At 55.5% G+C, this 44,940-nt stretch carries 44 protein-coding genes (1 of these 44 running past the window's edge); 27 read left to right on the plus strand and 17 right to left on the minus strand.

Annotated features, from left to right (window positions below; genetic code table 11):
* The 10 genes from fabD to ptsG all read left to right on the plus strand — a co-directional run.
* Positions 1–194, plus strand: partial view of an ACP S-malonyltransferase gene (fabD, locus tag IM294_RS13355; protein WP_028012717.1) — the 3' end only. The gene continues 736 nt to the left of window position 1, outside the view; 194 of the gene's 930 nt are visible here — the last part of the coding sequence; its start codon lies off the left edge, out of view; the stop codon is at positions 192–194.
* Between the two features lie 12 nt (positions 195–206).
* Complete coding sequence (fabG, locus tag IM294_RS13360) at positions 207–941, plus strand: 3-oxoacyl-ACP reductase FabG (RefSeq protein ID WP_010429699.1); 735 nt, start codon at positions 207–209, stop codon at positions 939–941.
* A 154-nt stretch (positions 942–1,095) separates the two neighbouring features.
* Positions 1,096–1,332: an acyl carrier protein gene (acpP, locus tag IM294_RS13365; RefSeq protein WP_003857954.1), complete on the plus strand. Its 237-nt coding sequence runs from the start codon at positions 1,096–1,098 to the stop codon at positions 1,330–1,332.
* Between the two features lie 91 nt (positions 1,333–1,423).
* On the plus strand, positions 1,424–2,665 hold the full coding sequence (fabF, locus tag IM294_RS13370; protein ID WP_045630098.1) for a beta-ketoacyl-ACP synthase II: 1,242 nt from the start codon (positions 1,424–1,426) through the stop codon (positions 2,663–2,665).
* A gap of 121 nt (positions 2,666–2,786) precedes the next feature.
* Positions 2,787–3,602 (plus strand): aminodeoxychorismate lyase, encoded by an 816-nt coding sequence (pabC, locus tag IM294_RS13375; protein ID WP_048956769.1) that lies wholly within the window; start codon positions 2,787–2,789, stop codon positions 3,600–3,602.
* Entirely contained in the window at positions 3,599–4,621 is a 1,023-nt protein-coding gene (gene yceG / locus IM294_RS13380; RefSeq protein ID WP_126817571.1) for a cell division protein YceG, read from the plus strand. The genes pabC and yceG overlap by 4 nt, the downstream gene beginning before the upstream one ends.
* A complete protein-coding gene (gene tmk, locus IM294_RS13385; RefSeq protein ID WP_100170473.1) occupies positions 4,611–5,252 on the plus strand; it encodes a dTMP kinase in 642 nt (213 codons plus the stop codon). Before yceG ends, tmk begins: the two co-directional genes overlap by 11 nt.
* On the plus strand, positions 5,249–6,253 hold the full coding sequence (gene holB, locus IM294_RS13390; RefSeq protein ID WP_126817569.1) for a DNA polymerase III subunit delta': 1,005 nt from the start codon (positions 5,249–5,251) through the stop codon (positions 6,251–6,253). Before tmk ends, holB begins: the two co-directional genes overlap by 4 nt.
* 10 nt (positions 6,254–6,263) lie before the next feature.
* On the plus strand, positions 6,264–7,058 hold the full coding sequence (locus IM294_RS13395; protein WP_126817567.1) for a metal-dependent hydrolase: 795 nt from the start codon (positions 6,264–6,266) through the stop codon (positions 7,056–7,058).
* Between the two features lie 297 nt (positions 7,059–7,355).
* The gene (ptsG, locus tag IM294_RS13400; protein ID WP_028012724.1) at positions 7,356–8,789 is read left to right on the plus strand and encodes a PTS glucose transporter subunit IIBC; all 1,434 of its coding nucleotides are present in this window, start codon (positions 7,356–7,358) and stop codon (positions 8,787–8,789) included.
* 71 nt (positions 8,790–8,860) lie between these two features.
* Here the strand turns inward: ptsG and fhuE are convergent, their stop codons facing one another.
* The gene (gene fhuE / locus IM294_RS13405; protein WP_126817565.1) at positions 8,861–11,050 is read right to left on the minus strand and encodes a ferric-rhodotorulic acid/ferric-coprogen receptor FhuE; all 2,190 of its coding nucleotides are present in this window, start codon (positions 11,048–11,050) and stop codon (positions 8,861–8,863) included.
* 340 nt (positions 11,051–11,390) lie between these two features.
* Here fhuE and hinT point away from each other — a divergent pair, with 340 nt between their 5' ends.
* From hinT to IM294_RS13445, 8 genes are all read left to right on the plus strand, one after another.
* Positions 11,391–11,750 (plus strand): purine nucleoside phosphoramidase, encoded by a 360-nt coding sequence (gene hinT / locus IM294_RS13410; RefSeq protein WP_006809243.1) that lies wholly within the window; start codon positions 11,391–11,393, stop codon positions 11,748–11,750.
* A 1-nt stretch (position 11,751) separates the two neighbouring features.
* Positions 11,752–12,126 (plus strand): YcfL family protein, encoded by a 375-nt coding sequence (locus IM294_RS13415; protein ID WP_193360356.1) that lies wholly within the window; start codon positions 11,752–11,754, stop codon positions 12,124–12,126.
* Between the two features lie 13 nt (positions 12,127–12,139).
* Complete coding sequence (gene lpoB, locus IM294_RS13420) at positions 12,140–12,784, plus strand: penicillin-binding protein activator LpoB (protein ID WP_193360358.1); 645 nt, start codon at positions 12,140–12,142, stop codon at positions 12,782–12,784.
* A complete protein-coding gene (gene thiK / locus IM294_RS13425) occupies positions 12,765–13,589 on the plus strand; it encodes a thiamine kinase (protein WP_060572826.1) in 825 nt (274 codons plus the stop codon). The genes lpoB and thiK overlap by 20 nt, the downstream gene beginning before the upstream one ends.
* Positions 13,590–13,600: 11 nt before the next feature.
* Positions 13,601–14,626 (plus strand): beta-N-acetylhexosaminidase, encoded by a 1,026-nt coding sequence (gene nagZ, locus IM294_RS13430; RefSeq protein ID WP_126817790.1) that lies wholly within the window; start codon positions 13,601–13,603, stop codon positions 14,624–14,626.
* Between the two features lie 34 nt (positions 14,627–14,660).
* Complete coding sequence (gene ycfP, locus IM294_RS13435) at positions 14,661–15,203, plus strand: alpha/beta hydrolase YcfP (protein WP_008500781.1); 543 nt, start codon at positions 14,661–14,663, stop codon at positions 15,201–15,203.
* 237 nt (positions 15,204–15,440) lie between these two features.
* Positions 15,441–16,745, plus strand: a complete 1,305-nt coding sequence (locus tag IM294_RS13440) for an NAD(P)/FAD-dependent oxidoreductase (RefSeq protein WP_028012730.1) — start codon at positions 15,441–15,443, stop codon at positions 16,743–16,745.
* Between the two features lie 193 nt (positions 16,746–16,938).
* Positions 16,939–17,478, plus strand: a complete 540-nt coding sequence (locus IM294_RS13445) for a glycine zipper 2TM domain-containing protein (RefSeq protein ID WP_028012731.1) — start codon at positions 16,939–16,941, stop codon at positions 17,476–17,478.
* A gap of 59 nt (positions 17,479–17,537) precedes the next feature.
* Here IM294_RS13445 and comR read toward each other — a convergent pair whose 3' ends face one another.
* On the minus strand, positions 17,538–18,173 hold the full coding sequence (gene comR / locus IM294_RS13450) for a TetR family copper-responsive transcriptional repressor ComR (protein ID WP_028012732.1): 636 nt from the start codon (positions 18,171–18,173) through the stop codon (positions 17,538–17,540).
* Between the two features lie 244 nt (positions 18,174–18,417).
* Between comR and bhsA the strand changes: the two genes are divergently transcribed.
* Positions 18,418–18,675, plus strand: coding sequence for a multiple stress resistance protein BhsA (bhsA, locus tag IM294_RS13455; protein ID WP_023332711.1), 258 nt, complete (start codon positions 18,418–18,420; stop codon positions 18,673–18,675).
* Between the two features lie 73 nt (positions 18,676–18,748).
* Here the strand turns inward: bhsA and IM294_RS13460 are convergent, their stop codons facing one another.
* From IM294_RS13460 to IM294_RS13470, 3 genes are all read right to left on the minus strand, one after another.
* Positions 18,749–19,714, minus strand: a complete 966-nt coding sequence (locus IM294_RS13460; RefSeq protein WP_126817561.1) for a L,D-transpeptidase family protein — start codon at positions 19,712–19,714, stop codon at positions 18,749–18,751.
* A 150-nt stretch (positions 19,715–19,864) separates the two neighbouring features.
* Positions 19,865–23,311 (minus strand): transcription-repair coupling factor, encoded by a 3,447-nt coding sequence (gene mfd, locus IM294_RS13465; protein WP_126817560.1) that lies wholly within the window; start codon positions 23,309–23,311, stop codon positions 19,865–19,867.
* Positions 23,312–23,460: 149 nt separating this feature from the next.
* Positions 23,461–24,534: an acyltransferase family protein gene (locus IM294_RS13470; RefSeq protein WP_126817558.1), complete on the minus strand. Its 1,074-nt coding sequence runs from the start codon at positions 24,532–24,534 to the stop codon at positions 23,461–23,463.
* Positions 24,535–24,790: 256 nt separating this feature from the next.
* Here IM294_RS13470 and lolC point away from each other — a divergent pair, with 256 nt between their 5' ends.
* Genes lolC through cobB form a run of 5 tightly spaced genes read left to right on the plus strand, consistent with a single transcriptional unit; the run spans position 24,791 to position 29,730 of the window.
* Positions 24,791–25,990: a lipoprotein-releasing ABC transporter permease subunit LolC gene (gene lolC / locus IM294_RS13475; RefSeq protein ID WP_028012739.1), complete on the plus strand. Its 1,200-nt coding sequence runs from the start codon at positions 24,791–24,793 to the stop codon at positions 25,988–25,990.
* On the plus strand, positions 25,983–26,684 hold the full coding sequence (lolD, locus tag IM294_RS13480) for a lipoprotein-releasing ABC transporter ATP-binding protein LolD (RefSeq protein ID WP_008500772.1): 702 nt from the start codon (positions 25,983–25,985) through the stop codon (positions 26,682–26,684). The genes lolC and lolD overlap by 8 nt, the downstream gene beginning before the upstream one ends.
* The gene (gene lolE, locus IM294_RS13485; RefSeq protein ID WP_126817556.1) at positions 26,684–27,928 is read left to right on the plus strand and encodes a lipoprotein-releasing ABC transporter permease subunit LolE; all 1,245 of its coding nucleotides are present in this window, start codon (positions 26,684–26,686) and stop codon (positions 27,926–27,928) included. The genes lolD and lolE overlap by 1 nt, the downstream gene beginning before the upstream one ends.
* Positions 27,929–27,982: 54 nt before the next feature.
* Entirely contained in the window at positions 27,983–28,894 is a 912-nt protein-coding gene (gene nagK, locus IM294_RS13490) for an N-acetylglucosamine kinase (RefSeq protein WP_028012741.1), read from the plus strand.
* Between the two features lie 14 nt (positions 28,895–28,908).
* The gene (cobB, locus tag IM294_RS13495; protein WP_041910499.1) at positions 28,909–29,730 is read left to right on the plus strand and encodes a Sir2 family NAD+-dependent deacetylase; all 822 of its coding nucleotides are present in this window, start codon (positions 28,909–28,911) and stop codon (positions 29,728–29,730) included.
* A 39-nt stretch (positions 29,731–29,769) separates the two neighbouring features.
* On the opposite strand, the gene potD is transcribed toward cobB, so the two are convergent.
* The 4 genes from potD to potA are packed head-to-tail and all read right to left on the minus strand — an operon-like array spanning position 29,770 to position 33,578.
* Positions 29,770–30,804, minus strand: a complete 1,035-nt coding sequence (gene potD, locus IM294_RS13500; RefSeq protein WP_059356886.1) for a spermidine/putrescine ABC transporter substrate-binding protein PotD — start codon at positions 30,802–30,804, stop codon at positions 29,770–29,772.
* On the minus strand, positions 30,801–31,592 hold the full coding sequence (gene potC, locus IM294_RS13505; protein WP_048959704.1) for a spermidine/putrescine ABC transporter permease PotC: 792 nt from the start codon (positions 31,590–31,592) through the stop codon (positions 30,801–30,803). The genes potD and potC overlap by 4 nt, the downstream gene beginning before the upstream one ends.
* Complete coding sequence (gene potB / locus IM294_RS13510; protein ID WP_041910497.1) at positions 31,589–32,446, minus strand: spermidine/putrescine ABC transporter permease PotB; 858 nt, start codon at positions 32,444–32,446, stop codon at positions 31,589–31,591. Before potB ends, potC begins: the two co-directional genes overlap by 4 nt.
* On the minus strand, positions 32,430–33,578 hold the full coding sequence (gene potA / locus IM294_RS13515) for a spermidine/putrescine ABC transporter ATP-binding protein PotA (RefSeq protein WP_169804854.1): 1,149 nt from the start codon (positions 33,576–33,578) through the stop codon (positions 32,430–32,432). The genes potB and potA overlap by 17 nt, the downstream gene beginning before the upstream one ends.
* A gap of 237 nt (positions 33,579–33,815) precedes the next feature.
* Between potA and pepT the strand changes: the two genes are divergently transcribed.
* A complete protein-coding gene (gene pepT, locus IM294_RS13520) occupies positions 33,816–35,039 on the plus strand; it encodes a peptidase T (RefSeq protein ID WP_032644861.1) in 1,224 nt (407 codons plus the stop codon).
* A 42-nt stretch (positions 35,040–35,081) separates the two neighbouring features.
* On the opposite strand, the gene IM294_RS13525 is transcribed toward pepT, so the two are convergent.
* The 8 genes from IM294_RS13525 to rluE all read right to left on the minus strand — a co-directional run bounded on the left by IM294_RS13525 (position 35,082) and on the right by rluE (position 42,889).
* Complete coding sequence (locus tag IM294_RS13525; RefSeq protein ID WP_126817552.1) at positions 35,082–36,203, minus strand: cupin domain-containing protein; 1,122 nt, start codon at positions 36,201–36,203, stop codon at positions 35,082–35,084.
* 90 nt (positions 36,204–36,293) lie between these two features.
* The gene (phoQ, locus tag IM294_RS13530) at positions 36,294–37,757 is read right to left on the minus strand and encodes a two-component system sensor histidine kinase PhoQ (protein ID WP_126817550.1); all 1,464 of its coding nucleotides are present in this window, start codon (positions 37,755–37,757) and stop codon (positions 36,294–36,296) included.
* Positions 37,758–38,429, minus strand: a complete 672-nt coding sequence (gene phoP, locus IM294_RS13535) for a two-component system response regulator PhoP (RefSeq protein ID WP_025911763.1) — start codon at positions 38,427–38,429, stop codon at positions 37,758–37,760.
* A gap of 124 nt (positions 38,430–38,553) precedes the next feature.
* Positions 38,554–39,924 (minus strand): adenylosuccinate lyase, encoded by a 1,371-nt coding sequence (gene purB, locus IM294_RS13540; RefSeq protein ID WP_014883421.1) that lies wholly within the window; start codon positions 39,922–39,924, stop codon positions 38,554–38,556.
* 19 nt (positions 39,925–39,943) lie between these two features.
* Complete coding sequence (gene hflD, locus IM294_RS13545) at positions 39,944–40,573, minus strand: high frequency lysogenization protein HflD (RefSeq protein WP_013097081.1); 630 nt, start codon at positions 40,571–40,573, stop codon at positions 39,944–39,946.
* Positions 40,574–40,599: 26 nt separating this feature from the next.
* Positions 40,600–41,712 (minus strand): tRNA 2-thiouridine(34) synthase MnmA, encoded by a 1,113-nt coding sequence (mnmA, locus tag IM294_RS13550; RefSeq protein WP_028012751.1) that lies wholly within the window; start codon positions 41,710–41,712, stop codon positions 40,600–40,602.
* Between the two features lie 40 nt (positions 41,713–41,752).
* Positions 41,753–42,226, minus strand: coding sequence for an NUDIX hydrolase (locus IM294_RS13555; RefSeq protein ID WP_028012752.1), 474 nt, complete (start codon positions 42,224–42,226; stop codon positions 41,753–41,755).
* Between the two features lie 9 nt (positions 42,227–42,235).
* Entirely contained in the window at positions 42,236–42,889 is a 654-nt protein-coding gene (gene rluE, locus IM294_RS13560; protein ID WP_045630114.1) for a 23S rRNA pseudouridine(2457) synthase RluE, read from the minus strand.
* Positions 42,890–43,006: 117 nt separating this feature from the next.
* Between rluE and icd the strand changes: the two genes are divergently transcribed.
* Entirely contained in the window at positions 43,007–44,257 is a 1,251-nt protein-coding gene (gene icd, locus IM294_RS13565; RefSeq protein WP_003857898.1) for an NADP-dependent isocitrate dehydrogenase, read from the plus strand.
* 414 nt (positions 44,258–44,671) lie between these two features.
* Positions 44,672–44,940: hypothetical protein (locus IM294_RS22100; RefSeq protein ID WP_227015609.1), on the plus strand; the 269-nt coding region annotated here is incomplete at its 3' end.

Consider the following 44,940-nt stretch of genomic DNA (forward strand, 5'->3'; position numbering starts at 1 on the left):
CACTGGTTCGCCAGCTCTATAGCCCGGTACAGTGGACCAAAACCGTTGAGTTTATGGCCTCTCAGGGCGTTGAGCACCTTTATGAAGTCGGTCCTGGTAAAGTCCTCACCGGTCTGACGAAACGTATTGTTGACACCCTGACTGCCTCGGCGATTAACGAGCCGGAAGCGATGTCAGCGGCACTCTCGCAATAAAAGAGGAATACCATGAGTTTTGAAGGAAAAATTGCCCTGGTGACTGGTGCAAGCCGCGGTATCGGGCGTGCAATTGCTGAAACACTGGTCGCGCGCGGCGCGAAGGTGATTGGTACAGCAACCAGCGAGAATGGCGCTCAGGCCATCAGCGAGTATCTGGGTGCGAACGGTAAAGGTCTGGTACTGAATGTGACCGAACCTGCATCTATCGAATCTGTTCTGGAAAATATTCGCGCAGAGTTTGGTGAAGTGGATATTCTGGTCAATAATGCCGGGATCACTCGCGACAACCTGCTGATGCGAATGAAAGATGATGAGTGGAACGATATTATCGAAACCAACCTGTCATCTGTATTCCGTCTGTCAAAAGCGGTAATGCGCGCTATGATGAAAAAGCGTCATGGTCGTATTATCACTGTTGGTTCTGTGGTTGGTACCATGGGAAATGCTGGTCAGGCTAACTACGCTGCGGCGAAAGCAGGTCTGATCGGTTTCAGTAAGTCGCTGGCGCGTGAAGTCGCGTCCCGCGGGATTACTGTAAACGTTGTTGCTCCGGGCTTTATTGAAACGGACATGACGCGTGCGCTGACTGATGATCAGCGTGCGGGTACGCTGGCGGCAGTTCCGGCGGGTCGTCTTGGCGACCCTAAAGAAATCGCCAGTGCGGTTGCATTTTTAGCCTCTGACGAAGCGGGTTACATCACTGGTGAGACCCTCCACGTCAACGGCGGGATGTACATGGTTTAATCACGATCGAAAATATTTGCGTTATTAGGGCAAATGGCCTCAAAATAACGTAAAATCGTGGTAAGACCTGCCGGGATTTAGTTGCAAATTTTTCAACATTTTATACACTACGAAAACCATCGCGAAAGCGAGTTTTGATAGGAAATTTAAGAGTATGAGCACTATCGAAGAACGCGTTAAGAAAATTATCGGCGAACAGCTGGGCGTTAAGCAGGAAGAAGTTGTGAACTCCGCTTCCTTCGTTGAAGACCTGGGCGCAGATTCTCTTGACACCGTTGAGCTGGTAATGGCTCTGGAAGAAGAGTTTGATACTGAGATTCCGGACGAAGAAGCTGAGAAAATCACCACCGTTCAGGCTGCCATTGATTACATCAACGGCCACCAGGCGTAAGTGAACATCTCCAGGCGGTCATTCGACCGCCTGAGTTTTATCTTTTTTAGTCCCACGTATCTCTTTTTTTATCCCTCCCTGGAGGACAAACGTGTCTAAGCGTCGTGTAGTTGTGACCGGACTTGGCATGTTGTCTCCTGTCGGCAATACCGTAGAGTCCACCTGGAAAGCTCTCCTTGCCGGTCAGAGCGGCATCAGCCTAATCGACCATTTCGATACTAGCGCCTATGCAACGAAATTTGCTGGCTTAGTAAAGGATTTTAACTGTGAAGAGATCATCTCGCGCAAAGAACAGCGCAAGATGGATGCCTTCATTCAATATGGAATTGTCGCTGGCGTTCAGGCCATGCAGGATTCTGGCCTTGAGATTACGGAAGAGAACGCAACCCGTATCGGCGCCGCTATCGGCTCCGGGATTGGTGGTCTTGGCCTGATCGAGGAAAACCATACATCGCTGATGAATGGCGGACCGCGTAAGATCAGCCCGTTCTTCGTTCCGTCCACGATTGTTAACATGGTGGCAGGTCACCTGACCATTATGTTCGGCCTGCGTGGGCCAAGCATCTCTATCGCTACCGCGTGTACGTCTGGCGTACATAACATCGGCCAGGCCGCGCGTATCATTGCGTACGGCGATGCAGATGCTATGGTTGCGGGCGGTGCTGAAAAAGCCAGTACCCCACTGGGTGTTGGTGGTTTCGGCGCAGCGCGTGCGCTCTCTACCCGTAACGATAACCCTCAGGCGGCGAGCCGTCCGTGGGATAAAGACCGCGATGGTTTCGTGCTGGGTGACGGCGCAGGTATGCTCGTACTGGAAGAGTACGAACATGCGAAAAAACGTGGCGCGAAAATTTATGCTGAAGTCGTTGGCTTCGGGATGAGCAGCGATGCGTATCACATGACGTCTCCTCCGGAGAACGGCGCGGGTGCTGCGCTGGCGATGGAAAATGCGATCCGTGATGCGGGTATTACCCCTGCACAGATTGGCTACGTTAACGCCCACGGCACTTCTACGCCTGCAGGCGATAAAGCAGAAGCGCAGGCGGTTAAGTCTATCTTCGGCGAGGCTGCCAGCCGCGTAATGGTCAGCTCCACGAAATCCATGACCGGTCACCTGCTGGGTGCGGCGGGTGCAGTAGAGTCAATCTACTCTATCCTTGCGCTGCGCGATCAGGCTGTGCCGCCAACCATCAACCTGGATAACCCGGATGAAGGTTGCGATCTGGACTTCGTTCCGCACGAAGCGCGTCAGGTTAGCGGTATGGAGTACACCCTGTGTAACTCCTTCGGCTTTGGCGGCACGAATGGTTCTCTGATCTTCAAAAAGGTCTGAGCCTGACTGCCCGAAAGCTATAAAAAAAGGTCCGCTTAGCGGGCCTTTTTTATTAGGGAAAATCCCCTTGTCCGGCTTTTAACATCCTGCCAGACTGAGTCTCCACGCATAAGGAGCCACCATGTTTTTAATTAATGGCCTTGAGCAAGAAACGCTGCCGGCAAGCGACAGGGCAATCCAGTTTGGCGATGGCTGTTTCACCACTGCGCGTATTCTTGACGGTGAGGTGAGCCTGCTTGACGCCCATATCCGTCGTTTACAAAAAGCCTGCGAGAAATTGCTGATTCCCTTCATGCAGTGGGACATTCTCGAGCGCGAGATGCGCCGGCTGGCGTCAGGTAATACAAACGGCGTTTTAAAAGTTATTCTTAGCCGCGGCAGCGGCGGGCGAGGGTACAGCGGTTCCGCCTGTCAGCATCCCACGCGTATTCTTTCCGTGTCAGCGTATCCTGCTCACTATGCGCGCTGGCGTGAGGAGGGGGTAACGCTGACGCTGAGCCCGGTACGGCTGGGGCGAAACCCTATGCTCGCCGGAATAAAACATCTTAACCGCCTTGAACAGGTGCTTATTCGTACTCATCTTGAACAGACGGACGCCGATGAGGCGCTAGTCCTTGACAGCGAAGGGTTCATTACGGAATGCTGTGCGGCTAATTTACTCTGGCGGAAGGGCCGTGAGGTCTTCACCCCTTCGCTGGAGCAGGCTGGGGTTAACGGCATCATGCGCCAGTTTTGTTTGCAACAGCTGGCACATGCAGGCTTTCGCGTTGTCGAAGTAAACGCGAAGGAAGAGGCGCTGCTGTCCGCCGATGAAGTTGTGATCTGCAATGCGCTGATGCCTGTTATACCCGTTCGGGCGTATGGTCAACAGCGCTGGTCTTCGCGAGAGCTCTTTACGTTTTTAGCCCCGATATGTGAGCAAATCAAAAAGTCATGAAGAAAATGTTGCGCTTTGTCCTTCTCCTGATCGTTGCGCTGGGTATTGCCGGCGGAGCGGGAGTATGGAAGGTTCGCCAGCTGGCGGACAGTAAAATCCTGATTAAAGACGAGACGATTTTTACCCTGAAAGCCGGTACCGGGCGGATGGCGCTGGGCGAGCAGCTTTACGGGGATAAAATCATCAACCGTCCACGCGTGTTCCAGTGGTTATTGCGTATCGAGCCTGAACTGTCTCACTTCAAGGCTGGTACCTATCGCTTTACGCCCGGCATGACCGTCAGAGAGATGCTGCAGCTGCTGGAAAGCGGTAAAGAGGCACAGTTCCCGCTGCGCTTTGTTGAAGGGATGCGCTTAAGCGATTACCTTAAGCAGCTGCGTGATGCGCCTTACATCAAGCACACGCTCAAAGACGATCGCTATGAGACGGTCGCCGAAGTGCTGAAATTTGAACATCCTGAGTGGGTGGAAGGCTGGTTCTGGCCAGACACCTGGATGTATACGGCGGGCACGACCGATGTGGCGATTCTTAAACGGGCACACAAAAAGATGGTCGAGGCAGTTGATTCCGCCTGGGAAGGGCGCATGGACGGTCTGCCTTATCAAGATCAAAACCAGTTTGTGACAATGGCCTCGATCATTGAGAAAGAGACGGCCGTGGCGGCCGAGCGCGACCGGGTCGCGTCGGTATTTATCAACCGTCTGCGCATCGGCATGCGTCTGCAAACCGACCCGACCGTTATCTACGGCATGGGCGAGAGCTATGCCGGTAAGATCTCCAGAAAAGATCTGGAGACGCCAACGGCGTATAATACCTACGTGATTAACGGCTTGCCGCCGGGCCCGATAGCCACGCCGAGCGAGGCTTCGCTCAAAGCCGCCGCGCACCCGGCCAAAACACCGTACCTCTATTTTGTGGCTGATGGAAAAGGGGGGCATACCTTTAACACCAACCTTGCCAGCCATAATCACTCTGTTCAGGACTATCTGAAGGCACTTAAGGAAAAAAATGCGCAGTAAATACATTGTCATTGAGGGACTCGAAGGGGCGGGTAAAACCACCGCCCGTAACGTGGTAGTGGATACGCTGAAATCGCTTGGCGTCGCTGACATGGTCTTTACCCGCGAGCCGGGCGGTACTCAGCTGGCGGAGAAACTGCGCAGTCTGGTGCTGGATATTAAATCCGTTGGCGACGAGGTTATTACTGACAAAGCCGAAGTGCTGATGTTCTATGCGGCGCGCGTCCAGCTGGTTGAGACCGTGATTAAACCTGCGCTGGCCGACGGCAAGTGGGTGATCGGTGACCGTCACGATCTGTCGACTCAGGCCTATCAGGGCGGCGGACGCGGTATTGACCAGACGATGCTGGCAACCCTTCGCGATGCCGTACTGGGGGATTTTCGCCCGGACCTGACCCTCTACCTGGATGTGACCCCGGAAGTGGGCCTCAGGCGCGCCCGCGCGCGCGGCGAACTGGACCGCATTGAGCAAGAGTCTTTCGATTTCTTTAACCGCACGCGCGCGCGCTATCTTGAGCTGGCCGCGCGGGACAGCGCAATTCGTACCATTGACGCCACGCAATCTCTGGACGACGTCACGCGCGATATTCAACAGACCGTTACGCAGTGGCTACAGGAGCAGCAGGCATGAAATGGTATCCATGGTTGCGCCCGCACTTTGAACAGCTGATCGCCAGCTATCAGGCCGGTCGGGGGCATCATGCGTTACTGATTCAGGCGTTGCCGGGAATGGGGGATGATGCGTTGATCTACGCCATCACTCGTTTTCTGATGTGCCAGCAGCCGGAAGGGCATAAAAGCTGCGGTAAATGCCGCGGCTGCCAGCTGATGCAGGCTGGCACGCATCCTGACTATTACACGCTTGAGCCTGAGAAGGGCAAAAGCGCGCTTGGCATTGATGCCGTGCGTGAAGTCAGCGAGAAACTGTACGAACATGCGCGTCTGGGCGGGGCAAAAGTGGTCTGGCTCAACGACGCTGCGTTGCTTACCGAGGCGGCGGCGAACGCGCTGCTTAAAACCCTGGAAGAGCCGCCGGAAAAGACGTGGTTTTTCCTTTCCTGCCGGGACCCGGGACGTTTACTGGCGACGCTGCGCAGCCGTTGTCGTCTCCATCATCTGGTGGTGCCTCAGGAATCGTGGGCGTTAAGCTGGCTTGAGCGAGAGGTGACAACGTCACAGGAGAGTGCGTTGTCTGCGCTGCGCCTCAGCAGCGGCGCCCCCGCGGCGGCGCTGGCATTACTACAGCCTGATGTCTGGTCGCAGCGAGAAGCGCTTTGCCGGGCCGTTGAGGCTTCACTTAACAACCAGGACTGGCTGAGTTTACTGCCTGCGCTGAATAGCGATCGGGCCGTCGAGCGTCTGCACTGGCTGGCCTCCTTATTGCTCGATGCGCTAAAAATCCAGCAAGGGGCTACGCTGCTGACTAACCCGGACGCGTGGCCCCTGGTGAACATGCTGGCAAGCCGCCTTACAGGCGCGTCTCTGCACGCTATCCTTCATGATGTTTGCGAGAGCCGCGAACAGCTTTTAACCGTGACGGGTCTTAATCGCGAGCTTTTGCTGACCGACCAGTTACTGCTTATTGAACACTACCTGCAACCGGGCGTTACGCCGCCTGTTTCCCATCTCTGAGAGAGACATTATGTTTTTAGTCGACTCACACTGCCATCTTGATGGCCTGGATTATCAATCCCTGCACAACGACGTGGATGACGTGCTGGCAAAAGCCGCTGCCCGCGATGTGAAATTTTGTCTTGCGGTGGCGACGACGCTGCCAGGGTATCGCTCAATGCGTGAGCTGGTGGGCGTTCGCGATAACGTGGTGTTCTCCTGCGGCGTTCATCCGCTGAACCAGGATGAAGAGTATGACGTAGAAGAGCTGCGCCGACTGGCAGCAGAAGCGGACGTAGTGGCGATGGGTGAAACCGGGCTGGACTATTTTTATACGCCGGAAACGAAAGCGCGCCAGCAGGCGTCTTTCCGCAACCATATCCGCATCGGCCGCGAACTGAATAAACCTGTCATCGTACATACGCGCGATGCGCGCGCCGATACGCTGGCGATCCTCCGGGAAGAAAACGTGACGGATTGCGGTGGCGTACTACACTGTTTCACAGAAGACAGAGAAACGGCGGGTAAACTGCTTGATTTGGGGTTTTATATTTCGTTTTCCGGGATCGTGACGTTCCGTAACGCTGAGCAGCTCCGTGATGCTGCGCGCTACGTCCCGCTCGATCGCATTCTGGTGGAAACAGACTCTCCGTATCTGGCGCCGGTACCACATCGCGGTAAAGAGAACCAGCCGGCCATGACGCGAGACGTCGCAGAGTACATGGCCGTGCTTAAAGGCGTCAGTATCGAAGAGCTGGCCCGCGTCACGACGCAAAACTTCTCTACGCTGTTCCATATCGACCCCGCCCGCCTGCAATCCGTCTGATAAGCCTGTTTTTTTTAGGCTCGTAATTAATAAATAAAACGAGTAAAGTTCACCGCCTCATTTGGGGCGGTGACGGTGTTCTTAGAAACATCCAGACATGCTTTTTGTAAATTACTGAAAGTTTTTCGACCGTCTTAAGCTGAAACGTGATAGCCGTCAAACAAACTCAGAGGGAATTATTTTACTCTGTGTAATAAATAAAGGGCGCTTAGATGTCCTGTCCACGGCACGGTACTCCCCCCGGGCCAATGCGTGAAAGCGTAAAAAAAGCACAAATACTCAGGAGCACTCTCAATTATGTTTAAGAATGCATTTGCTAACCTGCAAAAGGTCGGTAAATCGCTGATGCTGCCAGTATCCGTACTGCCTATCGCAGGTATCCTGCTGGGTGTCGGTTCTGCTAACTTCAGCTGGCTGCCAGCCGTAGTTTCCCATGTGATGGCTGAAGCAGGCGGTTCCGTCTTTGCTAACATGCCTCTGATCTTCGCTATCGGTGTGGCGCTGGGCTTCACCAATAACGACGGCGTTTCTGCGCTGGCTGCAGTGGTTGCTTACGGCATCATGGTGAAAACCATGGCTGTGGTTGCGCCGCTGGTTCTGCATTTACCGGCAGAAGAGATTGCCGCGAAACACCTGGCAGATACCGGTGTTCTGGGCGGTATCATCTCCGGTGCGATTGCAGCGTATATGTTCAACCGCTTCTATCGCATCAAGCTGCCTGAGTATCTGGGCTTCTTCGCGGGCAAGCGTTTCGTTCCGATCATCTCTGGTCTGGCAGCGATTTTCACTGGCGTGATCCTGTCCTTCATCTGGCCACCGATCGGTTCCGCTATCCAGACCTTCTCTCAGTGGGCTGCTTACCAGAACCCGGTTGTGGCGTTTGGTATCTACGGCTTCATCGAGCGTTGCCTGGTGCCATTCGGTCTGCACCACATCTGGAACGTTCCATTCCAGATGCAGATTGGTGAATTCACCAACGCAGCAGGTCAGGTGTTCCACGGCGATATCCCACGTTACATGGCGGGTGACCCAACTGCAGGTAAACTGTCTGGTGGCTTCCTGTTCAAAATGTACGGCCTGCCGGCTGCTGCGATTGCAATCTGGCACTCTGCTAAGCCAGAAAACCGTGCAAAAGTGGGCGGTATCATGATCTCCGCAGCGCTGACCTCGTTCCTGACCGGTATCACCGAGCCGATCGAGTTCTCCTTCATGTTCGTTGCGCCAATCCTGTACATCATCCACGCTGTACTGGCTGGCCTGGCGTTCCCAATCTGTATCCTGCTGGGTATGCGTGACGGTACGTCCTTCTCTCACGGCCTGATCGACTTTATCGTTCTGTCCGGTAACAGCAGCAAGCTGTGGCTGTTCCCAATCGTGGGTGCGTGCTACGCCGTTGTTTACTACACCATCTTCCGCGTGTTGATCAAAGCACTGGACCTGAAAACTCCGGGTCGTGAAGATGCAACTGAAGACAGCAAAGCAGGCGCGACCAGCGAAATGGCTCCGGCACTGGTTGCTGCGTTCGGCGGTAAAGAGAACATCACTAACCTGGACGCGTGCATCACTCGTCTGCGTGTGAGCGTTGCCGACGTTGCGAAAGTGGACCAGCCGGGTCTGAAAAAACTGGGTGCAGCGGGCGTGGTTGTTGCAGGTTCGGGCGTTCAGGCTATCTTCGGTACTAAATCCGATAACCTGAAAACCGAAATGGATGAGTACATCCGCAACAGCTAAGCTGTGACCTGGGGAGACTAAGGCAGCCGAATGGCTGCCTTTTTTATTGCTGTGGTTTGTTGTGCCAACACTCAGAAGTCGTAGCTCGCGCTCACCGAGACGTTCAGCGGTGCGCCATAAACCACGTAAGAGCCGACGTAATCGTAATACTCTTTGTCGAACAGGTTGTTGACGTTCGCCTGAATAGCAAAATCTTTGGTGACCTGATAGCGGCTGAACAGATTAACCAGTCCGTAGCTGCCTTGCTCTGCGCGGGATTGTCCCGCCGGGCCACCGTCCACATCCGTCCACACTTTGTTCTGCCAGTTTACGCCACCGCCCACCGTCAGCGCCGGCAGCATTGGCAGTTGATAACGGGTAAACAGCTTCATTGTCGTGCGCGGCTGATCGGAACTGACAGCGCTGCCGTTCTTATCTTCCGCAATGTAGCGGGTCGCGCCGAACGTCAGCTGCCAGTTATCGGTCAGGGCGCCGTTTAGCTCGAACTCAATCCCTTTGCTGACCACGCCGTCCAGCGATTCATAAATCGACTCACCGCTCGGCATGTAGGTATAGGTGTTGCTCGCCACGTTATCCTGCTCGATGCGGAAAATCGCCAGCGAGGTGGTCAGACGGGTATTAAACCAGTCTGCTTTAACACCGGCTTCGTAGCTTTTGCCCGTGGTTGGATCGAGATAACGTCCGCTGGCGTCGCGCTTGTCCTGCGGCTGGAAGATGGAGGTATAGCTGACGTAGGTCGACCAGTCTTCGTTGATATCGTAGACCAGACCCGCGTAAGGCGTTACGTCATCTTCAGTGCTTTCCAGACGGGTGTCAGGAGAGCCCGCCGGGTTATAGCGAATGTTGTAGTTGGTGTAGCGCGCCCCGAGGATCAGGTGCAGCGGGTCGGCCAGCGAGAAGCGGGCGGAGGTGTACGCTGAGGACTGGCGAATGTCATCCTGGCTGTAGAGCTTCCACGGGGTCCACTGCGGATCGGCGATATTTCCGTTCCAGTTTTTGAAATTCCCCACGTCCACCATGCCGTACAGCGCATCCGGCATTCTGTTGTCATAGTGGTTGCGCTGTCGGCTGAAGCTGCCGCCAAACATCATCTCATGCTGGCGGCCGAAAAGATCGAAGCCGCCGCGCAGGAAGGCATCAACCGCATCCTGTTTGCGTTCACCTCTGTTCCAGCCGCCGTAGCCAACCATGCCCGCCCCGGTCTCTTTTTCCGGATAGCCGGACATATACATCAGCTTGCTGTCGAAGTTGGTCTCCGCGTGCATGCCGTTGACGTGCGCTTCCCAGCCGTTGTCGAAACGCTGGGTCAGGTTAGCAAAGATGCGGGTGCTATCCTTGTCCGAGTAGGCCCAGTCAGGCGCAACGGTCTGGCTGCGATTATAGTCGGTTTTACTCCCGTCGCTGTACCAGGTCGGCAATCCGCCCCAGGTTGGATCGGCGGTGTGGCTTTCCTGATATTCATACCCTACAGAGAGGGTGGTGCTGTCGGTGACGTCCGCATCCACCACGCCGTAGAGGAACTTGTTCCGGTAGTGGTAGTTATCCACGAAGCTGTCGTTGTCCTGATAGCCCGTAATCAGGCGTCCCCGTACCTTCCCGGACTCTACCAGCGGTGCCTGGAGATCCAGCACGTAGCGCTGTTTGTCCCAGCTGCCGTAGCTGGCCGAGACATTGCCTTTGAACTCATTGCTGTCCGCATGCTTACGCACCATATTGACGTACGCCGCCGGGTTACCGGTGCCGGACATCAGCCCGGTCGCGCCGCGAACCACTTCGATACGGTCGTAAATCGCGGTATCGGCGGCGGTGTCGCCGAAGTTCCACACTTCGCTGATGGAGGTGGGCAGGTCGTCAAAGGCGTAGTTACTGACGAAAAATCCGCGCGAGTAAAATACGGTACGATCGCTGTCCTGCACCTGCGCTGTTACGCCAGTCGTGTTGGTTAACACCTGGCCGATAGACTGCAGGTTCTGATCCGCCATGCGCTGTTGGCTAATGACGCTAACGGACTGTGGGATATCACGGGGAACCAGCAACAGCTTTGTGCCGGTGGTGGTGGTTTTTACGCTGTAATCCCGGTCCTGACTTGCGGAAGGATCCTGCGTATTGTCAAAACCTCCATCCACGACGACGGTGTCTTCGGTTGCTGATGCAGCGAAAGCGGCGGCTGGCGTCAATGCCATAGCAATACAGGCTGCCAGCAACGAAGGCGTTGCGACAGGCTGACGTTGCCCATCCCTGGTGTGATCAATGAAAGACATTATCAAACCCTTATGAACGGTGAAGAGTGTTTGCGTCAGTCCCACAAATACGGTCTGACGTCGTTTTCTATGTTAAAAATGCGCATGAAAATGCAAATGCGAAATATACGCATTGCCATTAATGCTGTAAACAGATGTGTCGTGCGAAACTGAAATAATGTTTCAGCCCGTTAAGGCACGCGAGCGGTCACTCTTCAGTCAGCTGATGAATATTCAGCAAAGAATTCGGGGGAGAAGGTTGAAAGGACAGGAGAAACTCGCTCATACTCTTGAATTGTGTCACACAGTCCTCCAGAGAGTGTGTTAACAGCGGACGCACCTAACAAAAAAGGAAAAGGTCATGGCTGAAGAAACGATTTTCAGTAAAATTATTCGCCGCGAAATCCCGTCGGATATCGTCTATCAGGATGAACTGGTAACGGCTTTCCGGGACATTTCCCCTCAGGCACCGACACACATCCTTATCATTCCTAATATTCTGATTCCGACCGTAAACGACGTAAAAACCGAGCACGAAGTGGCGTTAGGTCGTATGCTGACGGTGGCGGCGAAAATTGCCGAGCAGGAAGGCATAGCGGAAGACGGTTATCGTCTGATCATGAACTGTAATCGTCATGGCGGCCAGGAAGTTTATCATATTCACATGCATCTGCTGGGTGGACGTCCGCTGGGACCGATGCTGGCTCACAAAGGTCTGTAAAATGTTTAAAGGGCGTATTGCAGCGCTGGTAATGACGATGATGGTTGTGGGGTGCAGCACGCGTCCGGCGATCCCCGTCAGCGATGAACAGACGCTGGTGATGGAATCCTCCGTGCTGGCTGCGGGCATCACGGCGCAACAGCCCGCAATGACCATCAGTGAAATTAAATCTTCTGCCTCCTCTACGCTCTATAACGAAAGAAATGAACCGGTGACGGTCCACTACCGTTCTTTCTGGTATGACGTAAGAGGTCTTGAGATGCACCCGCTGGAGGCGCCGCGCAGCGTCACTCTTCCGGCAAGGTCGTCGGTAACGCTCTATGACAGCGCCAGCTATCTGGGTGCGCATAAGGTGAGACTTTATCTTTATCTCTAAGGGGTGAACCTTGATTAAAAATATGAGCCGTTATGCGCTCGTGACCGCATTCGCGCTGTTCCTCGCAGGGTGTGTGACCCGTACAGAACAGCCAGCACCTGTGGAAGAGGTAAAGCCGGGTACCGAGCAGCCGACACCGCCAACGCAGACCCAGCCAACCGTGCCGTCTGTACCGTCTATTCCGTCACAGCCTGGCCCGATTGAACATCAGGACCAGACGTCACAACCTGCGCCGCGCGTGCGCCATTACGACTGGAACGGTGCGATGCAGCCGATGGTCGGTAAAATGCTGCAGGCTCAGGGCGTGACGGCAGGCAGCGTGCTGCTGGTCGATAGCGTGAACAACCGTACCAACGGTTCGCTGAATGCGGGCGAAGCGACAGAAACGCTGCGCAATGCACTGGCAAACAACGGTAAGTTTACGCTGGTCTCTGCTCAGCAGCTCGCATTAGCCAAACAGCAGCTGGGCCTGTCTCCGCAGGATAGCCTCGGCACCCGCAGCAAGGCGATTGGCATTGCCCGCAACGTTGGTGCCCAGTATGTGCTGTACTCTAATGCGACCGGTAACGTGAATACCCCAGCCCTGCAGATGCAGCTGATGCTGGTTCAGACAGGCGAAATTATCTGGTCAGGTAAAGGTGCGGTTACGCAACAATGACACCACGCGTGAAGAGATTCTGACGCGTTATTTTCCACAGTACCGCCTTATCGCGCCGCAGGCCCACTCCGGGCTTAGCGGCGCGAGTTGCATTATAGCGCGGGGCGCGCACCGTCTGGTCTTGCGGCAGAACCACGATCCCTTCGCCCCGGCTTTCCAGTTTCGCCGTCAGTTTCGCGCCCTCAAACGCCTTCCGTCGGATCTCGTGCCTGAACCCCGATTTTTCAGCAAGGGCTGGATGGCCGTCGACTATCTGGAGGGGGAGGTGAAAAGCGCGCTGCCGGACACCCCAGCGCTTGCGGCGATGCTGTATCATCTGCACCAGCAACAGCGTCTGGGGTGGCGAATCGCCTTACTTCCACTGCTGGAAAACTACTGGCAACAAGCCTCTCCAGCAAGACGTACCCCAGTGTGGCTTGCGCATCTCAAACGGCTGCGTAAAGCGGGCGAGCCGCAACCGATTCGGCTCTCGCCGTTACATATGGATGTGCACGCCGGGAACATCGTGCATACGCCACAGGGCGCCAGGCTTATCGACTGGGAATATGCCGGAGACGGCGATGTGGCGCTGGAGCTGGCCGCGGTCTGGACGGAAAGTGAAGCCGCGCGGCAGAAACTCATCAGAGAGTATGCCAGCGTTGCGCACTTTAACGCCGATGCGCTGGCACGCCAGGTGAGACGCTGGCGGCCTTGGGTCATCATGCTGATGGCGGGCTGGTTTGAGATGCGTTTGCAGCAGTCCCGAGATAAACAATTTATTGCGCTGGCAGACGATGCCTGGCGCCAGTTACAAACGAAAGGATAAGAGAGGTGAGTGTGGGTCCAGTCATGTTGGATGTAGAAGGGTTTGAGCTGGATGCGGAGGAGCGTGAAATTCTGGCGCATCCGCTGGTGGGCGGCCTGATCCTGTTTACCCGCAACTATCACGATCCGGCGCAACTGCGTGAACTGGTGCGCCAGATCCGCGCCGCGTCGCGCAATCATCTGGTGGTGGCCGTCGATCAGGAAGGCGGCCGCGTGCAGCGTTTTCGCGACGGTTTTACCCGCCTGCCGGCAGCCCAGTCTTTCGCCGCGCTGCTCGGCACGGAAGAGGGTGGGAAACTGGCGCAGGAAGCCGGCTGGCTGATGGCCAGCGAAATGATTGCCATGGATATCGACATCAGCTTTGCCCCGGTGCTGGACGTGGGTCATATCAGCGCCGCGATCGGCGAGCGCTCCTACCATGAAGATCCGCGTATTGCGCTGGAAATGGCGACCCGGTTTATCGACGGGATGCACGAGGCGGGAATGAAAACCACCGGGAAACACTTCCCGGGCCACGGGGCGGTGACGGCGGATTCCCACAAAGAGACCCCGCGCGACCCGCGTCCGGAAGCGGAAATTCGCGCCAAAGATATGTCGGTGTTCCGCTCGCTTATCACCGATAACAAGCTGGACGCCATTATGCCAGCACACGTGATTTACAGCGATGTCGATCCGCGTCCTGCCAGCGGCTCCCCGCACTGGCTGAAAACCGTTCTGCGCCAGGAACTGGGTTTCAACGGCGTCATTTTCTCCGACGATCTGTCGATGGAAGGGGCGGCAATCATGGGCAGCTATGCTGAGCGCGGTCAGGCCTCGCTGGATGCAGGTTGCGATATGATCCTGGTCTGCAATAATCGTAAAGGTGCCGTTAGCGTGTTGGATAACCTGTCACCGATCAATGCTGAGCGTGTTACGCATTTGTATCATAAAGGTTCATTTAGCCGTCAGGAGCTGATGGATTCGGCGCGCTGGAAGTCGGTCAATGCCCGGCTTGAAGACCTGAATGAGCGCTGGCAGGCACATAAAGCCAGCCTGTAAACCCTCCCGGAAGGCGTAGCGTGGTGAGAAGACAATGATCATCTATTTACACGGTTTTGACTCAAACAGTCCTGGTAATCATGAGAAGGTGCTACAGCTGCAGTTTATCGATCCCGATGTACGGCTGATTAGCTACAGTACGCGCCATCCGAAGCATGATATGCAGCATCTGCTCAAAGAGGTGGACAAGATGCTGCAGCTTAACGTCGACGATCGCCCGTTGATTTGCGGCGTGGGGCTGGGCGGCTATTGGGCGGAGCGGATTGGCTTCCTGTGCGACATCCGCCAGGTGGTCTTCAATCCTAACCTTTTCCCGAATGAGAACATGGAAGGCAAAATTGACCGCCCGGAAGAGTATGTCGATATTGCGACCAAGTGCGTGAGCAACTTCCGTGAGAAAAACCGCGATCGCTGTCTGGTGATCCTCTCGCGTAATGATGAAGCACTGAATAGCCATCGGGCCGCAGAGCTGCTGCATCACTATTACGAGATCGTCTGGGACGAAGAGCAGACCCACAAGTTCAAGAACATCTCCCCGCACCTCCAGCGCATCAAAGCCTTTAAAACGCTGGGCTAAACCACAGCCTGCCACTTCAGAAACCCGGTCGCGAACGCGCACCGGGTTTCTTTTTGTCCAGAATTGTCTACTTTTAAGCCATCAAAACTTGATGCATATCAATTTTGGTATGACCAATGCGCCTGACGTGTTATTCTCAATGCACCTGAATGGTTTCAGTGCTGTAACCTGTTGTTAATTAAGGGTTATTTTCATAACTTTTAATTAACAATTGGTTAATAATTTGAGGGGGTCACGTTGACTACGCCATTGAAAAAGATAGTGATTGTAGGCGGTGGTGCTGGCGGGCTGGAGCTGGCCACACAGTTAGGCAAGAAGCTGGGGCGCGGTAAAAAAGCCAAAATCACGCTGGTGGATCGTAACCACAGCCATCTGTGGAAACCGCTGCTGCACGAAGTGGCGACCGGCTCACTGGATGAGGGCGTGGACGCGCTGAGCTATCTGGCGCACGCGCGCAACCATCATTTCCAGTTCCAGCTGGGCTCGGTGGTTGACATCAACCGTGAGAGCAAAACCATTACCCTGGCCGAGCTGCGTGATGAAAAAGGCGAGCTGCTGGTCCCCGAGCGCAAGCTGGCGTATGACACGCTGGTGATGGCGCTCGGCAGTACCTCCAACGACTTCAACACGCCGGGCGTTAAAGAGCACTGTATCTTCCTCGATAACCCGCACCAGGCGCGTCGTTTCCATCAGGAAATGCTGAACCTGTTCCTGAAGTACACCAGCAATCTGGGTGCGAATGGCAAGGTTAACATTGCCATTGTCGGCGGCGGCGCGACAGGCGTTGAGCTGTCCGCAGAGCTGCACAATGCGGTTAAACAGCTGCACAGCTACGGTTACAAAGGGTTAACTAACGAAGCGCTGAACGTGACGCTGGTTGAAGCGGGTGAGCGTATTCTGCCTGCGCTGCCTCCGCGCATTTCCGGCGCAGCGCACAATGAACTGACGAAACTGGGCGTGCGCGTCCTGACGCAGACCATGGTGACCAGCGCTGACGAAGGTGGACTGCACACCAAAGACGGCGAGTACATCAAAGCGGATCTGATGGTCTGGGCGGCAGGTATCAAAGCGCCTGACTTTATGAAAGATATCGGTGGTCTGGAGACGAACCGCATTAACCAGCTGGTCACCGAGCCGACGCTGCAAACCACGCGCGACCCTGAAATCTTCGCTATTGGTGACTGTGCCTCCTGCGCGCGTCCTGAAGGGGGCTTCGTGCCGCCGCGCGCTCAGGCCGCGCACCAGATGGCAAGCCTGGTGCTGCACAACATCCTGGCGCAGTACAAAGGCAAGCCAATGAAGGCGTATGTCTATAAAGACCACGGTTCTCTGGTATCGCTGTCAAACTTCTCTACCGTCGGTAGCCTGATGGGTAACCTGATGCGTGGCTCGATGATGGTGGAAGGGCGCATTGCACGCTTCGTGTATATCTCCCTGTACCGTATGCACCAGATCGCGCTGCACGGCTACTTTAAAACGGGCCTGATGATGCTGGTGGGCAGAATCAACCGCGTCATTCGTCCACGTCTGAAGCTGCACTAATCTTTCACTCCCTCCGGGCCCTCCGGAGGGATTTTTTAGCATATCATGCTGCTCGTCGTGGATTAGGTGCCTAAGAGTTCTCCTAAACGCGATATATCTCTCCCCGATCTCCACTTTTTGATCCTTTGTCTTATTGGCGAAGCCGCGCCTCCATAGCAGAATTGTTACCAATAGCAACAAAGGAGGAAGTCCCGTGAATAAATCAATGTTGGCGGGTATAGGGATCGGCGTCGCAGCTGCGTTAGGTGTGGCTGCTGTTGCCAGTCTCAACGTTTTAGATCGCGGCCCGCAGTATGCGCAGGTGGTTTCTGCAACGCCTATTAAAGAAACCGTAAAAACCCCACGTCAGGAGTGCCGTAACGTCTCCGTAACCCACCGTCGTCCGGTACAGGATGAAAACCGTATTGCCGGCTCTGTTCTGGGTGCGGTAGCGGGTGGGGTGATTGGTCACCAGTTTGGCGGTGGTCGGGGTAAAGATGTCGCGACCGTGGTCGGCGCGCTGGGTGGCGGCTATGCCGGTAACCAGGTGCAGGGCGCAATGCAGGATAACGATACTTACACCACGACCCAGCAGCGCTGTAAAACCGTCTATGACAAGTCGGAAAAAATGCTGGGCTATGACGTGACCTACAAAATTGGCGATCAGCAGGGCAAAATCCGCATGGATAAAGACCCGGGCACCCAAATTCCACTGGATGGAAACGGCCAGCTGGTACTGAATAACAAAGCGTAAAAAAGATGTTCTCTGAACTTAGCTCCTCAAGCGCTCAGGCTGAGGAGCTTTTTTTTGCGTCAGATTTTGAGCAGTTCAGGCCACAGGCGCAGCGTGGTGTCGGAAATGTTCTGCAGTTTTTCCAGCGTCGCCCCTTCACGGGCGCTGATCGACATTCCCTGTAAAATACAGCTCAGGTATTGCGCCAGCATCTGAGGCTGGCAGTGTGCGGGAATTTCACCGCGCTGCTGGCGCTGAGCCAGAAATGCGCTGAGCGTCTCCTCCTGCATCGCATGACGCGATTTCACCGTATTGGCGATCTCTTTTGATGCTGCCGCCAGGGTGGCAGAGGTGTTAATCATAAAGCAGCCCGCGGGCGTCTCTTTACTGGTGAAGCAGGTGGCAACGGCGGTAAAGTAATCCCGTAGCGCCTGTTCAACGCTTTTCTCTTCACAAAATAGCTGGGCTTCGTGTTTCGCCGCAAAGCGCGAAATGTACCTGTCCAGCACCGCCCTGAACAGCCCCTCTTTATTGGTAAATTCAGCATAAAGCGTCGGCGCTTTAGCTCCGGTGGCTTCTACCAGATCGGAAAGCGAGGTCGCTTCATACCCATGTTGCCAGAAGAGAGTCATGGCCTTATCAAGCGCTGCATCCCTGTCAAACACTTTTGGTCGGCCACGGCTTTTCTTCACACAACTCGTGACGTCGGTTGTCATTTGCCGTTGGTCCTCTGTTGGTTTGTTGAATGACCATTATAAAAATAAACGCAGCCCACCACCAGTGCAGAATGCTTAAAAATAAATTAATCATATATGTATGAAAAATAACAATTTTAAAATTTAATTAATGCTCGTTATAAAAATGTGTTGACGCGTGAGCTGGATCACATTTATGATTTACCTATCGATCGTTAACTAAATAGCTAACGACCAAAAAATTCATCTGCCAAAGGTAAACATTATGAAAAACGTAAAAACCCTCATCGCTGCTGCTGTACTGAGTTCACTCTCTTTCGCAAGCTTTGCTGCTGTACAGGTACAATCCACTCCAGCCGATCAGCATAAAGTCGGGACGATCTCTGCATCTGCCGGGACTAACCTGGGCTCTCTGGAAGATCAGCTGGCACAAAAAGCGGAAGCAATGGGTGCAAAATCTTACCGCATCACCTCTGTGACCGGTCCTAACACCCTGCACGGCACTGCTGTCATCTACAAATAAGCCGGGCATAAACCCTCATTTATGCCACTGCAATAAAAAACGCCCTGCTTAGCAGGGCGTTTTACTTTCCGTCTTACATGGACTGCTGGACGACATTGTGATGCCGGGTGACATCGGTCGGCATGCCTGACCGCGCTTCCATCGCGCGCTCCATCACCAGGCTATCGGTATTCGCATTCGTTTTGAAGCTCACCATCGTAGCACTCAGGTTAATGGGTAATGTCTGGGGATCATCGCCGATATTTTTTGATAGCGGCTGGTGAATCTCAACCAGCCGCACGCCGCCTGGCTCTTCAGAGACCTTAATCGGCGTATTGATAATATTCACCTTCGTTCCCGGCGTAACGACGTTAAACAGCGTTTTGATATCGTCATCGCGCAGACGAATGCAGCCGGAGCTGACGCGCATGCCGATGCCAAAATCCGCGTTCGTACCGTGCAGCAGGTACACACCGCCATATGCGGCAAGGCGGATCGCGTGATGACCCATCGGGTTATCCGGGCCTGCCGGAACCACGGCAGGAAGATCGATGCCCTGGGCCTTATAGCGGGCGCGAATGTTGGCCGTCGGCGTCCAGGTTGGGTTGGCGCGTTTATCCGAGACGGTGGTGACCATCGTCGGCGTCAGCGTATCGCCGCCCAGTTGACCAATACCGATAGGGTAGACGGTAACCTCATTTTTACCCGGCGGGTAATAGTACAAACGCAACTCCGCCAGGTTGATCACGATCCCCTCGCGCGGGGCATCCGGCAGGATAGTCTGTAATGGAATGGTCAGTACGCTGCCCGCGCGCGGGACGTACGGATCGACGCCGGGGTTCGCCTGCAGCAGGGCCAGAAAACCGACGTTATATTTTTTGGCTATCGCTTCCAGTGAGCCACCATTGTTTTCAACCACATGAAAACGGTTTTCGCCCACCACCTTGCTGCCGGGCGGGGGAAGGGGCCAGGTGTTTGCCCGAGCAGGAAGCGCAACCGCGACGGTGGCTGCCAGCGCAAACAGGGTTATCCAGCGGGTAAAACGCGAAGAGGTCATCATCACCATAATCCATATAAATGATAAGGTTATTGTTTTATAAGGGGTTAAAGATAATTATGGCGAATGGGTGTGTCGGGAAGATCGGGTGAAGTGCAAAGAGTTTGTAAATTGTCCCCCCGCCAGCACTGCGCTAACGGGGGGAAGGGCGAGTTACGCGACAGCGTTCTCTTCCAACTGACGCATAAAGTTACGCACCCAGTCCATGCGCGTTTTGCGCTCCGTCAGCTCCTGGGTAAATTTCAGTCGCGTCGGGCCATCAAGACGGAAGTGCTGCGGCTGTTTTTGCAGCAGGCCGATCAGCCACATCGGGTTGACGTGGTTCTTCTCGGCAAATTCAATGACGCCGCCTTTTTCGTTGCCCTCAAGCTTGCGAATGCCCAGCTTCTGCGCCTGCTGGCGCAGGCGCGCGATATCCAGCAGGTTACGCGCAGCATCTGGCAGCAGGCCGAAGCGGTCGATCAGCTCAACCTTAATTTCTTCCAGCTCGTTTTCCGTCTTCGCGCTGGCGATGCGCTTGTAGAACGACAGTCGGGTATTCACGTCCGGAATGAAATCGTCCGGCAGCAGGGAAGGCATTCGCAGCTCGACCTCGGTTTGCTGGCTGGTCAAATCTTCCAGAGACGGCTCGCGCCCGGCCTTCAGGGCGTCCACCGCGTTTTCCAGCAGTTCCATATAGAGCGAGAAGCCGATGGTCTCCATGGAGCCGCTCTGGTCCTCACCCAGCAGTTCACCTGCGCCGCGGATCTCCAGGTCGTGCGTGGCAAGCGCGAAGCCTGCGCCGAGGTCTTCCAGCGAGGCGATGGCTTCCAGGCGCTTTTGCGCGTCGGTGGTCATCGCTTTCGGATGCGGCGTCAGTAGCCAGGCGTAGGCCTGATGGTGCGAACGCCCGACGCGGCCGCGCAGCTGGTGAAGCTGGGCCAGGCCGAAGTGATCCGCGCGTTCGATGATAATCGTGTTCGCCGTTGGAATGTCGATCCCGGTTTCGATGATGGTGGTACACACCAGCACGTTAAAGCGCTGGTGGTGGAAGTCGTTCATCACCCGCTCCAGCTCGCGTTCGCGCATCTGTCCGTGACCGATGGCAACACGCGCTTCCGGTACCAGTTCCGCCAGCCTGTCGGCGGCTTTCTGGATGTTTTCCACGTCGTTATACAGGTAATAGACCTGACCCCCGCGCAGCACTTCACGCAGAATGGCCTCACGCACCACCAGATTGTCGTACTCGCGGACAAAGGTTTTTACCGCCAGACGACGCGCCGGCGGCGTGGCGATAATCGACAGATCGCGCATGCCGCTCATCGCCATGTTCAGGGTTCGCGGGATCGGCGTCGCGGTCAGGGTCAGGATATCGACGTCGGCGCGCATCGCTTTGATGCGCTCTTTATGGCGAACCCCGAAGCGGTGCTCTTCGTCGACGATCAGCAGCCCCAAATCTTTCCACTTCACGTCGCTTTGCAGCAGCTTATGGGTCCCGATCAGAATATCGATCTTGCCTTCGCTTGCCTGCTCCAGGATCTGCGTCTGCTCTTTGGTGCTGCGAAAACGCGACAGCATTTCGATGCGTACCGGCCAGTTGGCGAAGCGGTCGCGGAAGTTGTCGAAGTGCTGCTGAGCGAGCAGGGTGGTTGGCACCAGCACCGCCACCTGCTTGTTGTTTTCCACTGCAAGGAAGGCGGCGCGCATTGCCACTTCGGTTTTGCCGAAGCCGACGTCGCCGCAGACTAAGCGGTCCATTGCCAGCGGCTGGCACATGTCGCTCAGCACGGCATTGATCGCCTGGGCCTGATCCGGCGTGGTTTCAAACGGGAAGCTGTCGCAGAAGAGCTGATACTGTTCTTTGTCGTGCTTAAAGGCGAAGCCCTCTTTGGCCGCGCGCTGGGCGTAGATATCCAGCAGTTCGGCCGCCACGTCGCGCACTTTTTCCGCCGCTTTCTGGCGTGCACGCGCCCAGGCGTCGCCGCCCAGCTTGTGCAGCGGCGCATTTTCCTCCGCGCCGCCCGCATAGCGGCTGATCAGGTGCAGCGACGAGACCGGTACATAGAGTTTGGCGTCGTTGGCGTAGGTCAGCATCAGGTATTCACCTTTGATACCGCCCGCTTCCAGCGTGGTCATCCCCTGATAGCGGCCAACGCCGTGCTCCAGGTGAACAATCGGCTGGCCTGGATGCAGCTCGGCCAGGTTGCGGATCAGCGTGTCCGGGTTGATGGTCCGACGGCTGTCCTGACGGCGGCGCGCGACGCGCTCGCCCAGCAGGTCGCTTTCGCAAATCAGCGCCAGGTTGTTGAGCGTGTCGATGAACCCGTGCTCGGCGGCGCCGATCATCAGATAACGACCGTTTCCGGTTGCTTCGCTCAGGCGAAGAATGCGCTTCGGCGCCACCTTAATGCGTCCCAGCAGCTCACCCAAAGCTTCGCGGCGGCCTTCACTCTCAACGGAGAACACCACCGGCCCGGTAAAGGATTCCAGGAACTTGCGCAGATTATCCAGCGGCGATTTCTGCTGCGCCTGTACGGCCAGCTCCGGCAGCGTGCGGAAGGCGAGGTTGGTATTGGCGGCCTTATCGGCAAGCGAATCGGTTTTCAGCTGCATGCGCGGCCAGCGCTTCAGCTCGGCGTTGAGTTCGTCGGTGCGCAGCCACAGCGCTTCCGGCGGCAGGAGCGGACGCATCGGGTCAACGCCCCGGTTTTCGAAGCGTGCGCGGGTTTCGCTTTCAAAGCGGCTGGCGCTGGCGTCGATATCGCCGGTGTTCACAATCAGCGTATTCGCCGGGAAGTAGCTGAACAGGGCGGGCAGCGGCTCGCTGAAGAACAGCGGCTGCCAGTATTCGATTCCGGCCGGGAGCGTACCTTTGCTGACCTGCTGATAGATATGTTCTGCATCGCGCTTTACGTCGAATCTGTCGCGCCACTGGCTGCGGAACAGCTCGATGGCGGTTTTGTCCGTCGGGAACTCGTGGGCAGGCAGTAAATTGATGGATTCCACCTCTTCCAGCGTGCGCTGGGTGTCGGCATCGAACACGCGCAGGCTGTCGATTTCATCATCAAAGAAATCCAGACGATACGGCTGGTCGCTGCCCATCGGGTAAAGGTCGAGCAGCGCGCCGCGGGTGGCATATTCCCCGTGCTCCATGACCTGATCGACATGGCGATATCCGGCACCGTCAAGCTGGTCTCGCAGGGTGTCGCGAGACAGGCGCTGGCCTTTTTTCATCACCAGCGCGTGGCCGTGCAGATAGCTGTGCGGGCAGACGCGCTGCATCAGGGTATTCACCGGCACAATCAGCACGCCGCGCTGCATGGTCGGGAGTTGATAGAGCGTCGACAGGCGCGAGGAGATGATCTCCTGATGCGGGGAGAAACTGTCATACGGCAGCGTTTCCCAGTCGGCCAGGCTGAACACCAGGCTATTGGTGAACTGGCGAATTTCATCGTGCAGGCGCAGGGCGTTTTGCATATCCGGGGCAACCAGCACCACCGGGCCAGGGTGCCGCTCAGCGATTTCTGCCACCAGCGTGGCGCAGGCCGCGCCCGTGAGTTCACCCAGCTGGCGCTGGTCGCCCGCTTTGACGGGCAAGGAATAACGATAGTGTTCAGGCATGGCTATGTCAGAGTCTCTTATGGATATACCAACAGTATTGGGGCATATCACTGATACGCAATGTCTTTATTATCCTCGATCGTTTTACATAAGCAAATTGTAACCGCACGGCAGGGCTAAACGCCCCCAAAACGGGGGCGGAGAGGGCATTAACGGGTGGCAGGTGACAGGCTCCGCGCAGACGGAGGAGAGAAGAAAAGGTCCCCGAACAGCGCGGTGGAAATTTTACGCACCCCGAGCCCGGCAAGGGTACAGATAAGCAGGCTGGCAATCGGGTAGACCAGTATTAAGCACAGTTCTGCCCAGACCGGCCAGTAAGCGGCATTCATCTCGCCGATCAGGATCAGGCTGAAGGCCTCAATTAAGATGCGGTGGGTGGTATAGATCGCAATGGTGTTTGAGCCAATCACGTTCAGCAGGTTGTTGGGATGTACGGCATAACGTTGCTCAAGGCTGTAGAACAGCTTCATGATCAACACGATCGACAGCAGAGAAAGCAGGAGAGGAACGTTAGCAAACCACAGCACCACGGAGACGGCCGCGAAAGCGCCAGTAGCCAGCCAGGTGCGGCGCAGGTTGAAGCTTTTCATCCACGCCATCAGCTCGGCGCCATACCACGCCCCCAGGCTGTAGTAGATCATGTTGCGTACCACGCTGTTCATTCCCCACCACGGCAGCGGCAGGAAGTTGATCGCGATGCTCGCCAGCGCAAGAAGTCCGAGTACCGGCAGCTTCCAGCGGCTCAGCAGTTTACACAGCGTGAAGTAGACCACCAGAGCATACAGATACCACAGGCTGGTGCTGGCGGTGAGCATGCCCCGCACAAATCCTGCCAGAGAATCGGCGTAGGCCGCGTTCGACGAGGTGGCAAGCTCGCGATCGGGCGCCAGCCAGGCGTTCAGGTGGGTCAGCGCCTGCCATTGCAGGATCCCCCACAGCGCCAGAACCCAGACAATGCTCCAGATCCGCTTGTCGAGGCTGGTGCGCCAGTCTACCTCATCAATATAACGACGGATCAGATAGCCGGAGATAAAGAAGAAAACCGGCATCCGGAACGGGGCGAGATAGAGGTTAAAATAGACCCAGCATTTGGCGAGGAGACCGGAGAGCGGATGCTGTAGCCCGCTGAGATGAGGATAAAAGGTGATAACCGAGTGGTAAATCACCACCAGACAGATGCACAGCCCTTTTATCTGGTTTATCCATAATGCTTTTTGCTTCATTGTTCGCAACTACCTTATTGCCATAGACGAACGAGCAATTGTTGTTAAACGAAACCGTGATGTAATGGGTAACAGTCTGTATCAGGAGGTTTTTCGGAAAAGGTGGAGGTTGCGAGGCGCGGTTTCAGACATTAGTACCCTGATTTATCTGAATTTTTCGGAAAAATGATTACCAAAGCTTACGGTTTCAGTCATTTACGCTTAACGGATTCGCTTATATACTCGTGGGTCTGCTATCAGCAAACAGACGGACTTCATGTATCAACCTGTCGCACTCTTCATAGGCTTACGTTACATGCGTGGGCGCGCCGCGGACCGCTTCGGTCGCTTTGTCTCCTGGCTTTCGACTATTGGCATTACGCTCGGCGTGATGGCTCTGGTGACGGTGCTTTCCGTCATGAATGGCTTTGAGCGCGAGCTGCAAAACAACATCCTGGGGCTGATGCCGCAGGCCGTTCTCTCATCGAATAACGGTTCCGTTAACCCGCAACAGCTGCCGGAAAGCGCGGCGAAGTTACAGGGCGTCACGCGCGTTGCGCCCTTAACCACTGGCGATGTGGTGCTGCAAAGCGCCCGCAGCGTGGCGGTCGGCGTGATGCTGGGGATTGACCCGGCGCAAAAAGACCCGCTGACGCCGTTCCTGGTTAACGTGAAGCAAACCGATCTGGAAGCCGGAAAATACAACGTGATTCTGGGTGAGCAGCTTGCCGGGCAGCTTGGCGTCAACCGCGGCGATCAGCTGCGCGTGATGGTGCCGTCCGCCAGCCAGTTTACGCCAATGGGTCGCCTGCCGAGCCAGCGCCTGTTTAACGTGATTGGTACTTTTGCCGCCAACAGCGAAGTTGACGGCTATCAGATGCTGGTGAACATTCAGGATGCGTCACGCCTGATGCGTTACCCGGCGGGAAATATCACCGGCTGGCGCCTGTGGCTCGATCAGCCGCTGAAGGTCGATACCCTCAGCCAGCAAAAACTGCCGGACGGCACCAAATGGCAGGACTGGCGCGAGCGTAAAGGCGAGCTGTTCCAGGCCGTGCGCATGGAAAAAAACATGATGGGGCTGCTGCTGAGCCTGATCGTCGCCGTGGCTGCATTTAACATCATCACCTCGCTGGGCCTGATGGTGATGGAGAAGCAGGGCGAAGTCGCCATCCTGCAAACCCAGGGTTTGACGCCGCGCCAGATCATGGCGGTCTTTATGGTGCAGGGGGCCAGTGCAGGCATTATCGGCGCGCTGTTGGGCGCCGTGCTCGGCGCACTGCTTGCCAGCCAGCTTAATAATTTAATGCCGATCATCGGCGCTCTCCTTGACGGCGCGGCGCTGCCAGTGGCTATCGAGCCGCTGCAGGTGGTCGGAATTGCGCTGGCCGCGATGGCCATTGCGCTGCTTTCTACGCTTTATCCTTCCTGGCGCGCTGCCGCCACTCAACCCGCTGAGGCTTTACGTTATGAATAAGATCCTGTTGCAATGCGACAACCTGTCCAAACGCTATCAGGAAGGCACTGTGCAGACTGACGTGCTGCACAATGTGAGCTTCAGCGTGGGCGAGGGCGAGATGATGGCGATTGTCGGCAGCTCCGGCTCGGGCAAAAGTACTCTGCTGCACCTGCTGGGCGGGCTGGACACGCCAACCAACGGCGACGTGATCTTCTCCGGTCAGCCGATGAGCAAAATGTCCTCTGCGGCGAAGGCCGAGCTGCGTAACCGCGAGCTGGGCTTTATCTACCAGTTCCATCACCTGCTGCCGGACTTCACGGCGCTGGAAAACGTGGCGATGCCGCTGCTGATTGGTAAAAAGAAACCGGCAGAAATTAACGCCCGCGCCAGCGATATGCTGAAAGCGGTAGGACTGGGCCACCGGGGAAATCACCGCCCGTCGGAGCTGTCCGGCGGCGAGCGCCAGCGCGTGGCGATTGCCCGCGCGCTGGTCAATAATCCGCGCCTGGTGCTGGCGGATGAACCGACCGGTAACCTGGACGCGCGCAATGCGGACAGTATCTTCCAGCTTCTCGGCGAGCTGAACGCCTCGCAGGGAACCGCGTTTCTGGTGGTGACTCACGACCTGCAGCTGGCAAAACGCATGGGTCGCCAGCTTGAGATGCGCGACGGCCATCTGAACGCGGAACTGACCCTGATGGGAGCAGAGTAATGGCGTCACCGTTATCGTTACTCATCGGGTTACGTTTTAGCCGCGGTCGCCGACGCGGCGGCATGGTGTCGCTGATCTCCGTGATCTCCACCATCGGTATTGCGCTGGGCGTGGCGGTCCTGATTGTCGGCTTAAGCGCCATGAACGGCTTTGAGCGCGAGCTGAATAACCGCATTCTGGCGGTGGTGCCGCACGGGGAGATCGAGCCGGTTAACCAGCCGTGGGCCAACTGGAGCGATGCACTCACCAAAGTGGAAAAAGTGCCGGGCATTGCCGCGGCTGCACCCTACATTAACTTTACCGGGCTGGTGGAGAGCGGGGTTAACCTGCGCGCCATCCAGGTAAAAGGGGTCAACCCGGCCCAGGAGGAGCGGCTCAGCGCGCTGCCGAAATATGTACAGAACGGCGCGTGGGCGAATTTTAAGGCCGGCGAGCAGCAGATCATTATGGGTAAAGGCGTTGCCGATGCCCTGAAGGTGAAGCAGGGCGACTGGGTGTCAATCATGATCCCGAACGCCAGCGCCGATCACAAACTGCAGCAGCCAAAACGCGTGCGCCTGCACGTTACCGGTATTCTTCAGCTGAGCGGCCAGCTTGACCATAGCTTTGCGATGGTGCCGATGGAGGATGCACGCCAGTATCTCGACATGGGCGACAGCGTGACGGGCATTGCCATTAAGGTGAACGACGTCTTTAACGCCAACAAACTGGTGCGTGATGCCGGCAGCGTGACCAATAACTATGTCTACATCAAAAGCTGGATCGGCACTTACGGATATATGTACCGTGATATCCAGATGATCCGTGCGATCATGTATCTGGCGATGGTGCTGGTGATTGGCGTGGCGTGCTTTAATATCGTCTCGACGCTGGTAATGGCGGTTAAGGACAAGAGCGGCGACATCGCCGTGTTGCGTACCCTTGGGGCAAAAGACGGTCTTATTCGCGCCATCTTCGTCTGGTACGGTTTGCTGGCAGGGCTGTTCGGCAGCCTTTGCGGCGTGGTGATTGGCGTGGTGGTTTCTCTGCAGCTGACGCCGATTATCAACGGCATTGAAAAGCTTATTGGTCACCAGTTCCTGTCCGGTGACATCTATTTTATTGACTTCCTGCCGTCTGAACTGCACTGGCTGGACGTTTTTTATGTGCTGGTTACAGCACTTTTACTGAGTCTGCTGGCAAGCTGGTATCCGGCGCGTCGCGCAAGCCGAATTGATCCGGCGAGGGTATTAAGTGGCCAGTAATTACGTCATGGTGTAGCGGTCCTGAGGCCGCTATGTCAGAAAGAGGAATGCGTTATGTATTATGGATTTGATATTGGCGGCACCAAGATTGCGCTCGGCGTGTTTGATAAAGACCTCAAACTGCAGTGGGAAACCCGCGTTCCCACGCCGCGCGAAAGCTACGATGAATTTTTAACCGCCATTACTGCGCTGGTGGCGCAGGCGGATGAACGCTTTGGCGTGAAAGGTAGCGTCGGCATTGGTATTCCGGGCATGCCGGAAACCGATGATGGCACGCTGTATGCCGCCAACGTGCCTGCCGCCAGCGGTAAACCGCTCCGCGCCGACCTCTCGGCCCTCCTTGAACGCGACGTGCGTTTAGATAACGATGCCAACTGCTTTGCTCTCTCTGAAGCCTGGGACGATGAATTCCGCCGCTATCCGCTGGTGATGGGGCTGATCCTCGGTACCGGCGTAGGCGGGGGGATTGTCATCAACGGCAAGCCGATTACCGGGCGCAGCTACATCACCGGCGAGTTTGGTCATATCCGTCTCCCGGTGGATGCGCTGGAGGTGGTGGGGCGTGATTTCCCGCTGACCCGCTGCGGCTGCGGCCAGCACGGCTGTATCGAGAATTATCTCTCAGGACGCGGGTTTGCATGGCTTTACGAACACTTCTATCATCAGAAACTTGAGGCCCCTCAAATCATTACCCTGTGGGAGCAGGGGGATGCGCAGGCGCGTGAACACGTCGAGCGCTATCTGGATCTGCTGGCGGTGTGTCTGGGAAATATTCTCACCATCGTCGACCCGGATCTGCTGGTGATCGGGGGAGGGCTGTCAAACTTTACTGCGATAACGGAACGGTTGTCCGGGCGTCTGCCCCGACATTTATTGCCGGTCGCCCGCGTGCCGCGCATTGAACGCGCGCGACACGGGGACGCGGGAGGCATGCGCGGAGCCGCATTCCTTCATCTCACCGATTAGTTTACGAGGTCTTTATGCTGTCGCGTCGCCAGGGTCGACTCAGCCGTTTTCGCAAAAACAAACGCCGCTTACGAGAGCGCTTGCGCCAGCGGATCTTTTTCAGAGACAGAATAATGCCAGAAGCGATGGATAAACCCAGAGTGGTGGTACTGACCGGGGCGGGGATCTCCGCCGAGTCAGGAATTCAAACCTTCCGTGCGGCAGACGGGCTGTGGGAAGAGCACCGCGTCGAGGACGTGGCGACGCCGGAAGGCTTTGCCCGCGATCCGGATCTCGTGCAGGCGTTTTACAACGCTCGCCGTCGGCAGCTTCAGCAGCCTGAGATTGCGCCAAACGCGGCGCATCTGGCGCTGGCGAAGCTGGAAGAGGCGCTCGGGGATCGTTTTCTGCTGGTGACGCAGAATATCGACAACCTGCACGAGCGGGCCGGTAACAAGAACATCATCCACATGCATGGCGAGCTGCTTAAAGTTCGCTGCGCCTGGAGCGGCCAGGTGCTGGACTGGAAAGAGGACGTGCTGCCAGAGGACAAGTGCCACTGCTGCCAGTTCCCGTCGCGCCTGCGTCCGCACGTGGTCTGGTTTGGCGAAATGCCGCTGGGGATGGATGAGATCTACAGCGCGCTGGCGATGGCGGACGTGTTTATCGCTATTGGCACATCAGGGCACGTTTACCCGGCTGCGGGGTTTGTTCACGAAGCGCGACTGCACGGGGCGCATACGGTGGAGCTCAATCTGGAGCCGAGCCAGGTGGGCAGCGAGTTTGAAGAGAAGCAATATGGCCTGGCGAGCGAAGTGGTGCCAGCGTTTGTAGATAAGCTTCTGAAGGGGCTGTAAGAGTAACGGGCGACGTTGCGTCGCCCGTTATGTATTGCATTAACGACCTGCTTTTAACTTCTGATAATACTCTTCGTAAAGGCGGCTCGCGTCGCCTACATCGTTCTGCCATTCTCCTTTGCTGATGGTTTCGGCATCCGGATAGAGTGACTTATCGTTAGCCACGTCAGGCTTCAGCAGCTTGCGGGCGGCCAGGTTTGGCGTCGGGTAGCCAATCGTCTCGGCTACCTGTTTCGCCACGTCCGGACGCAGCAGGAAATTAATCAGCTTCAGCGCACCGTCCACGTTCTTCGCGTTGGCCGGGATCGCGAGGCTATCCATCCAGAAGATCCCGCCTTCCTTCGGCCAGACCACCTCCAGCGGCGTCCCGGCCTGACGGGCAACATACGCAGAGCCGTTCCACACCATCCCCAGGTTTACTTCGCCTTCCATATACGGGTTTGCCGGGTTATCAGAGTTGAATGCCGCCACGTTAGGCATCAGCTTTTTCAGCTCGTTGTAAGCCGCGTCGATCTCTTTCGGATCGGTGGTGTTACCGGAATAGCCAAGTTTACGCAGCGCGATCTGGAACACTTCACGCGCGTCATCGGTTAACAGCAGGCTGCCTTTGTATTCCGGTTTCCACAGATCCGCCCAGCCGGTGACCGTTTTCGGATCGATGGCCTCGCTGTTCACGCCAATCGCCGTCGCGCCCCAGATGTACGGAATGGAGTAGTCGTTATTCGGGTCGAAAGGCTTGTTGAGCATCTCAGGATCGAGGTTTGAAAAATTAGTTAGCTTCGTTTTGTCGATCTTCTGGATCATGCCCTCTTTGCGCATTTTGTCGACAAAGTACGTGGAAGGAACCACCAGATCGTAGGCGCCGTCCTTGTAGGTTTTGAGCTTGGCGTACATGGTTTCATTCGACTCGTAGGTCGAGTAGATCACCTTGATGCCCGTCTCCTTTGTGAATTGCTCCAGCAGGCCCGGCGGCACGTATTCCGTCCAGTTGTAGAAGTAGAGCGTTTTGCTGTCATCAGCGTGCGCGACACCCATGCCGAGCACCAGCGCCGCAGCGGCGAGCATTTTTTTCATTTCATTGTCCCCTGAGATTTTGTTTTATCACGAGCAAGAACCTGGCTGGCGATCACCAGAACCAGCGAAAACAGCAGCAGTATGGTCGCCAGCGCGTTCACCTCCGGTGAGACGCCAACTTTTACCATCGAATAGATCTTCAACGGCAGAATTTCGTAGCTCGGCCCGGTAACGAAGGAGGAAACCACGACGTCATCCATCGACAGGGTAAAGCTGAGCAGCCATCCGGCGGCGACGGCAGGCATCGCCAGCGGCAGGATGATTTTGCGCAGGATGATCATCTCGCTGGCACCCAGATCTTTCGCCGCTTCCAGCATGCGCACGTCGAACCCTTTCAGACGCGCGTAGACGGTGACCACCACAAACGGCAGGCAGAAGGTGATATGGGAAAACAGCAGCGACCAGAAGCCAAGCTGTACGCCCAGCAGCATAAACAGCACCAGCAGCGAAATCGCCATCACGATGTCCGGCGACATCATCACTACAAACAGCATGCCGCTGACGAACGGCTTGCCCCGAAAACGGTAGCGATACAGCGCCACGGCGGTCAGCGAGCCAATCAGCGTGGCGAAGGTGGCGGAGACGATCGCCATCGTCAGCGAGTGCTGTGCGGCCTGCAGCAGGCTGTCATTGTTCATCAGCAGGCTGTACCAGTTGGTGGTAAACCCCTGCCAGTTGATCCCGAACCGCGAGCTGTTAAACGAGTTCACGATCAAAATGATAATCGGGATATAAAGGTAAGCGTAAATGGCGGTCATAAAACCGCCGCGAAGCAGTCGACCGATCATTCGAGTTCCACCTTCTTGTTGAGCAGGCGAGAAGCGCGCCAGTAGACCAGCAGCATCAGCCCCATCACCACCGTGAGCGTAATGCTGGTCGCGGAGCCGAACGGCCAGTCGCGGATGTTCAGGAACTGGCTCTTAATCACGTTGCCGATAAGCAGGTTTTTCGCCCCGCCCATCAGGTCAGAAACGTAGAACAGGCCCATCGCCGGGAGCATCACCAGCAGACAGCCCGCAATAATACCGGGCATGGTCAGCGGAATGATAATGCGGATAAAGGTCTGCAGCTTGCTGGCCCCCAGATCTTTTGCCGCTTCCAGCAGCGGTTTATCGAGCTTCTCAATGCTGGAGTAGAGCGGCATCACCATAAACGGCAGCAGGATATAGACCAGGCCAATGATTACCGCACCTGGGGTAAACATGATGCGCACTGGCGTATCAATCACGCCCAGCCAGAGCAGAAACGCGTTGAGGTAGCCTTTGGTGCTAAGGAAGATTTTCAGCCCGTAGATGCGAATCAGCGAGTTGGTCCAGAACGGCACAATCAGCAGAAACAGCAGCAGCGGGCGCACCTTTTGCGGCAGTCCCGCCAGGAACCATGCGAAAGGGTACCCCAGAAGCAGGCAGGCCACGGTGGCAATCAGCGCCATATTGAGCGAGTGCAACAGCACGTCGAAATAGAGCGGATCGAGCAGGCGCGCGTAGTTGTCCAGCGTAAAGACCAGCGAAACGAAGTTTGCATCGTCGCGGGTCAGGAAGCTGGTGGCGATGATCATCAGGTTGGGTAAAAAGACAAATAACACAAGCCAACCGACGATAGTGGCAATGACCACCTTCTGGAACTTACTTGTGTTCTTCATCAGCCAGCACAACCTCCCAGCTTTCTACCCAGTTGATAACCATTTTCTGGTCAAGAGAGTGGTCAAAGTCAGGATCGTCCTCGTTAAAGAATTCGCTGACCATCACCATTTTGCCGTTCTCCAGTTCCACAACGGACTCGAGGGTCATCCCTTTATAGTTACGTTCGCGAACGTAACCGATCAGACCTTCGACGTCGGCCGTGTCGTGGATCTCATCAACGCGGAGATCTTCCGGGCGCAGCAGGACGTTGAGTTTTTGTCCTTTCTCGACGGCAAAGTTCACGGTGATAATGCAGTCGCGCCCCTCCACGTTCGCGCGAACGCGCTGTGCATCCAGACGCTCAATCACCGTGGCGTTGAAAATATTGATCTCGCCAATAAAGCTGGCGACAAACAGGTTTTTCGGCTCTTCGTAAATTTCACGCGGCGTACCGTCCTGCTCAATCTTACCATCACGCATTACCACGATACGGTCTGACATGGTCAGCGCCTCTTCCTGATCGTGGGTGACAAAGACAAAGGTAATACCGAGCTTGCGCTGTAGCGCTTTCAGCTCGTTCTGCATCTGCTTGCGCAGCTTGTAATCCAGCGCGGAGAGGGATTCATCCAGCAGAAGCAGGCGCGGTTTATTGACGACCGCGCGGGCAATGGCCACGCGCTGCTGCTGACCGCCGGAGAGCTGGTGGGGCTTTCGCTGGGCAAACGTCTCCAGCTGAACCATGCGCAGGGCTTCGGTGACGCGCGGTTCGATCTCATTAGCCGGGGTTTTTTGCATCCGCAGGCCAAACGCCACGTTCTCAAACACGGTCATGTGCGGGAACAGGGCGTAGCTCTGAAAAACGGTATTGACGTGGCGATCTTCGGCAGGAACCTGGGTTATGTCCTGGTTCTCAAGATGGATGCGGCCATTATCAACGCTTTCCAGCCCGGCGATAAGGCGCAGTACGGTGGTTTTGCCGCAGCCGGAAGGGCCAAGCAGCGTAAGAAACTCACCATCATTGATGGTCAGGTTGAGGTCGGAAATGACGTCTTTGCCATCAAAGCTTTTACGAATTCGTTCCAGTTGCACTAGCGGTGAACGAGAACGGGATTGTGTATTCAATTTTTGCGCTGTCCCATATAGACGCCTCAGGCAGCAGACTGAAGCGGGGTTTGTGTGTAACCACCTTGGTGACTCGTAATGAGGGCGGACATTCTACGGCAATCCCCCGTAATCGCCAATCCTTGTCACTGATTCATAAGCTACATTTATTAACGCATAAAGATATAAACGTAAAAAGTTCTCGTTTGCGGGATAAAAGTGACCTGACGCAATATTTGCGTTTTGATGCTTACTGATAATGTTGTCACAAAAAGTGAGGGTGACTGCATGGATAAATTACTTGAGCGTTTTTTACAGTATGTTTCGCTGGATACCCAATCTAAGCCGGGTGTCCGCCAGGTGCCAAGCACCGAAGGCCAGTGGAAGTTGTTAAACCTGCTTAAAGAGCAGCTTGAGGCCATGGGGCTGGTCAACGTCACGTTAAGCGAAAAAGGCACTGTGATGGGAACGCTGCCGGCGAATGTGCCGGGTGATATTCCGGCGATTGGCTTTATTTCTCATGTCGATACCTCACCTGATTTTAGCGGCAAACACGTGAACCCGCAGATCGTGGAAAACTACCGCGGCGGTGATATCGCGCTGGGGATTGGCGACGAAGTGCTCTCTCCGGTGATGTTCCCGGTGCTGCACCAGCTGCTCGGCCAGACGCTGATCACCACCGACGGCAAAACGCTGCTGGGGGCGGATGACAAGGCGGGCATCGCGGAAATCATGACGGCGCTGGCGGTGCTGAAAGGTAAAAACATCCCGCACGGGGACATCCGCGTTGCTTTTACCCCAGATGAAGAGGTGGGTAAGGGCGCGAAGCACTTCGACGTGGACGCTTTTAACGCGCAGTGGGCGTATACCGTCGACGGCGGTGGCGTGGGCGAGCTGGAGTATGAAAACTTCAACGCGGCGTCGGTGACCATAAAAATTGTCGGAAACAACGTTCACCCAGGGTCTGCCAAAGGGGTGATGGTGAACGCGCTGTCGCTGGCGTCGCGTATTCATGCGGAAGTCCCGGCGGAAGAGAGCCCTGAACAGACAGAGGGGTACGAGGGCTTTTATCACCTCACCAGCATCAAAGGCACCGTGGACAGCGCGCAGATGCACTACATCATCCGCGATTTTGACCGTAAAGCTTTTGAGGCGCGCAAGCGCAAAATGATGGAGATCGCCAAGAAGGTTGGGAAGGGATTGCATCCTGACTGCTATATTGAGCTGATCATTGAAGACAGCTATTACAATATGCGCGACAAGGTGATGGCCCATCCGCACATTCTGGATATCGCCCAGCAGGCGATGCGAGACTGCGATATTGAACCGGTCTTAAAACCGATTCGCGGCGGAACTGACGGCTCGCAGCTATCGTTTATGGGGCTGCCGTGCCCGAACCTGTTTACCGGGGGCTATAACTACCACGGCAAGCATGAGTTTGTGACGCTGGAAGGGATGGAAAAGGCGGTGAAGGTGATTGTGCGCATAGCCGAGTTAACCGCTAAACGCTAAAAAAATGCCCGGTGGCGCAGCGCCACCGGGCATTGTCACAACTCAGTCCTCAAAGAACCAGTACCCGCTGTTGACCAGCGCGGCCAGCATCGCGAGGAAGGATGGGTCTTCCAGCGCGTCACCAAAGGTTTCTGAAGTCAGTACCATATGGCTGGCAATGGCTTCCAGCGCCGGACGGTGCGGGGAGTCGAGCTTCTCACCGTTGACGAAGACCTCTTCACCAATGCGCAGCACGCGTAATCCGCCCAGACGAACCAGCTTGTCACCCTGCTGCAGCGCATCATAGATCTCATCTGCCTGATACGGCGGCTCCGGCGGTGCAACGTCCAGCTCGTGGCGTGACTGGCTGATAAATTCGCCAAACCACTGCCTGAAATGTTCCGGCTCGTTGATCAGATCCAGCATCATGCCGCGCAGCTTATCCAGCTCTTCTGGCACGATGTCTGCCGGATGCTCGCGCGCAGGCACATCCGGATCGCTGTAGCGATAGCTTCCCAGCTCGCGCTGCAGGACATAGTCGGCAAAGCCGCTGATCATTTCGCGGCCGCTTGGCGCACGGAACCCGACAGAGTAGTTCAGCGAGTTCTCCAGGGAGTAACCTTCGTGAGGGAATCCTGGCGGAATGTAGAGAATATCGCCTGGCTCCAGCTCTTCGTCGATAATGCCTTCGAACGGATCCACCTGAAGCAGATCCGGGTGCGGGCAGTGCTGCTTCATCGGCACTTTTTCGCCCACGCGCCAGCGGCGGCGGCCCGTGCCCTGAATGATAAACACGTCGTACTGGTCCAGATGCGGACCCACGCCGCCGCCAGGTACGGAGAAGGAGATCATCAGATCGTCCATTCGCCAGTCTGGCAGGGCGCGGAACGGGCGCATTAGCGCGGCAGTCGGCTCGTGCCAGTGGTTAACCGCCTGCACCAGCAGCGACCAGTTGCTTTCGCCGAGATGATCGTAGCTTTCGAAAGGACCGTGGCTGACCTGCCATTTCCCGTCCTGGTGGCTGACCAGACGGCTGTCGACTTCGTTTTCCATGGCCAGACCGGCCAGCTCGTCAGGTGAGATAGGGTCGACAAAGTTGCTGAACCCGCGTTTCAGAACCACCGGGCGCTTTTGCCAGTAACGTTCAATAAACTCGGGCCAGTTAAGTGTTAAATGATAATCCATATTTTTTTATCCGCAGGCTCTTACTGACTCGGATTATAACGGAAGCTCAGCCCCCCGGCTGCGAGATCCTCGCATTTTTCACATAACGGGTTAACTATCATCCGATGTGGGCTGCTGACGACCAAAAATCACTTCCATTCTGGCCCCGCCGAGCAAGCTTTCGCTGGTTTCGATTTTTCCGTCATACTGGTCGACAATCTCGCGGGCGACGGCTAAACCCACGCCCTGACCGGGGCGCAGCGTATCCGCTCGCTGACCGCGATCGAACACCACATCACGTTTATTAATCGGGATCCCGGGGCCATCATCCTCAACGATAATGTGTAACTCGTTATCCGTCTGGCGCGCCGATACTTCAACAAACTCCAGGCAGTATTTACAGGCGTTATCCAGCAGGTTCCCCATCACTTCCATAAAGTCATTTTTTTCGCCAACAAAGCTAATCTCAGGCGAAATATCGAGGCTGATGTTCACCCCTTTACGCTGATACACCTTGTTAAGGGCGGACGTGAGATTATCCAGCAGCGGGGCCACCGGGTGCAGTTCGCGGCTCAGGAGCGCGCTGCCGGAACGCATGCTGGCGCGGTGCAGATAGTAGCCAATTTGCTGCGAGATTCGGCTGATTTGTTCCAGCATCACCGGCTCGGCATCGTCGACGCTCAGCCTTGAGCTGCGCATGGAACGCAGGGTGCTTTGCATTACGGCCAGCGGCGTTTTCAGGCTGTGGGTGAGGTCGGTCAGGGTCGTACGGTACTTATCATAGCGTTCACGCTCGCTTTTCAGCAGGCGATTGAGGTTACGCACCAGACTGGTCAGCTCACGGGTGGTTTCCGGATTGAGCTTTTCACGATGATGTTCCTCAAGCTCGCGCACCTCTCGCGCCAGGGACTCAATAGGGCGCAAGCTCCACCACGCCGCCACCCAAAGCAGCGGGATCACCAGCAGCAGGTTTGCGGCCAGAACATAAACGAACCAGCCCCAGACCTTATAGGAACGTTTTAGCTCAACCGGAATGGTGTCGATCACCACAATGGTTAACTGCGGCATGTTCATGGTCGCCGGGTAGATATTGATCGCCACCGAGTGCGTCAATTCCGTCTCGGCATCGTCAGCCCGGATTTCATTGAGCTTTTGCTGCATCGAGCGATCTTCGCGAATCAGCGTGCTGGTGGTATTGAGATCGGCTTCTATCTCATGAAACCCGTTGGTTTTGAGCCACTCCGGACGAATGCTTTTCGCCAGCCACGGAATATCGCGTTGCGCCCAAAGCAACTTTCCCTTTTCATTGTAAATCAAGGCTAAAGTAGGACTCTGTTGATCCAGGTTCTCTGGCATTTCAACGGTGATGTGGTTGTCTTCCCATGTGGCCAGGGTATAGAACAGATTACTTTCGCCGCGTAACAGTCGAAAGGTCGTTTTATCGAAGCTGACGCTGTAGCCCACCAGGGCGACCAGACCGTAGGAGAGCGACAGCACCAGCACCACCGCGGCGGTTGCCAGTAAAAAACGAACCCGCAGCGAGAGGGGCAGAATGTGGCGCAAAATCCGTTTCATTTAGCGTAATTCGAACAGGTAGCCCTGGCCGCGGACGGTCGTAATCACGTCCTGTGGATACTGCGCCTGAATTTTCTTACGCAAACGGCCCATCAGCACGTCTATGGTGTGACTCTCGCGCAGCTCAGCGTCAGGGTAGAGCTGGAGCATTAAGGAGTCTTTGCTCACTACTTTTCCGCTGTTACGGATCAGCGTTTCCATAATGGTGTATTCGAACGCGGTGAGCTTGATCACTTCATCGTTAATCGACAGCTCGCGACGGGAGAGATCCACCTGGAAAGGCGGAATGGAGATAACCTGTGAAGCCAGCCCGCTGTTGCGGCGTAACAGCGCCTGCATGCGCGCCGCCACTTCTTCAATGTGAAACGGTTTGGTGACGTAATCATCCGCACCGGCGCTGAGCACTTCAACTTTGTCCTGCCAGCCTTCGCGGGCGGTGAGAACCAGAACCGGCAGGGAAACGTCATGGCTGCGCCAGCGACGAATTAACGACAGGCCGTCTTCATCAGGCAGGCCTAAATCGACAATGGCGATGTCCGGCAGGTGTTCATTGAGATAATAATCGGCTTCTTTTGCATCTTCAGCATCATCCACCTGATGTCCCATCTCCTGAAGCTGAACCTTCAGGTGGTGGCGTAGCAATGCGTTATCCTCAACAACCAGTACGCGCATCATCTTTTCTCCCAGAATAAATAGTATGAATAGTTTAACGCTGATTATGTTGCTGTGGGGATAAACATTCAGTAAACCGGGGAAAAGCAACCCCCTTTCCGGGCGGAAAGGGGGGGAAGGAACATTACTTCAGCTCATCAACCATGGTGATGGCGCGGCCAATGTAATTCGCCGGAGTCATGGCCTTCAGGCGGGTTTTCTCTTCTTCCGGCAGTGCCAGACCGTCGATAAACTGTTTCATGCCTTCGGCATCGACGCGTTTACCGCGTGTCAGCTCTTTCAGCTTCTCGTACGGTTTTTCGATACCGTAGCGGCGCATCACGGTCTGAATCGGCTCTGCCAATACTTCCCAGTTGTGATCCAGCTCGTCAAGAAGACGATCACGGTTCACTTCGAGCTTGCTCACGCCCTTCAGGGTGGACTGATACGCGATCAGCGCGTAGCCAATGCCCACGCCCAGGTTACGCAGCACGGTGGAGTCGGTCAGGTCGCGCTGCCAGCGGGAAACCGGCAGCTTGCTCGCCATATGCTGCAGCACGGCATTCGCCAGGCCCAGGTTGCCTTCGGAGTTTTCGAAGTCGATTGGGTTCACTTTGTGCGGCATGGTGGAAGAGCCAATTTCCCCGGCGATGGTCTTCTGCTTGAAGTGGTTCAGCGCGATGTAGCCCCACACGTCGCGATCGAAGTCGATCAGGATGGTGTTGAAGCGCGCGATGCAGTCAAACAGCTCTGCAATGTAGTCGTGCGGCTCAATCTGGGTGGTGTACGGGTTCCACTGGATCCCCAGAGAGGTCACGAACTCTTCGCTGAACTGATGCCAGTCCACTTCCGGGTAAGCGGCAATGTGGGCATTGTAGTTACCGACCGCGCCGTTAATTTTACCCAGAATTTCAACCTGCTCCAGCTGACGGTATTGGCGCTCCATACGGTACGCCACGTTCGCCATCTCTTTACCCATCGTGGATGGGGTGGCTGGCTGGCCGTGAGTACGGGAAAGCAGCGGAATGTCACGGTATTCCACGGACAGCGCTTTCACCGCGTCGATGATTTTACGCCAGTAAGGCAGCACCACTTCTTTACGCGCGGTGGAGAGCATCAGCGCGTGAGACAGGTTATTGATATCTTCGGACGTACAGGCGAAGTGAATGAACTCGGATACCGCATGCAGGGCCGGGACGCTTTCCACTTTCTCTTTCAGGAAATACTCAACCGCTTTCACGTCGTGGTTGGTGGTGCGTTCAATGGTCTTAATGCGCGCGGCATCTTCTTCGCTAAACTCAGCAACGATTTTATCAAGGTAATCGTTTGCCTTTTCGTCAAAAGCAGGAACTTCCTTGATTGCTGCCTGGGCGGCCAGCTTCTGCAGCCAGCGTACTTCAACCTGAACACGGAACTTCAGCAAACCATATTCGCTGAAGATCCCGCGCAGCGCGCTGACTTTATCGCCGTAGCGTCCATCGACAGGGGATACGGCGGTCAGTGAGGATAATTCCATAATTCGCAACTCCGGGAGGTTAACAATGAGCAAGAATTTGTTTTGCCTGAGTAGTCAGGCGATTACGAGAAAACATTAACTGCAGGCGGCCACCGCCAACCTGATGCCACAGCACGGCGGCGCGGATCCCAGCCAGCAGGGAAGCGCGGACCTTCGCCTGCACCTGCGGGCTTTGCAGTACGGCAGGGGAGCCGGTGACCTGAATGCGCGGGCCCAGCGGGCTGATGACGTCAACGTAAATGCCCGCCATGGCGCTCAGCAGCGTTTCAGACTGCAGGTCAAAATGGTCGAGCTGACGCTGTAGCCCGGCGATGCGATCGCCCAGGGTATTGAGCGCGCCTTTTGCCGCGCTCAGCTTACGCTCAAGCACCATCAGGCTTAAGGTGTAGCGGGTCAGTTCCGCGTTTAACCCCTGACGGCTACTGGCGTTGAGCACGCCAAGCAGGGTTTCAAGACCGAGACGAAGATTGGTTTCGCTGCCGCCGAACACGCCCAGGGTTGAACCGGGGTTGAGGTCGATAACGCTGTTGAGCGAAACGTGCAGGGCATCAGCGTCACAGTGACCCTGATGCGCCAGCTGTTGCACCAGACGAGCAGACTGGCAAATTCCTGCCAGCGCAAGGGTGATGTCATAATAATTCTTCGCCACACGGTCTCCTTTATGTGTGCAATCGGTTAAACAGCGGGCAGCGGCAGGCGCTGTTCAATGATCCCGCCGCCCAGGCAGATTTCGCCGCTGTAGAAGACAGCAGACTGGCCCGGGGTAACGGCGGCGACCGGCTCGTCGAAACGGACGTCAATACGGTCGTCATCAAGCGCGGTGATGGTGCAAGGAATATCGGTCTGGCGGTAGCGCGTTTTCACCGTGCAGCGCAGCGTGCCTTTCAGGGGCTCGCGATCGACCCAGTGCAACTGCTGTGCGATAAGGCCAACGGACATCAGACGCGGGTGGTCGTGACCCTGAGCCACCACCAGAATATTGTTTTCGACGTCTTTGTCGACCACGTACCACGGATCTTCGCTGCCTTCTTTCGTCCCACCAATACCCAGGCCTTTACGCTGGCCTAAGGTGTGGTACATCAGCCCCTGATGCTGACCAATCTCGTCGCCATCAACGGTGACAATTTTACCTGGCTGTGCAGGCAGGTAGCGGCCCAGGAAATCACGGAATTTGCGCTCGCCGATAAAGCAGATACCGGTGGAGTCTTTTTTCTTCGCGGTGATCAGGTCCAGCTCTTCGGCAATTTTACGCACTTCCGGCTTTTCCAGTTCGCCGACCGGGAACAGGCTTTGCGCAATCTGTTCGTGGCTCAGCGTATAAAGGAAGTAGCTCTGGTCTTTATTGCCGTCGAGGCCGCGCAGCAGCTGGCTTTTGCCATTCACGTCCGCACGACGCACGTAGTGACCGGTCGCAATGTAGTCAGCGCCCAGATCTTCCGCGGCGAATTCCAAGAAAGCTTTAAATTTGATCTCTTTGTTGCACAGAATATCCGGGTTCGGGGTACGGCCCGCTTTGTACTCTTCCAGGAACAGTTCAAAGACGTTGTCCCAGTATTCTGCGGCAAAGTTAACGGTGTGCAGTTCAATGCCGAGCTTGTCGCATACGGCCTGCGCGTCGGCGAGATCCGCTGCGGCAGTGCAGTATTCCTCGCCATCGTCTTCCTCCCAGTTCTTCATGAACAGGCCCTCCACCTTATAGCCCTGTTGCTGTAACAGGTAGGCGGAAACGGAGGAATCGACACCGCCGGACATGCCGACGATCACTTTTTTCTGGCTGTTATCTGACATGGAATACTCACGACATTGAACTTCAAGGCGGCGTATTCTATCACGCCCCCCCACCGTTGACACCCTCTGTAAACGGCCAGTTAAATTCTCCGATGACACCCAGCGGCAGGCGTGCGCCTGACTGCCAGCAGCGGATGCTTTCCGCAACCAGCGGCGAGCGCAGGTTTGGCGCGTTCAGGATCTCCTCGGCTGTGACCCACAGGCAGCGATCGATATCGTCATCATGCGGTTCTGTGGCGCACGTTTCGCTAAGCTCAACGGCGAATAAAAAGCGCAGGAATGGGGTGCTGTCGGGCGCAATCCACTGGTGCATGCGAATGAAGTGCTGGGGCTCAGCGCGAATGCCGGTCTCTTCCCAGAGCTCGCGCTTCGCGGCCTGCAGCAACGTTTCATTGGCTTCAAGATGCCCGGCAGGCTGATTCCACAGCGCCCTGCCGTTGATGCTCTCTTCCACAACGAGGAATTTTCCCTGCGCGTGCACCACGCAGGCAACCGTAACATGAGGTTTAAACATCGTTTCTCCTTAAGGGGCAGCGTCGCGCCATTCGCCGTTTGCCAGCGTATCCAGCGTGTAGCTGCCCATGGCGTAGCGAATCAGACGTAGGGTAGGGAAGCCGACGTGCGCGGTCATTCGCCTCACCTGGCGGTTGCGGCCTTCATACAGGGTGATTTTGAGCCAGCTTGTCGGGATGGATTTGCGCTCGCGAATGGGCGGGTTACGCGGCCACAGCCACTCCGGCTCATTCACGCGTTCAACACCGGCGGGCAGGGTGGGACCGTCGTTCAGCGTCACCCCGCTGCGCAGTTTCGCCAGCGTCTCTTCGTCCGGCTCGCCTTCAACCTGCACAAAGTAAATTTTGCCGGTGCGTTTGCCCGGTTGTGTAAGCTTTGCCTGTAGGGCGCCGTCGTTGGTTAGGACCAAAAGTCCTTCGCTGTCCCGGTCCAGGCGACCGGCGGCGTAGACGCCCTGAACAGGGATGTAATCCTTGAGCGTGCTGCGTCCGGCCTCATCGGTAAACTGCGGCAAAACATCGTAGGGTTTATTGAACAGAATAACCCGCTTTGGCTGGGTTTCTTGCGGTCGTCTGGCGGCTTGTCGCGAGCTGAATCGCTCAACCCGGTGTTTTGTAAAAGAAGTTTTCTTCATGGTATTTTCAGGCGTTATCAATTGCCGCATTATAGCCTAATAACGAAGACCTTTCATGGCGCAGGACAATCAGGTACTATCGAAGGGCTCATTACAATTTATTAACATAAGATCAGTAACAACCAGAAGCGCTCGAAGGAGAGGTTAATGGAAAGCAAAGTAGTTGTTCCGGCGGAAGGTAAAAAGATCACCCTGCAAAACGGCAAGATTAACGTTCCTCACAATCCGATTATTCCGTTCATCGAAGGCGACGGTATCGGTGTAGACGTTACCCCGGCAATGCTGAAAGTGGTTGATGCCGCTGTTGAGAAAGCCTACAAAGGCGAGCGTAAAATTTCCTGGATGGAAATTTACACCGGTGAGAAATCGACGCAAGTTTATGGCCAGGACGTCTGGCTGCCAGCGGAAACGCTGGACCTGATCCGCGACTACCGCGTTGCTATTAAAGGCCCACTGACCACTCCGGTCGGCGGCGGCATCCGTTCCCTGAACGTGGCGCTGCGTCAGGAGCTGGACCTGTACGTGTGTCTGCGTCCGGTTCGTTACTATCAGGGCACCCCAAGCCCGGTTAAGCACCCTGAACTGACCGACATGGTTATCTTCCGCGAAAACTCAGAAGACATCTACGCGGGTATCGAGTGGAAAGCGGACTCTGCTGATGCAGAAAAAGTGATTAAATTCCTGCGCGAAGAGATGGGCGTGAAGAAAATTCGCTTCCCTGAGCACTGCGGTATCGGCATTAAGCCGTGCTCTGAAGAAGGGACCAAGCGCCTGGTGCGTGCGGCCATCGAATACGCGATCACCAACGACCGTGATTCTGTGACCCTGGTTCACAAGGGCAACATCATGAAGTTCACCGAAGGCGCGTTCAAAGACTGGGGCTACCAGCTGGCGACCGAAGAGTTCGGCGGTGAGCTGATCGACGGCGGCCCGTGGCAGAAGATCAAGAACCCGAACACCGGCAAAGAGATCATCATTAAAGATGTGATCGCCGATGCGTTCCTGCAGCAGATCCTGCTGCGTCCTGCTGAATACGACGTGATCGCCTGTATGAACCTGAACGGTGACTACATTTCTGACGCCCTGGCGGCACAGGTTGGCGGTATCGGTATCGCCCCTGGCGCGAACATCGGCGACGAGTGCGCCCTGTTCGAAGCAACCCACGGTACTGCACCAAAATACGCAGGCCAGGACAAAGTGAACCCAGGCTCTATCATCCTCTCCGCAGAGATGATGCTGCGTCATATGGAATGGTTCGAAGCCGCAGACCTGATTGTTAAAGGTATGGAAGGCGCGATCAACGCGAAAACCGTAACCTATGACTTCGAACGTCTGATGGAAGGCGCTAAGCTGCTGAAATGCTCAGAGTTTGGCGACGCGATTATCGCGAACATGTAATCCAGATTCTGGGTTAAACAAGAGCGGGAGCCGATTGGTTCCCGTTTTTATTATTAGTTTTCGAACGGTTATCAACAATTTATCAAAATAGATTATCAAAATCCTCTCTTAATCAGATGTTTTTCCCTATTATTTCCGCATTTTCCAAAACAATTTACCAGACGGCATACAGGTTACTATAAGCATATAATATGTATTCGGGCGTTGTAGTTTCCAAACTATCAGAAATGTATACAACGTCGGTTCTCATATCCTTTTGCTATTTTATCTGGGAATCACTGGTTCCTGTTGATTTCCTTAGTCAATATACAAAAATATACATTTCATTGTGTGATTATAACTTTTTCTTGCGTATTTATATGCTGGTAACACAATTTTATCTCTGTATATTTAAGAGAAATTTTTGGAGGATTTATGCATAAAATTAAGCTTGCAGTGCTGTTTCTTTTTATTTGCGTTTTTAACACGACTGTATCTGCTAGTAATTCAATGTCTATGAATTATGCCATAGGCAAGAAAAATGGGGCAGAAAATATGCATGGAATGAATATCATGTTTAGACACGATATGAATAATTTCGCACTGGTCGCATCAGGCACTTATATACAGAACACCAGCGGATCTGGATATTCTTATTTAAAGAATAAATATGCATCTATTATGCCGGGTATAGCATTTAACAT

Origin of the sequence: Enterobacter cloacae complex sp. P43RS (assembly GCF_014930585.1) — a bacterium.
Taxonomy (GTDB): Bacteria; Pseudomonadota; Gammaproteobacteria; order Enterobacterales; family Enterobacteriaceae; genus Enterobacter; species Enterobacter bugandensis.

Excerpts from the sequence above, each read along its gene's own strand:
- fabG (WP_010429699.1), top strand. The coding sequence starts at position 207 with ATGAGTTTTGAAGGAAAAATTGCCCTGGTGACTGGTGCAAGCCGCGGT.
- acpP (WP_003857954.1), top strand. The coding sequence starts at position 1,096 with ATGAGCACTATCGAAGAACGCGTTAAGAAAATTATCGGCGAACAGCTG.
- pabC (WP_048956769.1), top strand. The coding sequence starts at position 2,787 with ATGTTTTTAATTAATGGCCTTGAGCAAGAAACGCTGCCGGCAAGCGAC.
- yceG (WP_126817571.1), top strand. The coding sequence starts at position 3,599 with ATGAAGAAAATGTTGCGCTTTGTCCTTCTCCTGATCGTTGCGCTGGGT.
- tmk (WP_100170473.1), top strand. The coding sequence starts at position 4,611 with ATGCGCAGTAAATACATTGTCATTGAGGGACTCGAAGGGGCGGGTAAA.
- holB (WP_126817569.1), top strand. The coding sequence starts at position 5,249 with ATGAAATGGTATCCATGGTTGCGCCCGCACTTTGAACAGCTGATCGCC.
- IM294_RS13395 (WP_126817567.1), top strand. The coding sequence starts at position 6,264 with ATGTTTTTAGTCGACTCACACTGCCATCTTGATGGCCTGGATTATCAA.
- ptsG (WP_028012724.1), top strand. The coding sequence starts at position 7,356 with ATGTTTAAGAATGCATTTGCTAACCTGCAAAAGGTCGGTAAATCGCTG.
- fhuE (WP_126817565.1), bottom strand. The coding sequence starts at position 11,050 with ATGTCTTTCATTGATCACACCAGGGATGGGCAACGTCAGCCTGTCGCA.
- hinT (WP_006809243.1), top strand. The coding sequence starts at position 11,391 with ATGGCTGAAGAAACGATTTTCAGTAAAATTATTCGCCGCGAAATCCCG.
- IM294_RS13415 (WP_193360356.1), top strand. The coding sequence starts at position 11,752 with ATGTTTAAAGGGCGTATTGCAGCGCTGGTAATGACGATGATGGTTGTG.
- ycfP (WP_008500781.1), top strand. The coding sequence starts at position 14,661 with ATGATCATCTATTTACACGGTTTTGACTCAAACAGTCCTGGTAATCAT.
- comR (WP_028012732.1), bottom strand. The coding sequence starts at position 18,173 with ATGACAACCGACGTCACGAGTTGTGTGAAGAAAAGCCGTGGCCGACCA.
- bhsA (WP_023332711.1), top strand. The coding sequence starts at position 18,418 with ATGAAAAACGTAAAAACCCTCATCGCTGCTGCTGTACTGAGTTCACTC.
- IM294_RS13460 (WP_126817561.1), bottom strand. The coding sequence starts at position 19,714 with ATGATGACCTCTTCGCGTTTTACCCGCTGGATAACCCTGTTTGCGCTG.
- mfd (WP_126817560.1), bottom strand. The coding sequence starts at position 23,311 with ATGCCTGAACACTATCGTTATTCCTTGCCCGTCAAAGCGGGCGACCAG.
- IM294_RS13470 (WP_126817558.1), bottom strand. The coding sequence starts at position 24,534 with ATGAAGCAAAAAGCATTATGGATAAACCAGATAAAAGGGCTGTGCATC.
- lolC (WP_028012739.1), top strand. The coding sequence starts at position 24,791 with ATGTATCAACCTGTCGCACTCTTCATAGGCTTACGTTACATGCGTGGG.
- lolD (WP_008500772.1), top strand. The coding sequence starts at position 25,983 with ATGAATAAGATCCTGTTGCAATGCGACAACCTGTCCAAACGCTATCAG.
- lolE (WP_126817556.1), top strand. The coding sequence starts at position 26,684 with ATGGCGTCACCGTTATCGTTACTCATCGGGTTACGTTTTAGCCGCGGT.
- nagK (WP_028012741.1), top strand. The coding sequence starts at position 27,983 with ATGTATTATGGATTTGATATTGGCGGCACCAAGATTGCGCTCGGCGTG.
- cobB (WP_041910499.1), top strand. The coding sequence starts at position 28,909 with ATGCTGTCGCGTCGCCAGGGTCGACTCAGCCGTTTTCGCAAAAACAAA.
- potD (WP_059356886.1), bottom strand. The coding sequence starts at position 30,804 with ATGAAAAAAATGCTCGCCGCTGCGGCGCTGGTGCTCGGCATGGGTGTC.
- potC (WP_048959704.1), bottom strand. The coding sequence starts at position 31,592 with ATGATCGGTCGACTGCTTCGCGGCGGTTTTATGACCGCCATTTACGCT.
- potB (WP_041910497.1), bottom strand. The coding sequence starts at position 32,446 with ATGAAGAACACAAGTAAGTTCCAGAAGGTGGTCATTGCCACTATCGTC.
- pepT (WP_032644861.1), top strand. The coding sequence starts at position 33,816 with ATGGATAAATTACTTGAGCGTTTTTTACAGTATGTTTCGCTGGATACC.
- IM294_RS13525 (WP_126817552.1), bottom strand. The coding sequence starts at position 36,203 with ATGGATTATCATTTAACACTTAACTGGCCCGAGTTTATTGAACGTTAC.
- phoQ (WP_126817550.1), bottom strand. The coding sequence starts at position 37,757 with ATGAAACGGATTTTGCGCCACATTCTGCCCCTCTCGCTGCGGGTTCGT.
- phoP (WP_025911763.1), bottom strand. The coding sequence starts at position 38,429 with ATGCGCGTACTGGTTGTTGAGGATAACGCATTGCTACGCCACCACCTG.
- purB (WP_014883421.1), bottom strand. The coding sequence starts at position 39,924 with ATGGAATTATCCTCACTGACCGCCGTATCCCCTGTCGATGGACGCTAC.
- mnmA (WP_028012751.1), bottom strand. The coding sequence starts at position 41,712 with ATGTCAGATAACAGCCAGAAAAAAGTGATCGTCGGCATGTCCGGCGGT.
- IM294_RS13555 (WP_028012752.1), bottom strand. The coding sequence starts at position 42,226 with ATGTTTAAACCTCATGTTACGGTTGCCTGCGTGGTGCACGCGCAGGGA.
- rluE (WP_045630114.1), bottom strand. The coding sequence starts at position 42,889 with ATGCGGCAATTGATAACGCCTGAAAATACCATGAAGAAAACTTCTTTT.
- icd (WP_003857898.1), top strand. The coding sequence starts at position 43,007 with ATGGAAAGCAAAGTAGTTGTTCCGGCGGAAGGTAAAAAGATCACCCTG.